The following is a 57,671-nucleotide window of genomic DNA, read 5'->3' on the forward strand; positions in this document are numbered from 1 at the left end:
AGGACGTAATATCCGTGCTCTTGAAGCTGCTACAGGCGTTGAAATCATTGTTGATGATACTCCGGAGGCTATTATCTTATCTGGTTTCGATCCCGTTAGGCGTGAAATTGCCCGTTTAGCGTTGCATCGTTTGGTTACAGATGGTCGTATTCACCCTGCTCGTATCGAAGAAGTGGTTGCTAAAACCAAGAAACAGATCGAGGAAGAGATCGTTGAGATTGGTGAGCGTACAGTTATTGACCTTGGTATTCACGGTTTGCATCCTGAGCTTATCCGTATGGTGGGACGTATGCGTTACCGCTCATCTTATGGCCAGAACCTGTTACAACACTCTCGTGAGGTAGCTAATTTCTGTGCTGTAATGGCTTCTGAACTGGGCTTGAACGTTAAGCTTGCTAAGCGTGCCGGTCTGTTACATGATATTGGTAAAGTTCCTGATGATAACCCGGAACTTCCTCACGCTATCCTGGGTATGCAGCTAGCTGAGAAATACAAAGAGCATCCAGAGGTATGTAACGCTATTGGTGCTCACCACGACGAGATCGAGATGACCTCAATGATCTCTCCAATCGTTCAGGCCTGTGATGCTATTTCTGGTGCACGACCTGGTGCTCGTAGGGAAGTTGTTGAGAGTTATATTAAGCGTTTAAAAGAGCTCGAAGAGTTAGCGCTGTCTTATCCTGGAGTTGAGAAAACTTTCGCCATCCAGGCAGGTCGGGAGCTACGTGTGGTAGTTGAGAGTGAACGCGTTTCAGATGCACAGGCAGAGATCCTGGCGGCAGATATTTCAAACCGTATCCAAACAGAGATGACTTATCCCGGACAGATCAAAGTGACTGTGATCCGTGAAACAAGATCTGTTTCTTACGCTAAATAAGAACTATTCTATTCATCCCTCTCCAACTGGAGAGGGAATTTTTTTTTTCTAATGGCCAAGAAAGAACTTCGTCCCATTGATAAAGTTATCAGCGAGTATCCCGCTAATTCGTCTAATGCCAATCCTATACTACAATACTTCGCAATCCCTTTAGTGCTATTTGGGCTGCTAGGCTTGATCTGGTCAATTCCATTTCCGCAACTTGGATTTTTAGGCAAGTTCAATGGCTTTGTTAACTGGGCATCTTTTGTGATTGCATTTAGCATTTACTATTACTATCGTCTTTCTCCTGTTATATCTTATGGTGTATTGCTATTAGTGTTTGCATTTTCAGCGGGAATAGTAGGGCTGGAGAAAGTGCAGAACAACGGTGGTCCCGCTATGGGAAGTGTTTGCCTGGTAGTTTTTATGTTTGGCATAGCAATGCAGTATTTCGCTTCGGGAAAGGAAGGCTCGGCTTTAAGTCCCAGAAACATTCTAGTTTCGCCTGTCTGGTTAATATACTCGATTTTCAAAAAGACAGGTTTAAAGCTCTGATTCTCAAAGCATGGCAACGTATTTGATACTATATAGTAAAATACATTGCTATGGAAAACACGAAATATATTGTCCCGGCTATAATTTCAGCTATTATCCCGGGCGTAGGACAGATTGTGAAGGGTGAGTTCGTGAAGGGCCTCCTTATTATAATAGTAGGTGGTACTCTGGGTTTCCTTTTTGCCTGGACATTTATAGTACCAATATTGATTTGGGCATGGAATGTATATGATGCCTTTACCTCAGATAGTGAACGTTCAGTCGTTAACGATAAAGGCAGAAGGGTAGGGGTTTAAAAACCTACCCTTTTTTGGTTGTTAATATTAGCTTAACAAAAGTCTGACCTTTCCTTAATTAACACCTAACATACCCCTAACATTGCCATAATACTTTTGCAGTAAATAAATATAGCAAAAGTGAAAAATAATCTAATTTTCAGAATCTTAACCCTTGCTCTCTTTTTGGGGTTAATTACTCTTGAAACTTTCGCCCAGGGTACTGGAAAGATTGTTGGTAAAGTTACCGACAAGAAAACCGGCGAAACCCTGATCGGCCTCAACGTTAAAATAGTCGGCCAAACTAAAGGGGCATCTACAGACGTAGAAGGTCGCTATGTAATTTCTGGCCTGGCCGCTGGCAAATATTCAGTTCAGTTTAGTTATGTGGGATACGCTACTAAGACCATTTCTGATGTAGCTGTGTCTGCGGGAGTTGTAACGACATTAAATACTCTTATGGAAGAGGGGGGGAGTAATCAGCTAAAAGCCGTTGTGGTGACTGTTACAGCAAAGCAGGAGTCTGTGAGTGGATTATATGCGCAACAAAAAAATAGTGCAGTAATTTCTGATGGGATGTCTGCAGATGTTATCAAAAAATCTCCAGATAGGAATACTGGAGAAGTATTAAAAAGGGTAAGTGGTGCAAGTGTTCAGGATAACAGGTTTATTATTGTTCGAGGATTAAGTGACCGTTATAATTCAGCAATGATTAACAATACTCCACTACCTAGTTCTGAACCTGACAGAAAGACTTTTTCTTTCGATGCAATCCCTTCAAACTTGATTGATAATGTTATCATAAGCAAGACTGCTACCCCAGATCTTCCTGGCGACTTTTCTGGAGGAGCGGTTCAAGTAAAGACAAAGGACTTCCCAGACAATAAAACTCTTACTGTTAATTATGGAGTCGGTTATAATTCTATATCTACTTTCCAGCCATTTTACGGTAGACAAAGGTCCGTTTTGGAAAGTTTTGGATTTGCTAGTAGTAGTCGTAATTTGCCTTCTGGTTTTCCTCAATCTCTTGAAAGATACACAAACCTTCCTGCTGCAACGAAAGCTTCCCTTAGTAACCAATTTAATAATACCTGGGGCGTTGGAGACCAAGGCACTGCAATTCCAACTCAAAACCTCCAAGTAGTTTTCGGAAATTCTTACATTTCAAAAAATAACAATAAACTAGGTTTTATTCTCTCTACGACTTATCGAACTGGTGCTACGGTTTCCAATGAAATTCGTAATGATTACAACGAGGTGAATTGGAGTACGAGAACGAGTGCCCCTTTGTTTGAATATAGTGACAAATACTATAATTTCTCGAGTAACCTAGGAGTTTTAGCGAATCTTGCGTATTCTTTTAAAGGCAGTAAGCTTGCTTTAAAAACTTTATACAATAAATCATTCGAAGATAGTTATTTAAATAGATACGGTGCTTACGATAATAGAACCGAATTTAGAAGAGTTTCTCAGCAGGAGGCAGTTGATAAAAGCTTAATTAATACTGTTTTGGAGGGAGATCATTTGGTGTCATCCAAAAGTAAATCAAAGGTTAATTGGAACCTTTCCTTTAGTCGTTTAACAAATGATCAACCTGATCTAAAAAGATTATTCTATTCTAAGTTAGCATCAGACATGGATAATCCATCAGTGCCATTTACTGCTGCTGTTCCCTTAGTTGCTACAGCCTCAACCTCAGGTCGTTTTTACAGTGACTTGGGAGAAAACGTTTTAGGTGGGTCTTTTAATTATACTCTACCATTTAAACTCGCAGATGAATCTCAAGTGCTCAAAATTGGAGTTTTAAAGCAGTTTAAGGATAGAGAAGTTAACGCTCGGGTTTTGGGTTATATAAACAATTCTTCTGATCAAAGTCTCCTTACTCTTCCTCAAGACGAATTGTTTTCGTCTAGAAATATAGGACCTGATAAGTTTTATATTGAAGATATCACAAATCCCGATAATCAATATACTGGAAGCGGAGATTTGAATTCAGCCTATTTTATGCTGAATAACAGTTTTAAACAAAATTTGAAAATCGCATGGGGATTGAGAGTTGAAAACTACATTGAGAAGCTGAATAGCCGAACTAATGCCGGAAAAGTACAAGTAGACAACAATTACTTGGATTTCCTCCCGTCATTGAATGCTACTTATAGTTTAAATGATAAAACTAACGTACGTCTTAGTTATTCTAACACTGTTGCAAGAGCGCAATTTAGAGAGCTAGCACCATTTAGTTTCTATGACTTTATAACTGGTAATGTCAAAATCGGGAATGTTAACTTGAAAAGGACCCGAATTAATAACTACGATACTCGCTTTGAGTATTATCCCAGTGCAGGACAGGTTATTTCTGTCTCAGCTTTTTATAAACGTTTAAATAATCCAATCGAAAGCATTGTTACTATTGGCTCGAGTGCAGCTAGTAAAGGTATGACTTATACTAATGCTCCTAAAGCCGATGTGTATGGCCTGGAGTTTGAGATTAGGCACAGTCTAGGCTTTATCAACGAGAATTCGAATCTGTTAAAGAATCTAACATTTAATGCTAATACAGCTTTTATGAAGTCTCAAGTGAACTTTGAGGATATTTTAACAGTTGAGACAAATCGTCCTCTGCAAGGGCAATCCCCTTATTTGATTAATACAGGTCTTCAATATAGCTCTGCTAAATCTGGCTGGCAAGGAAGTCTTCTCTATAATAGAATAGGTAGACGACTTTCTGTAGTTGGCTTTGGTAAAGTAGAGAATGGAATGTTTGAAGCGGACTACCCAGACATTTATGAAGCTCCTCGTAATATTCTTGATTTGCAAATTGCTAAGCGCATTTTGAGGCAAAGAGGCGAGGTGAAATTGAACGTATCAAATATTTTTGATAGCGACAACGTGTATTACCAGGATCTTGATAAGGATAAACAGTATTCAACTGGTGATCAGTTAATAAATTCAATTCAATTCGGAAGAACGTTCTCACTATCGGTGGGATATAGCTTCTAATACTTAACATAAGCTTAATCTTATTTTAAAGTGCCACTAATGGCTGTTAACTAGTTTTGTAACAAATAATTACTTAAAAAAATGGACTTCAAAAAATCTAAAAATTTCGCTTTTGCTGTGATGCTGGCTGCATTAGGTTTCGGCTCGTGTAAGGATGACAATAATGTCGAGGAAACAATCGTGAAAGGAAATGCAACTATTTCAGGTGAAATAAGAGGATCAAGAACATTAAGTGCTGACACTGTTTATACGTTAAGTGGTTATGTTCGCGTATTAAGTGGAGGCTCTCTTACTATTCCTGCGGGAACAGTTATTAAGGGGCAAACTTCAACTAAAGCTGCTTTAATCATAGAAAGAGGTGGAAAGATATTTGCAAATGGTACAGAAGCTAGGCCTGTTGTTTTTACCTCTGAAAAGGCAGTAGGTGAGCGGAAACCAGGTGATTGGGCAGGTATAATCATATGTGGAAATTCTAAAGTTAATACTGCGACAGGTACTGCACAATACGAAAGTGGTGTGTTAGGTACAGAAGTAGCAGTTTACGGTGGCGGTGCAAATCCAAATCTTGCTGATAATTCAGGGGTTTTTAAGTATGTTAGAATTGAGTTTGCTGGTTATGCTATCCAAACCGATAAGGAAATAAATGGGTTAACTCTTTGTGGAGTTGGAAGCGGTACAGAGGTACATCACGTTCAAGTATCATATGGTGGCGACGATGCATTTGAGTTTTTTGGTGGAACAGTTAATGCAAAATATCTAATTGCTTATAGTAACGTGGATGATGATTTCGATATGGACCAAGGTTATGACGGTAAGTTGCAATATGGAGTTTCAATAAAGGATCCTAATATTTATGATGCAGCTGGAACGTCAAGAGGAATCGAGTTAGAAAACAAGGCTGCCGTAGCAAATAATTTTTACTCAAGACCTGTTCTTTCCAACTTTACTTTTATCGGTCCTGGTGTTGATGGCAATGTAAAGCACGGAGCTACAGTTCACTTAGGTTTGAATAGTAGAATTGTTTTAGCGAACTCAATCTTTGTTGGAGCAAGAACAAATGGAATTGAAGTTGTAGAAGATGTAGCAGCTTCTTTAAGCGCTAATACTTCATCTGTTTCTAATAATATAGTATTTGGTAATGCTGCTAATTACGCATTAAGTGGTACCGTTACTACTTATACTGTTCAAACTTTAACGAACTATTTCGCTGGTAAAAATAATGCTGTTGTAACAAATGTTGCAGGTGCTGGAATTACTAGTGCTACTTTAAATAACCCTGTATTAACTCTAACAAGTGGTTCAGTAGCTAATGGTAAAGCTTCCTTCGCTGGAACTGATTTAGCTAGCGGATTTGACGTTGTTACCTATGCTGGAGCAATGGGAACTTCAAACTGGGCTCAAGGATGGTCTGATTTCAATTTTAGTAAAACTGCTAGTGGTGGTTATTAATCCCAAACTGGCATAATATAAATAAAAAGAGGCTTTCTCAGATTGAGTTCAGCCTCTTTTTGTATACAAGGAGTACCTTCAAAAGAATAATTTCATTCTATACTAGCTCATATCACATTAACCCACCTGCCACTCTTATTGCTTTCAACGATCGCTTCAATAATCTTCATGTTATTAATTGCGTCATCAAAATCTGTCTCTAATTCTCTGCCCTCAATAATAGCTTTAGAGAAGGCATCTCCTTGTAAAGTATATTGATTGACCGCCTCAAACACTATTTCTTCAGTTGCCTGACCTGCTTTATGAAGAAGTATTTTTGCAGGAGCATCGGGAGGTGTGTTAACCGGAATTTCAATTTCTATACTTCCTTTTGTGCCGAGCACGTGGAAGCGTTGGAAGGGGTTTAGTTGGGTAGAGCAAGTGAATGTTGCAGTAGCATTTCCGAAGTCAAGGATTCCGGAGGCCAAACGATCGGTATGGGTCGACGAATCATATTCTACTACTCCGAGAACTCTTGAGGGTTCTGAATCCAGGATGTATCGCGACTGAGATATGCAATAACAGCCTATATCCATCAAACCTCCTCCTCCTGCTTCTTTTATATTCCGGATGTTATTGGGATCCACGTTATAATAGGAGAAAAAAGCCTGGATCGTTTTCACTTCTCCGATAGCCCCTTGCTTCACTAACTCTTTTGCTCTTTTCCATTGGGGATGGAAGCGGTACATAAAAGCCTCTGCAAGTTTTAGTTGAGGATATTGAGCCTTAGTGTTTGCAAGTCTTTCTGCTTCTGCTGCCGAAAGCGCAATAGGTTTCTCGCACAAAACATGTTTTCCGTACTTTAAGGCTAATTCTGTGTACGGTACATGCATATGATTAGGCAGTGGAATATAAACCGCGTCGATCTCTTCGTTCAGTAACAGGTCTTCATAGCTACTGTAAACGAGAGGGATATTTAATTTTGCAGCAGCTTCCTGGGCCTTCGCTGCGTCACGTGAAGCTATGGCTACTATGTCACAGTATTCGCTCTGCTGCATTGCAGGAATAACTTTTTGTAATCCTATTTTTGCAGTACTTAAAATTCCCCATTTAATTTTTTTCATAAAGATCATTTTGTGTGAAGATAGCCTTCCTGATTTATCTCATCAACCCATACTTTCAAATCTCTTTTTACAAAAGCATAACACGTGGTTTACACCTCAGCAATATTCTGCCCTTAGATTCGGAGAAGATAGTATGAAGCTGAAAAGCTTAACCTTGATCTTTGAATAATCGTTCTATATCCTGACTCCTAGAAATTAATGAAAGTTATTACAGAACAAGAATTTGCAAGAGCTACAAAGCTCGATAAAGTGCCTGTTCCAGGTCTTACTTCCTTTTTAATGGAGGTCACAAAAATAAATGAGGTTAATAGTCTGCTTGCTCAGGTGAAGCATCTTGAGGGACTGGAATTCGTCGATAAAATTTTAGAGATACTTAATATCGAACTGGACTTTAACAAGAATGAATTAAAGAATATCCCCTTGTCGGGTGCTTTTGTTGCCATTGCAAATCATCCTTACGGTGGACTTGAAGGTCTTATTTTATTAAAATTGCTTGGAGCTGTTCGTCCTGAAACAAGGCTCATGGCCAACTTTCTCCTAAACAAGATTGAGAATATCAGGAAGCAGCTGATTGCTGTAAATCCTTTTGAAAATATTGAGAATGGTACCAGTATAAGTGGTATTAAATTTTCGCTTACCATGTTGAGGGCCGGCGTTCCTTTGGCAATTTTTCCTGCAGGTGAGGTATCTGCCTTTCAAAGAGAGGTTCAGCAGGTAACTGATAAACAATGGCATCCGGTGGTGGGAAAGTTGGTAGCCAAGGCTGATGTTCCTGTGTTGCCGGTTTACTTTCATGGAGGGAACGGAATTCTGTTCAATCTTCTGGGAATGATCCATCCAATGCTTAGAACAGCAAAGCTTCCCTCTGAACTTTTTAATAAGAAAGGGCATGTAGTGAAGGTGCGAATTGGGAAGCTTGTATCTAAAGAGGAAATTAATGATTTCAGTAGTCCCACCAAACTGCTGAGTTATTTGAGAGCGAGGACCTATGTTTTAGGTGCAGGCTTAGAAAATCAGAAGAAGATCCTGAATGATAGTCAGTTATTCAAGATAAAGAAGCGTGTGGACGATATTATTAGTCCCGTCCCTGCCCCTCTGCTAGAAAAGGAAGTAGGATCTATATCTGAAACTTTAAAGGTTTGTGAGGAAAAGAACTATGAAGTTTTCATTGCCCCGTCAGACAAAATTCCAAATATTCTAAGGGAAATTGGTCGTCTGAGAGAAGTAACTTTCAGAGAGATTGGAGAGGGCACGAATAAGTCGATCGACGTTGACCGGTACGATATCTATTATAATCACTTATTTATTTGGGATAAGAATGCCCGCCTGATCGTAGGAGCATATCGTATTGGAAAAGGTGATGAGATTTTCTATAGCTACGGTAAAAAGGGCTTTTATCTGGCTGAGTTATTTAAGGTTGATAAGGAGTTCAATCCAATTTTGAAAGAGAGTTTGGAGCTGGGGCGGTCGTGGGTACGAAAAGAATATCAGCAGAAGCCTCTTCCTTTGTTCCTGCTGTGGAAGGGGATTATGGGGTATTTGTTAAAACATCCTCAGTATAGGTATCTAATAGGTCCGGTAAGTATAAGCAATAGCTTCTCTAAGTTTTCAAAGTCGCTTATGGTGAATTACATACTTGATCATCATTTTGATAATCAATTAGCCAGGTACGTTAAACCAAGGAAGAAGTTCAAGGTTGATTTTTCTAAGATTAACGGAAGCTTGCTTTTAGAGAATAAAAGATCTTTAAAGGATGTAGATGCACTGATAACCGACCTTGAGCAGGCTAATCGTAAAATGCCTGTTTTATTACGTCAATACATTGGTTTGAATGCAAAGATTATCTGTTTTAATATTGATCCAAAATTTTCTGACAGTCTTGATGGATTTTTAGTTTTGAATCTTGATAAGGTCCCTAAGGAAATGTTAAACAAGCTAGATAGTTAGGTTTAGCTTTTATGGATGTTTATAAAGAAAAGAGCTGTGGTTTGGCCCACCAGCTCTTCTTTTAATATGCGTTACAGGCTTGTAACGGCTTGCTCTTCTACCGGTGCAATCTCTTCTACCGGTTTTTCAACTGCTTTAACTGGCGCAACAGTAGCCGGCTTTCTTCTAACAACGGGTCTTTTTACTACTGGTTTTGCTGCCGGTTTTTCTGTCGCAGGTGCTATTTCAACTTTTGGTTTGGCAACAGCAGGTTTAACTTCGGGTTCCTTTGCTGGAGCTTCTTTCTTAAGGAGTGCACTAATGTCGATCTTCTCTGAAAATCTCTCAGATAATTGTTTGCTTACCTTATTGATAGCTTTGCGGGTCTTTTTTGAATCTAAGTCGAAATTAGCAGCAATTTCTCCAATAACATTTTTAAGTTTTGTTTCTAATTCTTTTTTTACGGCTCTACGTACTTTTTGTGCTATTTTTTTCTTTTTCATTGCGATTTGATTTAACTTCAAATTAACACAATATTTTTATTAGGTTAATATTATCTTTATGTTAAGTGTCTGAAGCGGTGTTAAGAAGCGGCGCTAATTTTCTTTTTAATGGAAGATCTCATTTTTCAGGGTGTGAACGCTTCTTAATTCCATTGCTTTGGGTTCTCAAGTATATATGACACAATAAGGCCAATGCACTCATCTAATAACGACTTGTTTAGAAAGACTGGTTTATACTTCCTTCAATTTTATATATTTGGTCACGAATAACTGGTTTCCCTAATAATAATGTTAAAAGAAGAGCGTCAGGCCTATATCATCAAGCAAATAAATTTACACAATAAAGTATTGTCTTCTGATCTCAGTACTGAATTGAATGTTTCTGAAGATACCGTCCGTCGCGATTTGAACGAGCTGGCTGAATCCGGAAAAATCATTAAGGTTTACGGAGGAGCATTGTCTAAGTCGTTCCATTATCCTTTTACAGAGAAGGAAACTTACGCAAAAGACTCTAAAAAGGAAATTGCCAAGAAAGCATTGTCTCTTATCACGGATGAGATGGTTCTGTTAGTAGGTGGCGGTACTACAATGATTGAGATTGCTCGGATGATTCCTAAGAACCTGCGCGCAACATTTTTCACTGTTAGCCCTTTGGTTGCTCTAGAGCTTGTGGAAAACTCTAATATTAATGTTATTCTGCTTGGTGGCCAGCTTTCACCCAACGCCCACATCTCTGTTGGGTCTATGGTTGTAAATCAGCTTTCCGAGATTCATGTTGATCTTTGTTTTTTAGGTACCAACGGTCTGTCTCTTGAAGCGGGAATTTCGGATTCAGACATGGAGGTAGTTCAAGTTAAGAAGGCTATGCTGAAAGCTGCAAAAAGAACAGCTGTAGTAAGTATTGCTGAGAAGCTGGATTCTGTTCAAAAAATGAAGGTCTGCAACCTTAATGCTATAAATTATCTTGTAACAGATCTTGATCCTTCAGATCCGGCTTTGCAAGGGTATTCTAAGTATGTGGAGCTGTTGTAAGCCTTATACTTTAATTATAATATTTCTTTTATACATAATCCACAAAATTAGGAACCATACAGAGACAAAGCAGATGGCCCAGGCTAAAGAGGCATTTAATTCAGTGAAGTAGGGTCTGAAATAGGATTCGTACAGGAAGGTTTTTAAGGCCACATCTTCATTTCCGCTTGATATTTTAATTGTATTCATGCTTTTGGCGATGATTCCGCTGAGGAAGAAAACGGTGATAGCATTTACACCAAAGGCGACAAATGGGGCGGTAAGTTTTTTCTTTTCCTTAACATCTATCATCCAGTAAAGTATTCCGAACGCTACAGCGGCCAGGCCTCCCGCATAAAGTACGTAGGAGCTTGTCCAAAGAGATTTATTTATGGGAAACATTGGATCCCAAACCAGAGCGAGAAGTACGGCTATGGCTCCAGCGCTAATTATGCCGAGAAGATTAGTTTCTGTAGAATAGTTTTTGCGAAGTAGCCATTGAGCTGTGAGAACCCCAGCAAGGCAAGTGCTTATTGCTGGGATTGTGCTTAAGATACCTTCCGGATCCCATGTTTTGCTTGACTTCCAGAGATGAGCTTCCGTTATGAGTGTTCTGTCTATCCAAGCTCCCAGATTAGTTTCAGGTTCAAGGTTGGGATGACCTACTCCCGGAACTGGAATTATAGTCATTATCATCCAGTAGAATATAAGTAGTGAGCCAAATATCCAGCCTTGTGTTTTAAACTTTGTTTTCAAAAAGATTATAGAGCTGATCAAGAATACTACTGCTATACGCTGAAGGACACCCGGTATTCTCACTGTCGCAAACTCAAAGTCTGGAAATAGTGCGAGCAACAATCCGAGTAGGAAGAGGATCGCCGCCCGCTTAGAGATTTTTCCCATCAGGGTTCCAAGCTGTTCTGTTGCTGACTTCTTGTTCTGAAGGGAAAATACGATCGATACCCCCACTATAAATATGAAAAAGGGGAATATTAAATCTGTAGGCGTACAGCCATTCCAAGGGGCGTGTTCTAATGGAGGATAGATATGTCCCCAACTGCCAGGATTATTTACAAGGATCATCGCAGCTACGGTTGCTCCGCGAAACACATCAAGGGAAAGTACGCGTTTTTTCATATAAAATATATGCTTGTTGATTTAATTATTAGTCTTCCTATTACGGATGCTACCCTCCGGGTTGTTTGTTAGTTTTCTGTTGAAATACGCACAAATGTGCATTCAAGTGACCTAATATAAGTATTTCGCGCTTATTTTTCCTGTTTGTGCGTTTTGGATAAAAAAATATTGCGTCTTCTTGCGTTTTTTGAAAATCTTTTTTAAGTTTGATTTATACATAAGCTAACTAACCAAATTATAAAAACCTAGTCATTACTGATGCAGCTGGTGCATTAATGATTAACTCTTCTTGATTGAACTATCGCTTGTATGGAATGCATCTTATCCTGCTTTTGGAAGCGCTTCTCTGAGATCGATTTCGACAAGCTTAGCTATCACGAACTGGTAGAAAATAATTTGTAAATATATTTATGAAAAGAGCTCTGAATTATCCGGTGTTATGGTGCATTTTTTTACTTGCCCTTTTTTCTTCTGCAACAGGTTTTGAGAAGGCGACAAAAAGGAATAAACAACCAGCTATTATTACAGGAGCTGATCAGCTTGATAAGTATCTCACTTATTTAGATGGTAAGCGGGTTGGAATGGTAGTAAACCAGACTTCTATCATCGGGAAAAAGCATAGTGTAGACAGCCTAAAAGCGTTAGGCGTAAATATCGTAAAGGTTTTTGGTCCCGAGCACGGTTTCAGAGGAGACGTTGGAGCTGGAGTTAAGGTGAATGACGCTGTTGATCCTAAAACTGGTATTCCGGTTGTCTCCTTATACGGGAAGACTCAAAAGCCAACGAAGCAGATGCTGGATGATCTGGATCTTGTGGTTTTTGATATACAGGACGTAGGAGCAAGGTTTTATACTTACATCATTACTATGCATAGAGTAATGGAAGCTTGTGCGGAGAACGGCAAGGAGCTGCTTATTCTTGACCGGCCAAATCCTAATGGTTATTTAATCGACGGCCCCATTCTGGATATGAATCTTAAGTCGGGTATTGGCATTCATCCTGTTCCTATTGCCCATGGAATGACAGTAGGCGAATATGCCCAGATGATTAATGGTGAAGGTTGGCTTGCAAACCGGGTAAAATGCAAGATCACTGTTGTTCCTGTTGCTAATTATTCTCACGACATGCCCTACAAGTTGCCGGTAAATCCTTCTCCTAATTTAAATACTCAACAGTCAATTCTTCTTTATCCTTCATTGTGTCTGTTCGAAGGTACTGTTATTAGTCAGGGACGAGGAACCGTGTTTCCGTTTACCGTATTGGGTAATCCAGAATTAAAGGGAAGGTACTCCTTTTCATTTACGCCCAAGAGTATAAAGGGGATGAGTGAAACTCCATTACATATGGATAAGACTTGCTTTGGTCTTGATTTTAGAACAATTAGCGAAAGAGAGCTTAGGGCGAGCAAGCAAATAAACCTGAAGTGGTTGAAAGAATTTTATGAAGCATATCCAGGCAAGGAGCGCTTTTTCGATTATAAACAGAGCAAGGAGATGGGCAATTTCGATAAACTGGCAGGGAATGTTGAATTAAAACAGCAGATTCAGGCAGGATGGTCAGAAAATAAGATCAGAAAGAGCTGGAAAAGAGGACTTGATGAATTTAAACAGATTAGGAAGAAGTATTTAATCTATTCTTAGGTGTTAATTTTCCAGTATTGCCTGTTTTTTTGTTACTAACTGAGTAAAAGTTTTGTTGTTTGAGTGATAATGATTGAAAAATTAGGTCCGACAGTCAAATTTCTTGCCTTGTTGCGCCAGTTTCTGCTTTTTTTTGCCTGTATGTGCGTTTTTTTGCGGTTATTTTTTTGAATATTGCATAATGTAATGTTATATTTGGTAAAGGCTTGCTGCTTTTAGGTTTTAAAATCGTTTTTATGCCGCTTGTTGCGCTGTTTGTTTAAGATTTAATTCAACTATACACGATCATTAATTTAATTATGAAAAAAAGGCTACTCATGTTATGCTTGGCGATGGTCTTCTTAGTCTTCAAGGTGTTTGCTCAGCAAAAAATAACCGGGAAGGTAACTGCTGAAGAAGATGGATTGCCTCTCCCTGGGGTTTCTGTAAAAATCAAGGGAGCTACTTCAGGTACTAGTACGGGGACGAATGGCGAATTTGCCATTAATGCATCTAAAGGACAGGTGTTAGTATTTTCATTCATTGGATTCGCTCCATTAGAGAGGACTGTCGGAGATGAGGCAGTTATGAATGTAAAACTCGGGTCTGATACAAAAAGCCTCAATGAGGTAGTGGTGGTAGGTTACGGCACCCAAAAGAAGGGAAACCTTACTGGAGCTGTTTCGACTATAGATGTGAATAAGACATTAGGTAGTCGGCCAATAGCGGATGCTGGAAGGGCAATTCAGGGTGCTGCTGCGGGACTGAGCGTAACAATACCCAGCGGTGAAGTAGGGTCTGATCCAATAATTAAAATTAGAGGTCAGATTGGATCTATTCGAGGAGGAGCTTCTCCTCTTATATTACTGGATAACGTTGAAATTCCTAGTATTCAATTAGTCAATCCCAACGATATCGCCTCAATAACAGTATTAAAAGATGCAGCCGCGTCATCTATATACGGTTCAAAGGCTGCTTTTGGGGTAGTATTGATAACTACAAAACAGGGATCAAGTAACGGAAAGCCTCAAATCAACTATAATAACAACTTTTCTTACCAGAATCCTTGGAAAGAACTGAAAATGGCAGACGTAAATGCATTAAAGTACTCGGTTGATGCGGTGGAGCGTGTTGGAGGAACTTCCACAGGAGCATTTTACAAAGTAGATCGTGCTAGTTATAATAAAGCTGTCGAGTGGAAGGAGAAGTACGGTAATACGATTGGTACTAATGATCCAACAGTTTATGGAAGAGATTGGTATGTGCAAAGTGGTCAGAAATTCGGTGTAAGGACTTATGATCCATATGCGAGCATGGTGGAGGAATGGGCACCTACTCAACAGCATAATCTTTCGATTGGTGGAACAACAGGTAAGACCTCTTATAATATTGGACTTGCTGCATTGGATCAAAGTGGAATGATGAAGGCTGCAAAAACAGATGAATTTAACAGGTATAATGCCTCTTTGAAAGTTTCAAGTGAGATTAATAAATACTTTACGGCAAGAGCTGGCGCTATTTATTCAAGAAGGAATAAGGAGTATGCGTATGTAACCAACTCGACTACTGCCGATCCATGGCTATATATATATAGATGGAGCCCCTTGTTTCCACTTGGAAACGACGAAAACGGCGATCCTATTCGTAGTCCCGCCAGTGAAGCATCAGCAGCTAATACTGCCAATATTCTAACTAATTACATGAACCTTAATCTTGGTGGAACGGTGAATATTATGAAAAACTGGAAAGTAGATTTTGACTATACCTTCTCCAGCCAGGGTGAGGATTGGAAACGTCCTGGAACAAGATTTACAGCGAGAAATTCTTGGGTTGCACCCAAAGCCAGGCTTGATGCTAACGGCAGCCCAGTATATGTTAATTCAGAAGGGCAGGTAGTTGCTAGTACGGCTCCTGGTGCGATGCCAGCTTTTGATCTTTCTATGGATGCCTATACAGCTGCGGGGTCTAATCCTGATCATATTTATAGATCTACCACTGATTTCAGACGTCATACAATTAATGCTTTTACAACTTACAATCTAGATTTAAAGACCGATCATAGTTTCAAATTTATGTTGGGGTTGAACCGGGTAACTGATGATACTGACTACCAGTGGACCCAAATAACAAATCTTCTGGATATTCAAAATCCACAATTTGATTACGGTGTGGGTACGACTACTGGTGGAGGAGATAAGTTTTGGGAAGCGCAATTAGGTTATTTTGGGCGTGTAAATTATGGGTTTAAGGATAAATATCTACTAGAAGGAAATTTAAGATATGATGGTTCCTCAAAGTTTCCTAATAGTCTTTGGTGGAAATGGTTTCCTTCTTTTTCGGCTGGTTGGGTTGCAAGTAAGGAGAGCTTCATGAGTTGGGCAAGCCCTGTTCTAAGTAATCTTAAGTTTAGAGGGTCCTGGGGTTCTATTGGAGATCAAACAGTTCCTAACAGTCTTTATCTTTCTTTAATGGGGAGCGGTCCTATAAATTGGATTGGAGGCACGGGAACGAAATTTAGCTACGTAGGCTCACCAACAGATGTTTCCCCTTTTATAACTTGGCAAGATATAGTAACCACCAACTTTGGCATTGATGCGGGCTTTCTTCAAGATCGTTTAAACGCAACCTTCGAAGTTTATAACCGCAAAACGAATAATATGATTGTTCCTGCAGAAGGAGTACCCGTAACTCTTGGAGTTTCTGCTCCAGAAAGTAATTACGGCTCTCTGGAGACAAGAGGATGGGAATTCACTCTTAATTTTAATCACAAGTTTAAAAATGGTTTAGGCATTAGTTTAGGTGGTAATCTTTCTGATGCGAAATCTATTATCACCGCTTACGGAACAACAAAGGGAGTAAATAATTATTATGTGGGTAAGACAGTAGGGGAAATATGGGGTTATAAAACGGATAGACTCTATCAGAAAGATGATTTTGAGTTGGACGCTAATGGTAACTTAATCGAGTATACCCTTACTGCTACTGATAGTAAGCAAAATGCCGGTAAGAAAGTATGGAAGTTAAGAAATGGCGCTAATGGAGAAAAGCCGGTTTACCAAGCGTTTTTACAAAACAGCTCGAATTTTCGGTTCGGCCCTGGTGACGTAAAGTTTATGGACCTTAACGGCGACGGTGAGTTAAATAATGGGAATCAATTGACTGATGACTATGGAGATCTTGAGATTATTGGAAATTCAACGCCTCGGTACGAGTATGGATTTCGATTAGGTGCAGACTTCAAAGGCTTTGATTTTAGCACCTTTTTCCAGGGAGTAGGTAGCCGTAAGATTTGGGGAAATGGCTCGACCACTATTGCAGGTTATGCCTCTGGTGACGGTGCTATGCCTGAAGCTATTGCGAGCAACTATTGGACTCCTGAAAACACAGGCGCCTTCTATCCTAGAGCTTATGACATGGGAGGCACTAATACTGGAAATAATATGCAGATTCAAAGCCGCTATCTTTTAAATATGGCTTACCTGAGACTGAAGAATGTTACCTTAGGATATTCTTTCCCGAAGTCTTTACTAAAAAGGGTTAACATAAACAGTCTACGTGTTTATACCTCTCTTGAAAACTTTATAACCTGGGATAAACTTGGTGATCTTCCTATCGATCCTGAAAATATCAATGGCTATTCAATGTGGAATGATAGTAATTATAATTCCGGTAGGACGGGTGTAGGCGTACCGGCTTTCAAAAGTGCTTCTTTCGGCGTTCAGTTAAACTTTTAAATTTTAAGAAGATGAAACATCATATTAAACTTATATATAGCCTCGCTCTAGCCTGCGTTTTAATGGCTTCCTGTAATAAAGAGGTTCTTGATAGGCCTCCTCTTACAGATATTCAGGATGATCCGACGAAGTTCTGGAGAAATGAAGATGACGCACGTTTGTTCGCCAATGGTTTCTATCCGAATTACTTCGTGGGATACAATACAGGTTTCGGCACTGATTATACCCCTGTAAGGGGCTACACCTTCTCTGATGACTTGACTGCGAGAAATGTTCAAAGTAACTTCGAAAGCACTGTTCCCGTTAGTCGTGCACCCTCTTCAACGGCAACAATAGCAACCCTTGAAGCACCATCAATGTTAACCCAATACGCAGGCCCTACTTGGAACTTTGCTTGGGTGAGAAAGTCAAATCTGTTTCTAGATAGGCTGCAAAACATTATGGAACCGAAGCTTGCGCCCGAAGCATATAAGCATTGGACAGCGGTTGGGCGTTTCTTTCGTGGCTTTGAGTATAGCAGACTTGTAAGCGTTTTTGGGGATGTACCTTACTATGATAAAGTATTGGGGGATACAGATTGGGATCAGCTATATAAAGATCGTGATAGCAGAGGATTTGTTATGGATAAAGTTTATGAGGATTTCAAATATGCTCTTGCTAATATGCGTGAAAATGATGGCGCCCAGAACTTAAATAAATATATTGCTGCTGCTTTTATCTCCCGATTAATGTTGTTTGAAGGAACATTTGAACATTACCATAATCTAGATGCAGTCCGGGCTAAGAAGTATTTGGAATTAGCTGTAGAGGCAGCCGAAGTGGTTATTAATAGCAATAAGTATAATTTTACACGTGATTTCAAATCAATATTTTCTTCTGAAAGTTTAGCGGGACACCCAGAAGTATTGCTTTACCGCACCTACGATGCAACTCTTGGAGTAACCCATAGTATTGGTTCTTACCAAAACGGTACCGAATCAATGGGAGTAGATGCCAATCTTGTTTTTATTAAATCATTCCTAGTAAACGATGGTAAGGTATGGCAAAATTCAACTACGCCTGGGGCGGCAAGTTTTACTATAGGTGATCTGATTAAAACCCGGGATCCACGTTTTGAAGCATCTTTTATTGATCGTGCTTTGGACAAGTCAACCACGTTGCTATATGGCTATAAGTTTGCATCGAGAGAGGCTATAACCTTTATTGGAAAAACCTATCCAGCGGCTTGGGGAAGCAATACAAATACAAGCGATGCTCCTGTTATACGACTAGCAGAAGTTGTTCTAAATTGGATAGAGGCAAAGGCAGTGTTAGCGGAGTACTTTGCAGGTCCAGCGATTACCCAAGCAGATTTAAATAAATCAATAAATGCAATCCGTAATCGTCCTTTAGACGCTGCTGCGATTGCAAAAGGGGTACAAAAAACAGTTCCCTTAACTTTAGCAACTCTTCCTGATGACCCAGCCCGTGATGCAGATGTCCCTGCTTTAGTCTGGGAAATTCGCAGGGAAAGACGTATGGAGTTTGTTTTTGAGCACACTCGACTGCTTGATTTAAAACGATGGAAGAAAATTCAGTACATGGATTTTAGTAAAAACCCCGACTATTTCCTGGGGCCATGGGTTAATGTGAAAGCCGAAGTGCCGGGAGTGCTAACAGCTACAAACGTTGGAAAGGTGAGAGTGAAAAAAGCTGATGGAACTGTTGTGACTTACAATGGCAGCAATGCTGAGGCATTAGTGGGCTTTTGGATGGTAGAAAATGCTTCAAATCGCAATTCATTCTCTGATGCAGTTTATATGTCTCCGGTTGGGCAGAATCAGATTATACAATACAAAGAAAGAGGATATAACCTTACTCAAACTGTTAACTGGTAAACTTTAACTTTTTATAGATATAAAAGAGCTGAGGAGCTTTTTTATATCTATAGTTCTTTGGATTTTTCAAACTGTCAGAAGAGATCAGAATTAGTGCAATGTTCCAGCATCAATACAACCATTATTGCGATCGCAATTGCGGTTTTTTGCGTTTTTTAAATGTAAAATGCAAGAAGTTCGTGTTATTCGAATGGTTTTTTTACATGGGACATTCCGAATGCATTTTTTCGCGTTTTGATCGCTCAAGAGCTCTAAATATTTTCAAATGCTATGAAATCAAGTAATTGTATTTTCCTGGGTTGGCTTTTTATTTTACTGTTTCATTCTGCCTCAGCTCAGTCTTTAAAGTTTGCCTTTATTTCTGATACCCATATCGGTAATCCAACAGCAGCAGAAGATCTTCGTCGTACTGTTTTAGATGTGAATGCCAATCCTTTATTGGAATTCGCCGTCATTACGGGTGACGTCACTGAGTTTGGCTCGGATGAGGAGCTTAAACTGGCAAAACAAATCCTCGATAGTCTTAGTAAACCTTGGTATATCATTGCTGGTAATCACGATTCCAACTGGTCTGAAAGCGGAAGTAATAGCTTCAGGAGGGTTTTCGGGGGCGAAACGTTCTCCTTAGTTAAAGGTGGTTATTTGTTTGTCGGAACAAGCTCCGGTCCTAATATGCGTATGGGACCAGGGCAAATTCCGAGAGAGAATATTGTATGGTTAGATTCTGTGCTTTCAAATATGCGGGATCCTGGGATGCCTATTATTTATCTCAATCATTACCCTCAGGATTCTGCACAAAATAATTGGTATGAAGCTTTAGACCGGTTGAAGAAAACTAATGTTCAACTGGTTTTGTGCGGGCATGGTCATTCTAATAAGAGATTTTCAGTTGAGGGAATTCCATCGGTCATGGGACGCTCCAATTTAAGAGCGAAGGATAGTGTCGGTGGCTATACTATTGTTACAATCGCAAACAGCAAGGCAATTTTTGAGGAAAGGAAACTTGGCTTGGATGGCCTGAGAAAATGGGCAGAAGTAGATATGTTCAATCACCAGTTCACAAAGGATACTACAAAGTATTTCAGACCCTCCTTTGCCGTGAATGAAAAGTTCAACAAGGTAAAATTGCTCTGGGAGTATCAGGACCAAAGCGATATTGGGGCTGGTACTGCTTCTTCAAAGAAATTCGTTTTTGCAACCGATACTAAGGGACTAGTATATGCTCTTAATAAGAACGATGGAAAAAGAGCCTGGATGTTTAAAACTGGAGGAAAGATTTATTCCACACCAGCAGTAGAGGGTGATTACCTAACAGTTGGCTCTTCAGATAATTTTATTTATTGCCTTTCTGCATCATCTGGCAAACTTATTTGGAAATACGAGGCATTAAAGCCTGTACTTGGCTCACCGGTTATTAAAGGTAATCAGGTTTTTGTTGGTAGCTCAGACGGACACTTTCGATCTCTAGATCTCAAGTCAGGCAAGTTATTATGGGATTTTGATGATGTGAAGGGATTTGTTGTAACCAAACCTTTAATCTATGAAGGTATAATTTACTTTGGCTGTTGGGCTAATGATTTCTATGCACTCGATATTAAAAATGGTAAGCTCATTTGGAAATGGAATAACGGAGCATTAAACAGGATGTTCTCTCCTGCAGCATGTTATCCGGTAGCGGCGAAAGGCAAAGTTTTTATTGTTGCTCCTGATCGGTATATGACTGCCTTTAATGCCAAAACCGGCGAGGTAATTTGGAGAAAACAAATGAAAGATGTTAGGGTCAGGGAATCTATGGGGCTGTCAGAAGATAGTTCTCTTGTTTATGTCAAAACGATGGATGGTGAACTATATGGTATCTCAACTGCTGCTTCAGACATGGATTTGGCCTGGAAAGCCTCGTTGAAGTTGCCCTATGAGTTGACTCCTTCAACGCTGATAGAAAATAACGGAGTTGTCTTCATACCTTCTCACTCGGGACTTGCTTCTGCTATTGATCGTAGTTCGGGAAAAGTTTTGTGGCAATACAAAACCTCCAACTGTCTCATGAACCCTATAATGCCTCTGGATAAGAACAAAGTTATTGTAAGTACCATGGATGGCAAGATTGCTTGTCTTGAATACTCTTATAGTAATTAAAGTGAAGAAACTCTTATTAAATATTATTCTCCTTCTGGTATGCTTTGAGGTAGCAGCAAGATCCCTGGCAGATTCTGCCAGGGTTTGGCGACTGATCGATGATGTGCAGAAGAAATATGCAGCTGATAAGAGAACGACTTACTATAAGGTAAATATTGAAAGTTTTGAGCCTCTTTCGTTGAAAGTGGAGAGCTCAGACCCCAAAGCTATTGAAGGCTTGAAACTTCATCTGGAAAAACAAAGCATTAAGGCAAAGATTAGAGAATCATTGTTACCGGCGGAGGAATTGGATGGAAAGACATGGGGAATTGCTACTCTTTCGGTATGCAACAATCGTGTTGCTCCTGACAATGCAGCCGAAATGGCCACCCAGCTCCTTCTTGGAACTCCAGTTCAGGTACTGAAAAAAGAGCGAGGGTACTACCTTGTCCGTACTCCGGATAATTACCTCTCCTGGACAGATGATGCAGGAATAGCAACCTTCACTCCCCAAGAGTTTAAGAAGTGGCAGCTGGCAGAAAAAATAGTTGTTTTGACTAGCTATGGCCATGCTCTTAGTCGGCCGGCAAAGCATTCTTCTCCGGTATCTGATGTTGTTGCTGGTAATATTCTAAATATTTCAGGCAAGGAGAAGAAGTTTTACAAGGTACTATTCCCCGATGGCAGGAAAGGATATATTCCTCTTAAGGATGCTATGGCTTACAAAAGCTGGGTATCGAGAGCAAATCCACAAGCAGAGCAGGTCTTGGAAACGGCAAGATCCTTAATGGGCGTCCCATATCTTTGGGGTGGCACTTCTTCCAAAGGTGTAGACTGCAGTGGTTTTACTAAGACTTCTTACTTCCTGAATGGAATCATTTTACCTAGGGATGCATCACAACAGGTTTTATATGGCCAACAGGTAGACATTTTTGAGAATGATAGTGTTAGCATAACAAAGGCGCTAAGAACTTTAAAAGCTGGAGACCTGCTGTTCTTTGCAGCAGGAAAGAATAGAGTTCCTAATGCAAGGGTAACTCATACAGCAATTTATATTGGTGATGGTAAGTTTATTCAATCAGCAAGTATGGTGAGGGTCAACAGTCTCGTGGCCAGCAGCTCAGATTATGACAGCTTTCAAAGCCGTACACTAGTGAACGCAAAACGAATGCTAACAGCCATAGGTTCTCCTGGAATTTCCAGGATCGAGGATCATCCCTTTTATTCTCCTAATAAACATTAACATGAGTACCAGAAGAGATTTTATAAAAAATACAGGACTATTAATGGGGACATCTTTACTTGCAGATCCGGAAGCTCTTTACGCAGCAGAGAAGCAAAAGATGAGTGGAAACGGAAGGCTGAAACTGCGTTTCAGACCCTATACACTAAATTTAAAACATGCATTTAATCTCGCAACCAGCTCCCGCACGACAACTCCTGTAGTGCTTACTGAATTGGAGTACGAGGGGACTATTGGTTATGGGGAAGCATCAATGCCTCCTTACCTCGGCGAATCCCACGAAACAGTTTCAAGGTTCCTGTCAAAACTTGATCTCTCTAAATTTGATGATCCTTTCCAAATGGAAAATATCCTGGATTATGTAGATCATATAGAACCAGGGAACCGGGCAGCGAAAGCATCCATTGATATTGCCCTTCACGATCTTGTGGGCAAACTGATAAAACAGCCCTGGTATAAGATCTGGGGATACGACTCCTCAATAACTCCTGTAACGTCCTATACCATTGGTATTGATACTGCTGATGTGGTACGGCAGAAGGTGAAGGAAGCCGAGCCGTATAAAATCTTGAAAGTTAAGTTAGGGAGAGACACCGACAAGATGATGATTGAGACTATCCGGCAGGTGACCGACAAGCCCTTATGTGTTGATGTAAACCAAGGTTGGAAGGACCGCTCTTTTGCCCTGGATATGGCTAATTGGCTCCATGAAAGGGGTGTAGTTTTCATTGAGCAGGCGATGCCCAAGGAACAAGTTGATGATAATGCCTGGTTGACTGAACATAGTCCTATTCCTACTATAGGCGACGAGTCCGTCCAGAGGCTGGACGACGTATTGAAAGCTCATAAGGTGTATAGTGGAATTAATATCAAATTAATGAAATGCACCGGAATGCGCGAAGCTCATAAAATGCTAACTCTAGGAAGAGCACTCGGTATGAAGATCATGATGGGTTGTATGACGGAAACGTCTTGTGCAATATCTGCTGCATCTCAATTGTCTCCAATGGTTGACTGGGCTGATCTTGATGGTGCCTTATTGATCAGTAATGACGTTTATCGCGGAACAGAGGTAATTAATGGAAAGGTGACATTAAGTAAACTACCCGGAATTGGGATTAAAAAAATCTGATCTATAATAAGACAGCTTACATGAATTTCTTTAACACAAATATCATAAACAGAAGGAAAATCGCTCAGATTCTTCTATTCTCACTTTTCATTAGCCCAATGGTAACGGCACAAGCTCAGGAGTTTTTACAGAGATCTCCTGATGCTGATGCCTGGGTAAAACAGGAGCTGAGGAAGCTTTCTAAAAGGGAAAGGATTGCACAATTGATGGTCATTCGCCTGTCTGAAAGGAAGGGGAAAGAGGTGGTGTTTTATGATAAGGAGGTACTTCAATATTTAAAAAAATACAATATAGGTTCTGTTTGCCTATTTCAGGGAAACTCTCCTCAGCAGGCATTAGTCCTGAATAAATTACAGGCTAAAGCTAAAAATCCACTCCTGGTTTGCATCGATGGCGAAACAGGGCTCGGGATGCGATTTGGAGATGTGAAACCTTTTCCGGATCAATTAACAATTGGTGCAGTACCAGATGCAGTAATTGCATATAAAGTCGGGAGAGCAATTGCCGAGCAATGTAAGCGAGCAGGAATTCATGTTGATTATGCTCCGGTAGTTGATATTAATAATAATCCGCTGAATCCGGTGATAAACTTTCGTTCACTCGGGGAGGATAAATATAAAGTCGCTGGATTTGGCGTGCAGATAATGAAAGGCATGCAGGATGGGGGAGTGATGGCTTGTGCGAAACATTTCCCAGGTCATGGCGATGTTGCTGTTGACTCCCATCTCGATCTTCCTGTAATAAATAAGTCGGTGCCGGCCCTTGATTCTCTTGAGCTATACCCATTTAGGGAGATGGTAAAAGCTGGAGTAGGGAGTATGATGGTAGCTCACTTGTATATTCCTTCAATAGATGCGACTGAAAATCAGGCAACCTCTCTTTCAAGGAAAAATGTGACAGGTCTCTTAAGGAACCAGCTGGGATATAAAGGGCTTACTTTTACTGACGCTTTAGAGATGAAAGGTGTGGCTAAATTTTACCCGCAAGGTGAAGCCGCTGTACAATCAATCATCGCCGGAAATGACATGCTTTGCCTTCCTGGAGATGTGAAGGGAAGTATTAAGAAAGTCCGTAAAGCGATAAGAAAGGATAAGCTTTCCTGGGATGATCTAAATGAAAAAGTAGAACGCGTTCTTTATGCCAAGTTTAATCTTGGGGCGAACTCCTTCAATCCAATTGACACAGTAAATATCGCCGCTGATCTCAACAAAGATGTAAGCAGCCTTAAGAGGGAGGTTTATGAGAATGCAATAACTCTGCTTAAGGCTTCAGATGAGGCTCTCCTTTCGTTAAGTACCTCAAAACGTATAGCTTATGTTGGAATTGGCATCTCTGCTGAAAATCAATTTGGCAGGATGCTTAAGGAGGAATATAAGACTGATTGCTATTATTTCGATTATGCTGCTGATGCAGGTAGGCTTGAAACAATCCAGCAAAGTTTGCAGGGGAAATACGATGTTATTATTACCGGACTGCATAACTACAAAAAATATCCAGCAAATAATTTTGGTATTAGTGCAACAGCCATTGAGTTTCTGCGTCGCTTAGGCGAAAATGCTAACACAATCAATTTCGTATTTGGGAATCCTTATGCTATAAAGAACTTTAATTCAGCGAAAAATATCATTGCCTGCTATGAGGATGATGCATTGATGCAGGAAGCTGCAGTGAGGTTTTTAAAGGGGAAAATTGCCGCTAAAGGTAAATTACCAGTAACGGTCTCTGCGGATTTGCCTTACGGATCAGGAATGGATTCGCGAAAGCTGAAGGTAGTAAGTCCTGAGACAGTTGGTCTGAGCAGCAAAATGTTAGGTAGGATTGATTCAGTAGCACTGGATGCAATTGCTAAAGGCGCAACTCCGGGTGCCGTTGTTCTGGTGGCCAGAAAGGGAAAGATTGCTTTTGAAAGAGCTTATGGTACTATGAATACCGATAGAAAGGAAGCTGTTAGCTCAGAAACTATCTACGATCTCGCTTCTGTTACCAAGATCTCGGCAACAACATTAAGTGTAATGAAGCTTTACGAGGAGGGCAAACTTGATTTGAATAAGACGCTGGGAGATTATTTGTCCTGGACCAAAGGATCAGACAAGGCCAATCTAAAAATAAGGGACATCCTATTACATCAAGCGGGCTTGGTGTCGTTCATCCCTTTTTACAGGGAAACTTTAGAGAAATCTGGAAAGCCCAAAGCTGGAGCTTACAGTAGTACGAGGGATAAGGTCTATTCGGTGAGGGTTGCCGATAATATGTATATGCCAGCTGCTCGCATTGACAGTATGTATAATAAGATCTTAAGTAGCAAGTTGGGCCCTGCAAATAAGTATGTATATAGTGATAATGATTTTATTTTCCTGGGGAAGATTGTAGAACAGATCACAGGGAAGGATCTAGATCAGTACACAAGAAATGCTTTTTATCTTCCATTGGGAATGTATACCACTACATTCAAGCCATTGGAACATTTTCCTCTGAATCAGATCGCTCCTACAGAAAACGAAAAGTATTTCCGTCTTCAGCAGTTAAGAGGCGACGTGCACGATCCAGGCGCTGCCATGTTTGGTGGGGTAGCGGGCCACGCCGGTTTGTTCAGTAATGCTAGCGACTTGGCTAAACTATACACACTTCTTTTAAATGGAGGCGAATTAAATGGGATAAAGCTTTTGAAGAAGGAAACTATAGATTATTTTACAGGCTACCATAGTGAAATCAGCAGAAGGGGACTTGGTTTTGATAAGCCTGAGAAGGATAATAAGGATCCTAAAACAGCTTATCCTTGTTGGAGCGCATCCCCTCAAACCTACGGTCACACCGGCTTCACCGGAATTGGCGTATGGGCCGATCCTAAATATGATCTTCTCTATATTTTCCTGTCTAACCGGGTTTGCCCGGATGGGGAAAATAATAAGCTCTTAAGCATGAGTGTCCGGGGGAAAATTCACGAATTGATCTATCAGTCACTATTGAATAAGAATCAATGAAGCGAGGGATGCCGGCACTTTTATTTAAAAAGATATTTACTGGTTTTGTAATAGGGATGGCTGTTTTTTCGGTATCCGCACAGAAAAAAAGTGCTTTTGATATGGAGAGAATTTTAAGAGAAGAGGCTTCTCCTTTATTAAATAGCATCCTTAACAGCCCGGAGCAGTACCAGTATCAGATCATTTATACTGAGATAAACAGGGACAAGCATAATAAGCCCTCATTCAAATATTACCATTACAATACTGACAGGGAGAGATATTTCTACCCGGCATCTACCGTAAAGTTGCCGACAGTGCTGGCTGCGCTTGAAAAAATTAATACGCTGAAGATTAACGGACTGAATAAGTATTCTGTTATGCTAACAGATAGTGCGTACAGCGGCCAAACACCTGTTTTTAAAGATTCAAGTTCTGCAAGTCAGCTTCCCTCAATTGCGCATTACATCAAGAAGATCTTTTTGGTAAGTGATAATGATGCTTACAACCGTTTGTACGAGTTTAATGGTCAGCAATATTTAAACGAGACCTTGTGGGAAAAGGGATATAAAGACATGCGCATAGTAAAACGCTTTATACCATTGAGAGAGGATCAGAACCGTCACACCAATCCTATTCGATTTTTTAAAGACAATAAATTGGTCTATGATCAGGGAGCTCAATTTAATCAAATCGCGTTCGACTTTAGCAAGGAGGCAAAAGTCGGGAAAGGGTATGTGAAGGGGAAAGAGCTGGTAAATGAACCAATGGATTTCACCCGGCATAATCGCTTCCCCCTCGAGGATCAGCAGCAAATGCTGCAGTCGCTCATGTTTCCGGGTTCGACAAGTAAGAAGGATTTTAATTTAAGTGAAGAAGATTACAAGTTCCTCTACACCTGCATGTCGCAATTGCCTTCTCAAAGTATTTATCCGAAGTATGATGGAAAAGAGTTTTTTGATAGCTATGCCAGGTTCTTTATGTACAGGGATTGCAAGCGACCGGTTCCTTCTAACCTAAGGATCTTTAATAAAGCAGGATGGTCGTACGGGTTCCTTACAGATAACTGTTACATCGCGGATATGGAGAACAAAGTAGAGTTTATGCTCACAGCCGTTATCTATGCGAATAAGGATGATATTCTGAACGATGACAAGTACGATTACGAAGAGGTGGGATATCCGTTCTTCCATGAAGTCGGCGAGATTATATATAAACACGAATTACAACGTAAAAGAAAACACAAACCCGATTTCTCTTTCGGGGAATAAAATGAATGGGCAGTATGGAAAATAAAGACTTAAATCAAATGGAGATTACTACAGAGAAAGACTCAATCTATAAAGATCTGGATAAGATGAGTGTGACGGAGATCCTTGAGAATATTAACAGGGAAGATCAAACTGTACCACAAGCAGTTAAGAGAGCTATTCCCCAAATAGAAAAACTAGCCGTAGCTGTATCAGAAAAGATGAAGGATGGCGGACGTTTGTTCTATATAGGTGCCGGAACCAGTGGAAGGCTGGGGGTAGTTGATGCTTCAGAATGTCCTCCAACTTTCGGTGTTCCATTTGATTGGGTGGTGGGAATTATTGCCGGTGGTGATGGGGCTATCCGTAAAGCTGTTGAGTTTGCAGAAGACGATATGGAGCAGGCATGGAAAGACCTGGAAGCATTTGATATAAATGAGAAAGATGCGGTAGTAGGTATTGCAGCATCAGGAACTACGCCCTATGTCATTGGTGGCTTAAGAAAAGCTAATGAAAAAGGTATTATAACGGGATGCATCGTTTGTAATTCGGGAAGTCCCGTTGCTGCCGAAGCAAGATTTCCTGTAGAGGTTGTTGTTGGTCCGGAGTTTCTCTCTGGATCCACACGAATGAAGTCGGGCACGGCTCAAAAGCTGGTTTTAAATATGCTTTCAACCACGGTGATGATTCAGTTAGGGAGAGTAAAAGGGAACAAAATGGTGGATATGCAACTCACAAATAACAAGCTTTTCCATCGTGGAGTGAAAATGATCATGAAGGAAACCGGAACAGATCAGCAAACAGCTACCACTCTTCTGGAACAACTGGGAAGTGTACGTAAAGCGATCAATAGCATTTATCAGGCCTCATAAAAGGAATAATTATGTCTCCCATTACCCTTCTTTTATTTTTAATAGCCTACTTCAGTGTGCTTATTGGGATATCTTATCTTACTTCCAGGGGTGCTTCAGATAACTCCAGCTTTTTTATCGCTAACCGGAATTCCAAATGGTACTTTGTTGCTTTTGGTATGATCGGTACCGCACTATCTGGTGTCACTTTCATTTCCGTTCCTGGGGCTGTTGCCAAGAGCGAGTTTGGCTACTTTCAATTTGTACTTGGGAACGCTGTGGGCTTTATTTTAATAGCTACTGTATTACTGCCACTCTATTACCAGATGAACCTGATCTCTATCTATACTTATTTAGAGCAGCGACTGGGATACTGGAGCTATAAAACAGGCGCAGCCATATTCCTTATTTCAAGGGTTATTGGCTCTGCTTTCAGGCTGTACCTGGTAGCTATCGTGCTTCAAAAATTTATTTTTGATGCCTGGAACGTTCCTTTTTGGGTTACCATAAGCATTTGCCTGATCCTGATCTGGTCTTACACCTTCAAGGGAGGTTTGAAAACGATCATTATTACGGATACGCTTCAAACTGTATTTCTTCTTACTGCTGTAATGCTTTCGATATGGTTCATCTCCGACAGTCTTAACCTGAATATTGGGCAGACTATTGAAACTGTAAAGAACAGCAGTTATTCAACTATTTTCCACTGGGATAATATCCTTGAAAGCAAGAATCATTTTTTAAAGCAGTTTTTGGGAGGAATATTTGTTACAGTTGCCATGACGGGCCTCGACCAGGATTTGATGCAAAAGAACCTGAGCTGCAAGAATATAGGTGAAGCGCAAAAAAATATGCTCACCTTTACTGCTGTTTTTGTAATTATTAATATCTTCTTTTTAAGTGTGGGCGCCTTGTTATATGAGTTTGCTGCTGCAAATAGTATTTCGGTTGCTGGTCTTAATACTCCGGATCATCTATATCCGGAAATTGCTTTAAATCATCTTAGTACCCTTCCCGCGATAATTTTCATGCTCGGCTTAACAGCAGCTACCTTTGCCACTACAGATTCTGCACTGACAGCTTTAACAACATCTTTTTGTGTTGATTTCCTTGGATTTGATAAGAAGGCTGACCAGGATAGTAAAAACCTTGTTCGGACCAGACATACAGTTCACCTGGCATTTTCTTTTGTCATGCTACTGGTTATTATGATCTTCAAGGTCATTAATGATGAGTCGGTTGTTAATGCAATTTTCAAAGCTGCAGGTTATACCTATGGGCCATTATTAGGATTATTTGCTTTTGGTATGGCAACTCGCAGGATGGTTAAAGATAAGATTGTACCTTTAATCTGTCTTATCTCACCTGTTCTGTCTTTTATAATTGATTCGAACTCGTTAGCATTTACAGGCTACTCAATAGGATTCGAGCTGATAGTAATAAATGGTCTTATTACCTTTCTTCTCTTGTTGTTAAGCAGTAATAAACAAGGAGAAGTTCAGTTTAAGTCACAGGAGCATAGGTCGGGATTAGTACCTGAACTAAGATAGTAATGAACACTGGTAAACTGTTAGAAACAATTCTTCCGTCTGAACGGATAAAAACAAGATTAATAGATCTGGTTGCATACGCCGCTGATGCCGGATTTTATCATTTGCAACCGAAGGCTGTGGTTCAACCGGTTTCAGAAGAGGAGGTTAAAGCACTTTTTCAATTTTCTAGAACACATAAAATACCACTTACATTCAGGACAGGAGGTACAAGCTTGTCCGGACAATCCATAACAGACGGGATATTGGTCGATCTGAGCCAGTATTGGAACAAAATTTTAGTTGAGGAATCAGGAGCATCTGTAAGGGTACAGCCGGGAATAACCGGAGCAATGGTAAATGCTCATTTAAAAAAGCATTTTAAAAAAATAGGTCCTGATCCTGCAAGTATTAACTCTGCAATGATTGGTGGGATCTTGTCAAATAATGCAAGTGGGATGTGTTGCGGAGTAAGTAAAAACTCTTATCACACTACTAAATACATAAGGTTCATTTTGCCGGATGGCAGATCTTATTCAACCGAAAACGCGGAAGATTATGTAAGGATCATTACCGAGCTGCCTGACTTGTGTAAAACCTTATTGTTACTTAGGGAACAGATCCTCGGCGACGATTCGCTACTTAATTTGATCCGGAATAAGTATAAGACCAAGAACACGGTTGGGTATTCGGTTAATGCTTTTGTCGATTATCAGAATCCGCTGGATATCCTTGCGCATTTGCTTATCGGAGCAGAAGGAACACTTGGATTTATTGCAGAAGCGGTGATGACAACGGTGCCTGATTATCCGGCTAAGTCTACTTCCCTGCTTTTCTTCAGCGATATTTACGCAGCTTGTCAGGCTATTGTGCCTTTAACTGTTTCAGGTGCTGAAGCTGTTGAGTTGATGGACCGCGCATCTCTGCGTTCTATAGAACATATGGACGGGGTTCCTGCAGTTATAAAATTCCTGCCCGAAACAGCAGCAGCCCTCTTGGTAGAGTATCAGGCTAACTCCGATGCGGAACTGCAGGCTAAGGTTAATAGTTTTCATAGTCTGGGATCTGATATTTCACTTCTGCATCCTGCCGAATTTACTACGGATCCGGTGCAGCAAGCCTTTCTATGGAAGGTTAGAAAGGGTATGTTTCCTGCTGTTGGAGCTGTACGAAAAAGCGGGACTACCGTTATTCTGGAGGATGTTGCTTTCCCTGTTGCCTCGCTGGGTGATGCTATTCTGGATCTGCAGGTATTGTTCAAAAAACATCAGTATGAAAATGCCATCATTTTTGGTCATGCTAAGGATGGTAATATTCACTTCGTTGTTACCCAGGCATTCGAAAGTCAGTTTGAAATAGAACGCTACGACAGCTTTTTAAAGGAAGTAGTGACCCTGGTTGTAGAAAAGTATCATGGAACGCTTAAAGCGGAGCATGGTACTGGTAGGAACATGGCTCCGTTTGTAGAGACTGAATGGGGAGGGGAAATCTATCAGATCATGAAAACCTTGAAAGAGGCGATCGATCCTGAAAACCTTCTTAATCCTGGGGTGATCATAAATTCAGATAAGAATGCTCACATAAAGAACCTCAAAGATCTACCTCGGGTGGAGGAGGAGGTTGACAAATGCATGGAATGTGGGTTTTGCGAACACAAATGTCCTAGTCGCGATATAACCCTAACGCCTCGCCGCAGGATTGTTGTAAGAAGAGCTATCCTTAAGCTGAAAAGGCAAGGTGATAAAAAACAGTATAAGGAATTATTGCAGCAGTATCAGTACGAGGGACTGGATACATGTGCAGTAGATGGACTTTGTGCAACTGCTTGTCCTGTTGATATCAATACCGGAATGTTGGTTAAGCGCCTCCGCAGAGAAAATCACAGTGAAACAGCTAATTCTCTTGCCTTATTTACGGCCAGGAACTTTAAGCTGGTCGAAAATTCCGTTAAGCTTGGAGTAGCTGGAGGCTTGGGAATAAACAGTCTTCTGGGTGATCAGTCTTTACTAAAATTAACTAAAGGGCTTAAGAAGTCTATACCTGCTGTACCGCTTTGGTCAAACCAGATAAAACTCTCGCCAAGCATTGTAAAGAAGCAGCCAAGGCAGCTTTCTGCAGGTGGGGTGGTGTATTTCCCGACTTGTATCTCGCGAGTGATGGGTGGCTCTGCAGATAAAAAGAAAAGTACCATTGAAACTTTTATAAGTATTTCAGAAAAGGCGGGAGTTGAGTTTAGGATTCCAGATGATATTTCAGGAACATGCTGCGGTCAGATCTATTCGTCGAAAGGATTCGGAAAGGCGTTTGAATATACAGCTAATGAAACGATAGAAAAGTTATGGAGATGGACTGAGCAGGGGAGGTTCCCTGTGGTACTTGATATCACTTCATGCACTCATACACTTCTTACCTGCAGCTCTGTGTTGACTGAGGCGAATAAACAAAAGTACGATCGCATAAAGATCATTGATAGCATTGATTATGTTCTAGACTACCTTCTACCTAAAGTCGACGTAAAGAAAACAAAGGATAAAATTGTATTACATCCGGTTTGCTCGCTTCAAAAGATGGGCTTGGAAGGCAAGTTTGTGAAGATAGCGGCACAGCTTGCTAAAGAGGTAAAGATTCCTATGCATTCAGGATGCTGTGGAATGGCTGGAGACAGGGGCTTTTTATTCCCTGAACTAACAGCAGCTGCAACCAGGCCAGAGGCGCTGGAGGTGCAGCAGCAGGAATTTGATGGATACTATTCGAGCTCAAAGACTTGTGAGATTGCAATGTCTGAAGCCGTAGGAAAGAATTACGAGTCGATAATGTGTTTGTTGGATGAGTGTATATAAATCTGTTTAATTAACAAATCATCAAAATATGTCGAGATTAAATCTCTTAGAAGAAACCAGATTTGAAAAACTACCTGTATCTATTTTTGCTGATAAAGAAACTGCATCGAAAGCTGTAGCAGCCCGGATTGCCAGTATTATTAGAGTAAAACAGGAAAAGTCTGAACATGCAATTCTCGGACTGGCAACAGGGGTAACACCTTTGCAGGTATATGCCGAGCTGATCCGATTGCACAAGGAGGAAGGTCTTAGCTTTAAGAACGTTATTACTTTCAATCTCGACGAATACTATCCTATGCAGCCAAGTGCTGAACAGAGCTATGTAAGGTTCATGCACGAGAACTTGTTTGACCATATTGATATTGATCCTGTCAATGTGAATATTCCGAATGGAACCTTGAGTCCCGAGGAAGTGAACGAGTTCTGCCTTCGGTACGAAAAAAAGATCTCCGACCTGGGCGGTTTGGATGTTCAGATCCTGGGAATCGGTCGTACCGGTCACATCGGTTTTAACGAACCTGGTTCTGCACCTAATTCGGGTACCCGTGTGGTAACCCTTCACGACCTTACCCGCCGTGATGCGGCTCATGATTTTGGAGGAAAGGAAAACGTTCCGGTAAAGGCGATCACCATGGGAGTGGGAACGATTTTCAAAGCAAGAGAAATTATCCTGATGGCCTGGAGCGGAAAGAAAGCCCCGATCATTAGGAAGGCAGTAGAAGGGGAAATATCTTCTGATGTCCCGGCAACTTATCTTCAGCTATCCGACAATGTAGAATTCGTTTTGGATCAGGACGCAGCAGCCAATTTGACCCGTTTCAATACGCCATGGTTAGTGAAAGACATGGTTTGGGATGAAAAGAACATCAGGAAAGCGGTGATCTGGCTGGCCAAGGCGATAAATAAACCAATCCTGAAACTTACAGAAGAGGATTATAATAACAACGGTATGGCCCAGCTGGCAACTGAGCAAGGCCCTGTTTACGATATCAATATCAGGATATTTAATGCAGTACAGCATACCATTACAGGTTGGCCGGGAGGAAAGCCAAATGCAGATGATTCACAACGGCCAGAGAGAAGGGATCCGGCAAAGAAAAGGGTGCTGTTGTTCTCTCCTCACCCGGATGATGATGTAATTTCTATGGGAGGAACCTTCATTCGCCTGGCAGATCATGGTCACGATGTTCATGTTGCTTATCAAACATCAGGAAATACAGCCGTATGGGATGATGATGTATTGCGCTTTGTAGAATTTGCTATAGATTTTGGAGCAACGCAAGGACAGGATACAGCTGATCTTAAAGGGCTGTATGCAGAAATGACAAGCTTCTTTGACCAAAAAACTCCAAACCAGGAGGATCTGAAAGAGATCCAGCGGGTGAAAGGTTTGATCCGTAAGGGGGAAGCAATTGCCGGTGCGCGTTATGCAGGTCTTCCTGATGATCATATTCATTTCATGGACCTTCCTTTTTACGACAGGGCAAAAAAGCAGAAAAAGGTAAGTTACGAAGATGATATCCTTCAAACAATGGAGCTTTTAAAGGCAGTAAAGCCACATCAGGTATATGCTGCCGGTGACTTTGCCGATCCCCATGGCACCCACAAGATCTGCTTTAATATTATCCATGAAGCTTTAAAAAGGCTTAAAGCGACCGAGGATTGGATTTCGGATTGCTGGTTGTGGTTATATCGTGGAGCATGGCATGAATTTGAGATCCATGAAATAGAGATGGCAGTACCACTTTCCCCACAGGAAGTAGAACGGAAGCGTATGGCTATCTTTAAACACCAGTCGCAAAAAGACAGAGCCGTATTCCCTGGAGACGATTCAAGGGAATTCTGGGTAAGGGCAGAAGACCGCACCCGCGAGACAGCCAGAGCTTACAATCAGCTTGGATTAGCTGAATATGAAGCAATCGAAGCATTTGTAAGGTTTAAATATTAAGCTTGGGTAAATAGTAAAATCCTCATACCATTTAAGGGCCTGATTTACGGGAAGTTATCTCTTGTTCAGTTAAAGTAACTTTAACCTTGTGTTATGATATTAATAGGCGGTAAAAGATTAAATAAGAGCTGATATATTTGCTCCCGCAATTGGATTTGCAACGCGTAGAGAGCTGATTGGGCAGTCGTAGAAGGTTCGAGTCCTTCCTCTACATCTTTTCATTTTGCTGTATCAAACGAAGCCCCGTAAGGGGCTTTCTTCGTAACACCTATTTTATCTATTCTTAACAACTAGTTAATATAGTTTTAACATCCTCTGTCTTTATTTGTAGCATGAGGAGTAACAGCGTTCCAATATATGCTATAGTGGAACTATTGATCAGGTTAGAAGAGTATAATCCTAAGATCGGCAATTACAAGGACCACGCAATCACAGAGAAAAATGTGAGAGTTACTACCTCTACCGGCCATATTTTATTTCCTCTTTCTCTTGTAATGAACCAGTTTCACAGTCCGGAAGCTATAGATGAAACAACCTTAAAGTTAATGGCCGTTAGCTACACTCCTGTCTAGGAGGATATATTCTGAAAAATTCACCGTCGAATTCCCTTCGTTCACCGAATAAACTAATTATACTGCCTAAATAATATTGTGGTATATTTCCGGTGCCATTACTTTTGAAGAAAATTCATATTAGATGAACAATATTAAAAACAAGGGTCCGGAATCGAAGAAGAAGAAGTGGGTAGGAATTATATTTCTTGTTGTAGGCTTATTAATGCTATCGAAACAGTTGGGAGTTTTTATTCCTGATTGGGTGATTAGCTGGCCAATGTTTTTAATACTAATTGGCGTATTAAGTGGCCGTCGTCATAATTATCAAAACCCGGGATCTTACGTAGTAATATTAATTGGTGTAGTTTTTCTGCTCGACAAAATATTTGACGGTGTAGATTTTCATGATTTTGCTTTTCCCATAGCAATTATGGGGCTGGGCTTATACCTTATCCTCGGCAAGAGGAAAAACTTCCGGAAACGCTTTGGTCAGGAGTTCTCACGGACTGATGAATGGGATAAGCGTGTTTTTGTGGAAGGTGAGCAGGACGGATCCGCAACGGGGCCAGTGACTGAAGGGGAGGCTGAACCGATAAAGGACAAATATGAGCGAACCACTTATTCTCCAGACGACTACCTGGATACCGTAGCGGTTTTTGGAGGGGTGAAGAAGAATATTGTATCCCGCAATTTTAAGGAAGGGGATGTGACGACAATAATGGGTGGGGTGGAACTAAACTTTATTCAGGCCGATATTCAAGGGACAGCAATACTGGATGTTACCCAATTATTTGGAGGAACCAAAATAATAGTTCCACAGCAATGGAAGGTTGCTTCTGAAATGGTGGCAGTTTTTGGGGGAGTGGAAGATAAGAGGCCAATAGTGCATGGGGCTGTGCCCTCCGAGGAGAAGATATTGATCATTAAGGGTACCTCAATTTTTGGAGGCATAGATATAAGAAGTTATTAGAACGCGGTAAAAGTTTATTTAGCTTGGCAGTTTCACCTTTTTCCTCGAATCGAATCCTAAGTGTTTTCGCAGTTGCTTGGGTCTTTTGGGTGCTTATGCACGCAGCGACCCTGTATTGGCTGGGTTTTGAGGTGGGAATGGCTGCTGTGGATGCTGTTGTGTCTTGCACACTTCTGTTACTTGCCTCGCTTGTAGTTAGCAATACGCTTCGCTTTTATACACCGGGAAAAGAGAGCTATATCAATATTGTTGCATGGTGTTTCCTACTGACTCTTATTTCAGTTTTTGTAAGTCGCTTTAGTCTGCTATATCTCTATTCTGATAATGCGATTTATGTTCGTGTATTTGAAAAATCCCTCATCATAAGAGCTTGTGTTGGCTTTCTTCTGATTACAGGTACAGCTGTCCTTAGTATTTTATGGAATACGCTTCAGGATCAGAAGGAGAATGAACAAAGGAAGACAGAAGCAGAGAGATTGGCCCGGGAAGCGGAATTATACAATCTGCGTCAGCAGCTTCAACCCCATTTCCTCTTTAATAGTTTAAATTCAATTAGTGCTCTAATTGGCCGGAGACCAGAGGAAGCCAGGAAGATGATTTATCAGCTGTCTGATTTTCTCCGGGGAACACTCAGAAAGGAGGAAAATGAATTCGTTACACTGGAGGACGAGCTGAATCACTTGCAGTTATACCTTGATATTGAAAGGGTTCGTTTTGGACATAGACTTGCTACGGAGATCACTAAAGAAGAATCCTGTGATACGCTTAGACTTCCTGCCATGTTATTACAACCTATTGTAGAAAATGCTATAAAATTCGGATTGTATGATACGGTAGGCGAGGTATCGATTATTGTGGGCGCCCGCTGTGTTCAAAATTACCTCGAATTGAAGATCCAAAATCCTTACGATCCTGAATCATCATTGCCTAAAAGCGGAACAGGCTTTGGTTTGACAGGGATAAAAAGACGGCTCTATTTATTATTTGCTCGCACAGATTTGATTGAAACTCGTGGAGAAAATAATATTTTTACGACTATAGTTCGAATTCCTCAATGATGACAAGGGCAATATTAATAGACGATGAACCTCTGGCGAGAGAAGTTGTAAAAGAATATCTTGAAGATTTTCCGGAAATAGAGGTCGTGGCAGAATGTAACGACGGCTTTGAAGGAGTTAAAGCTGTTGCACAGCATAAGCCAGACCTGATATTTTTGGACATTCAGATGCCTAAGATAACAGGGTTTGAGATGTTGGAGCTATTGGAAGAGCGTCCTGCTGTTATCTTTACTTCAGCTTTCGATGAGTTCGCAATTAAAGCGTTCGAAGCCCACGCTATAGACTATTTATTGAAGCCTTTTGCAAGGGACAGGTTTAAGAAGGCTGTAGAAAAATGGCTTGAACAAAAAAATCTGACAGAGGCAAAGCTGCAGGTTCAATCCCTGCTGGAAACTTCTAATCCGGCTCCTGGAAAAACGGAGCGTATTGTTGTAAAGTCGGGAAGTTCTATTAAAATCATACCCTCTACCGATGTTCGTTATCTTGAGGCTTACGATGACTATGTGAAAATTCACACCCCTGAAGGTGTTTTCCTTAAAAATAAGACCATGACTTTTTTCGAGAATAACCTTGATGAGAAGCATTTCGTGAGGGTGCACCGTTCTTTTATCGTTCAGGTCTCGCAGATCACTGGTCTCACTCCCTATGAAAAAGACAGCTATAAGGTACAGCTTAAGACTGGCGATAGTCTGCCCGTTAGTAAAACAGGCTACGGCAAACTTAAGCAGTTATTGCAGATTTAGCTGTACCCCCTAAACCACAAAGGGGAACTAAAAGCGTATTAAGCAAAGCCACCAAGCAAGTATTTCTAATCTGGTTCGATATTAAAAAGGGTAGAGTTACCAGTTTGCCCGTACGGAGTTAGTAACTAAAACTCAATAAACTGTTTTATCTGCTGGTTGGTAAATTTCAACGTATCTTCCTTGAATATATCTCCCTCTTCATTGAATTCCTTATGTATATGAGGAATATGAAGTTTTAAGGGAAGTACATGCATATTGATATAGTGGCAAACTCCTGTAAAGTGCTCTAGTCCTCTTATGTTACCATATTTCCCTGTAGAAACCCCAACTAGTGCAGTTCGTTTACCAGAAAAGCTTTCAGGGAACTTGCAAGCATCAATAAATAATTTTAAAATGCCTGGATAGCTGCCATTATACTCCGGGATAATGAAGATGAATTTTTTTGTTCTTGAAACTAATTCCTGCATTGGCTCCCATGCCGGAAGCTTGTGATTTTCGTACATCTCCGGGTGGACTAATCCTTCCGGAAGATTTTCAAGCGACAGTATTTCAGCGAGTTGATCCTGCTCGTAAAGCTTCTTCAAATAGTATTCAGCTAGCTTCAGAGTATAGCTTCCGGGACGATTGGTGCTGGCAACGATGGTTATCATTTGTGGATAATATGTGTAAAACCCGTAACAGGCTCTCCGATTAAATAGTTTAAAGTTTGTATCTTAGTCGATTGTTAGAAAGTTCTCGAAGGCGCAAAAATAGCATTTTAAATTGAGCGTTTTTGATTAATAAAATTGACAACAATCCGTAAATTATTAGGTAAGGAATGAGTAAGATTATTGCGATTGCAAATCAAAAGGGCGGAGTTGGAAAAACCACCTCATCTATCAACCTTGCGGCAAGTTTAGCCGTTCTGGAGTATCGCACTTTGTTGGTAGATGCGGATCCTCAAGCGAATTCAACATCAGGTATCGGGTTTGACCCGAGAGCTATAAAAGAAAGCATCTACGAGTGCATAATTAATGATGTTGACCCGCGCGACGCTATACAGAAAACAGAAACTCCGAATTTAGATCTTCTTCCGGCACACATCGATCTTGTAGGGGCGGAGATTGAGATGATCAATTTGACTGACCGGGAGTACAAAATGCGTGCAGTATTAGAAAAGGTTAGAGACGATTATGATTTTATTATAATAGATTGTTCTCCTTCTCTTGGTTTGATCACTATTAATGCTTTAACTGCAGCTAATTCTGTTATTATTCCTGTTCAGTGTGAGTATTTTGCTTTGGAGGGTTTAGGGAAGTTGTTGAACACGATTAAGATCGTGCAAAGCCGCTTAAATACCGACCTTGATATAGAAGGTATTTTGCTGACCATGTACGATGTGCGCCTGCGTCTTTCCAATCAAGTTGTTGAAGAGGTTAAAACCCACTTCCAGGAGCTGGTATTTGATACAATTATACAGAGAAATACACGTTTAAGTGAGGCACCGAGTTACGGGGTATCTGTTATTATGCATGATGCTAACTGTAAAGGATCAATCAATTATCTGAACTTAGCAAGGGAGATAATTCGTAAGAACGGACTAGTTAGAGAAGAAGAAAGTACTAAAGCAATAGTTAATTCATGACATATCAGAAAAAAACAGGATTAGGCAGAGGATTAAGCGCATTGCTGAACGACTCTGAACCCGCTCCTGCTGTTCCTTCAAAACCTCAGGCCCAGGCTCCTTCTGCTAAGGAGGATAATACTTCTCCCGGAAATATCAGTTTTATCAAAGTTACTGAAATTGAGGTTAACCCTTTTCAGCCCAGAACAGAATTTGATCCGGTTGCATTAAATGAACTAGCTGAGTCTATTCAGGTTCAGGGATTAATTCAGCCGATCACCGTAAGAAAGGTTTCTGATAATACCTATCAGCTAATTTCTGGTGAAAGAAGGTTAAGAGCATCAAAAATTGCCGGAATTGACGAAATTCCTGCTTACATACGCACAGCTAATGACCAGCAGATGCTGGAAATGGCACTGATTGAAAATATCCAGCGCGAGAACCTTAACTCTATTGAGGTTGCTTTAAGTTTTCAACGAATGATCGACGAGTGTAATCTTAAACAGGAAGAGCTTGGCGACCGTGTTAGTAAAAATCGTTCTACTGTTACAAATTATCTACGTTTACTAAGACTTCCGCCTGCAATTCAGGCTTCCATCAGAGATAATCAAATCTCTATGGGCCACGCTAAAGCTATTCTCGGTTTAGACGATGTTGATAAACAGTTGTTTATCCATGATGAAATAATTAAACAGGGACTCTCTGTTCGTAAAGCCGAGGAATTGGTTCGTGATATTCAGCAGGAAAAGAAGAAAAAAGGCCCAGCTCAGAAGCAATTGTTTGCTCCGGAATACCGGAAGATTGAGGATGACCTGGCTTCCAAGTTTGCAACCAGGGTTAAGCTAAAAGTTCAGGGAAAAGGAAAGGGCGCCATTGAAATACCATTTGTGTCGGAGGATGATCTTAGCCGAATTCTTGAATTATTAGACTGGTAATGCAATACTTGAAAGTTCTTTTACTACTAGTGTTTTTTTCTGTTGCGTCAACGGCCTTCGCTCAAATTGATGAGAGGGTGCTGCGGGTGGATTCTACCTTAATTAATCCTGATGCAAAAAAGGATACTGTCTTCAACAGGAGAAAAGACTCAGTAGTAAATTTACGTTCTGCAAACAAGTTAGAGGAAAGGCCTGCAGTGGTGAAGGACTCTGCTCGTTTGGCCCTGGAAAGGCTTTCGAAAATAGCTACCCGCCGTTCTTTGATGATTCCAGGCTGGGGGCAGATCACTAATAAACGGTGGTGGAAAGTACCAATACTTTACGCTGGATTTGTAGGACTGGGACTCGTGATTGATTTTAATCAGAAAAATTATAAGGAATTGCTCTCGGAGCTGCGTTATAACGACAGGGTGAAGAATGATACGACGGTGAAGCAAAAGTGGCTTAACCCAGCTTTTGCCAATTACAACTATAATAATATCATTGACGCAAAGGATTATTATCGTCGTAATCGCGATCTCTCCTATCTTGTTATAGGTGCCCTGTATGCCGTGAATGTAATAGATGCTTATGTTGACGCTACCTTCTTTAGATTTGACGTAAGTAAAGATCTGTCACTGAAGCTTACTCCATCTTTCAATCCTACCTACGCCTCATCATCAAGTCCGTCTTTTTCGCCTGCTATCAAGCTCCAGCTTTCTTTTAAGAGCAGAAAAAACGATAGCTACAATTGAATTTTTTATAGCATCTTTAATGCGGATTATTGTGTCTTTGTGGACCACCATGCCTGCATTTGCGAGAAATGGGTCTAAAAGCGATAGAAAATGAGGTGGGATCACCAGAAATATTAAACGAAAATTTAGTTAAAATGAGAATAGCCCTTTTAGGTTATGGTAAAATGGGTCGCATTATTGAAAAGTTTGCTCTAGAGCGCGGCCATGAGATTGTTCTTAAAATCGATGAAAATACTCTTGATCAACTAACTACAGAAAACCTTAAAAAAGCAGATGTCGCCATTGATTTCAGTACGCCTCATTCTGTAATGTCAAATATTAATGCTTGTTTCGCCGCAGGCACTCCCCTTGTTGTGGGTACTACTGGATGGTACGAGCAGATGGAGGACGTGAAGAAAAGATGTGAAGAGAGTAACAATTCTCTTTTATGGGGCTCTAACTTCAGTATCGGAGTTAACATATTCTTTTTTGTTAATAAGGTACTTGCAAAGATTATGAACCCTTACCCTCAGTATGATGTTCAGGTTGAGGAGATCCACCACATTCATAAGCTCGACTCTCCAAGTGGAACTGCAATTACTATTGCTGAAGGTATTTTGGAAGGTGTTAGCTCTAAAAAAGAATGGGTGAATAGTTTGGTAGGTGGAGCAGAGGAAGTTGTTGCTAAGCAAGATCAGTTATTGATTGAATCACATAGAATAGAGGAAGTTCCCGGTACGCACACTGTAATTTACAGTTCAGAAGTTGATGAGATTGAATTCAAACATACAGCTCACAGCCGTGCAGGATTTGCTTTAGGTGCTGTTATTGCTGCAGAGTGGCTGAAAGACAAAAAAGGATTTTATTCCGTTAAAGATATATTTGATTTTACTATTTAATAAAAGCTAGATGGCATCTGATTCTTTTGGCTGGTTGTTATATCTCCTGCCCATTGTATTGTTATTTCATGTTGGCTTGTGGAAGCTTTTTGAAAAAGCCGGCAGAAAGGGCTGGGAAGCGCTAATTCCATTTTACAATGCATACGTAATGATTGAACTTACAGGTCGACCTAAATGGTGGATCGTTTTGTTTTTTATTCCGGTTATTAACATCATTGCAGCTATTGCCTTGATGTTGGACTTTGCAAAGTGTTACGGAAAGTTCGATTTCATAGAGCATGCAGGCGTAATTATAGTTCCTTTTATTATGTTTCCAATATGGGGATTTGATAAGAACACGCGTTACCTTGGAAAATCATTGACTGAGGATTTTAAAAAGGCGCATCCTTTTAAGAAGTCCGCCGGCAGGGAGTGGGCAGACGCTATCGTTTTCGCTGTAGTTGCGGCTACGCTAATTCGTAGCTTCCTTTTAGAGGCATATACCATTCCAACAGGCTCCATGGAAAAGTCGCTGTTAATTGGTGATTTCCTTTTTGTCAGCAAGGTGAATTATGGAGGGAGAGTACCAATGACCCCTGTAGCTTTTCCTTTTGCACATCACACGATGCCCGGTACTTCTAATGTTAAAGCATATTGGGACGGAGTACAATTAAAGTATCGTCGCTTGCCGGGTTTTGAGACTGTAGAAAGGGGCGATGTGGTAGTATTTAATTATCCGGAAGGCGACACTGTGGTTGTGGAGACACAGGCTGAAGCAAGTTACTACCAGCTGGTAAGGCAACTGGGCCGCGATGCGGTACATTCAAATCCTAATTTTACAATTGTAGTAAGGCCGGTTGATAAAAGGGAAAATTATATTAAGCGATGTCTAGCTATTGGCGGAGATACTTTAAGTATTGTCAACGCTCAGGTTTTTGTTAACGGTAAACCTGCAGAGAATCCTTCTCAAGGACAAAAGGCTTATTATGTCAAGTCTAACGGTACTGACTTCAATCCTCAAACGCTTTTGGATATGAATATCTCTGTTAGCCAAGCTACTGCGGATGAGTATTATTTTAACATGACGAAGGCTGAATCTGAAGAGATCAAACGTTGGTCTAATGTGAAGGAAGTACGCCCGATCGTTAAATTAGTAGGCGATTATGATCCAATGGTCTTCCCTCACGACGCTAACTTTAAATGGAACCAGGATAATTTTGGTCCCTTGATCGTCCCGAAAAAGGGATGGACAGTAAAGCTTGACAGCGCCTCCATTCCTGTTTATAAAAGAGCTATTCAAGTTTATGAAGGCAATAAGGTGGAAGAACAAAACGGCCGTTTGATTATCAACGGCAAGCCTGCTGATTCATATACTTTTAAAATGAATTATTACTGGATGATGGGAGACAATCGTGATAATTCCTTAGATTCCCGTTTTTGGGGCTTTGTACCCGAGGACCACGTGGTAGGAAAAGCTTTATTTATCTGGATGAGTCTAAACGAAAATGGAAGCTTCCTGGGTAAAGTAAGATGGAACAGATTGTTTCAAGGAATACATTAATTGAAATGATATAAGTAAAAAGCCCGGTTCAAAACGAACTGGGCTTTTTATTTATATAAACTATTTCTGTTTGTTTTCCAACCAGGTTCTGGCATTTGTAAAGGCCTCCATCCATGGAGAGACTTCATCTTTACGACCATCTGGGTAATTCGCCCATTGCCATTGAAGTAGTGATCTCTCGATGTGAGGCATAGTTACTAGATGGCGTCCTGTTTCATCACAAAGCATTGCAGTATTATAGTCTGAACCGTTCGGACAGGCAGGATAGGTCTCGTAGTGATACTTACCTACTATCTGATATCTGTCTTCTGTATGAGGTAAGATGAAGCGGCCTTCACCATGTGATACCCAAACCCCGAGCGTAGAGCCCGCAAGGCTAGACAGCATTACAGATTTGTTTTCCTGAATAGTTAGTGCAGTGAAAATACTCTCGTGTTTCCGGCTTACGTTATGCATCATTTTCGGCTTCTGATCATGGTCCATATTGATCAGTCCTAACTCTACAAAAAGTTGACATCCATTACAGATCCCTACAGACAAAGTATCTTCACGTTTAAAGAAGTTTTCAAGTGCAATCCGAGCTTTTTCGTTGTACATAAATGCTCCTGCCCAGCCTTTCGCTGAACCAAGAACGTCTGAGTTGGAAAATCCTCCAACTGCGCCGATAAATTGAATATCCTCCAAAGTTTCCCTTCCTGAAATCAGGTCGGTCATATGCACGTCCTTCACATCAAAGCCAGCCATGTAAAGCGCATTGGCTAATTCCCTTTCAGAGTTGCTTCCCTTTTCACGAATGATAGCAGCTTTAATCTTTGGTTTACTAGCATCTATTACTGGCTTCTGACCATTAAAGGAAGCAGGGAACGTATATTTTAATACGTGATGTTTGTAATTGTCATAGCGCTCTTTTGCGCTTGTAGCGCCGCTTTGTCTGATATCAAGCAGATACGATGTTTTAAACCAAACGTCTCTTAATTCAGCAATGTCAAAGCTGTAGTTGTCCTCGCCGTTCTTAAGTTGCAAGGACCCTTCTGAGGTACTTTGTCCGAGAAGATAAAAAGGAACCTTATTTTCCGTTAAAACTCCTTCAACCTCTGATGAGGCCTGGAATACGATACCAATATTTTCAGCAAAAAGGACCTTGATCGTATCTGGTTCCGCTAAGGGACTGAGGTCAATTTTAGCACCAAGTCCGTTATCTGAAAAGCACATTTCGAGTAAGGTTGTGATCAAACCCCCGCTGCCAATATCGTGACCTGCTTCGATCTTGCCATCTTTGATCAATTGCTGGATAGTATCAAATGCCGTTTTAAATGCTTCGGCATCCTGCATATCTGGGGTTTCATTCCCGATCTTATTTACAATCTGCGCGAATGAGGACCCTCCAAGTTTGAAAGTGTCGTTAGAAAGATTGATGTAGTAAATATTCCCCCCGTCTTTCTTTAACACAGGTTCAACTACCTTACGAATATCAGAGCAATTTGCTCCGGCAGAAATAATAACAGTACCAGGTGCAATAACATCCTCGTCTTTGTATTTCTGTTTCATGGAAAGGGAATCTTTTCCCGTAGGAATATTGATGCCTAAGTCGATTGCAAAGTTTGAACAAGCTTCTACAGCTTCGTACAAGCGTGCATCTTCACCGGCGTTTTTACAAGCCCACATCCAGTTAGCTGAAAGTGAAACACTTTTTAATCCGTCTTTTAGCGGAGCCCAAACAATGTTAGAAAGCGCTTCTCCAATAGCGTTTCGGCTACCAGCAGCCGGGTTGATCAACGCAGATACGGGAGCATGACCCACTGAAGTGGCGATCCCTTCTTTACCCTGAAAATCCAGGGCCATAACTCCACAGTTATTTAAAGGTAGTTGTAACGGACCAGCACACTGTTGTTTAGCAACACGGCCACCCACACACCGGTCAACTTTATTTGTCAGCCAGTCTTTACAAGCAACAGCTTCCAGTTGCAATACCTGTTCCAGGTAAGATTGAAGTTGTGCTTTATCATAGGTGACCGGCTGGTAGGAACGAGCGATTGATTTGTCTTCCATCACCATTTTTGGCGAGCTTCCAAACATATCCGACAGCGCAAGGTCCATTGGTTTTTCACCTGTTGTGGACGACTGGAATGTAAAGCGATGATCTCCGGTAACATCTCCAACTGTATACATTGGCGAGCGTTCGCGATCTGCTATTTTTTGTAAGGTCTCAATGTCTTGTTCTCCAATAACTAATCCCATTCGTTCCTGGGATTCATTACCAATGATTTCTTTAGCAGAAAGAGTTGGGTCTCCGACCGGTAGTTTATCCAGATCTATTTTGCCACCTGTCTCTTCAACAAGCTCGGAAAGACAGTTCAAGTGCCCACCTGCACCATGATCATGAATCGATATGATCAGGTTGTTATCGCTTTCCACCATTCCGCGTACCGCGTTTGCAGCTCTTTTCTGCATTTCGGGATTAGAGCGTTGAACAGCGTTCAGTTCAATCCCTGTTCCGTGTTCTCCGGTATCTGCAGACGAAACCGCAGCTCCCCCCATTCCAATCCGGTAGTTTTCACCACCAAGGATTACAATTTTGTCTCCGGTTTTAGGCTTTTGTTTCTGAGCCTGGCTAGCTTTTCCATAACCTATTCCACCTGCCAGCATGATAACTTTATCATAGCCAAGCTTTCTAGGAGATTCAATACCATCAGTTTTTTCGTCGTGTTCGAACGTTAACACAGATCCCGTGATCAGAGGCTGGCCGAATTTATTTCCGAAATCGGTTGCACCGTTAGATGCCTTTATCAGGATATCCATTGGCGTTTGATAAAGCCATTTTCTTTCCTGTGTTGCATGTTCCCATGGACGGTCTTTTTCAAGGCGGGATAAGGCTGTCATATAAACAGCTGTCCCAGCCAGAGGAAGTGCCCCTTGGCCACCTGCTAGTCTGTCCCTGATCTCTCCACCCGAGCCAGTTGCAGCTCCGTTAAAGGGCTCGACAGTAGTAGGGAAGTTGTGCGTTTCTGCTTTTACCGAGATTACAGATTCAAACTCTTTGATCTCATAAAAATCAGGGACATCAGCCCGTTTTGGCGCAAATTGTTGAACAACCGGACCTTTGATAAAAGCTACGTTGTCTTTATATGCAGAAACAATATCGTTAGGGTTTGCTTCTGAAGTTTTACGGATAAGTTTGAATAAAGACGTTGGCTTTTCTTCTCCATCAATAATGAATTTACCATTGAAGATCTTATGTCGGCAATGCTCCGAATTCACCTGAGAAAAGCCGAATACTTCTGAATCAGTAAGGGGACGCCCAAGTCTTTCCGAAAGTTGGTTCAAGTAGTCCACTTCATCATCACTTAAAGATAGCCCTTCCTGCCTATTATAGGCAGCAATATCTGAGACCGGTAAAACAGGTTCAGGCTCAATATTAATTGTAAAAAGATCCTGACCTAGTCCCTTGTACTTCTGAGAAAGCATTGGATCATAATCAGTGAAATCCTCTTTTACAATTTTAAATTCCTCAATCCTGATTATACCCTGAATATCCATATTCTGGGTAATCTCCACAGCATTCGTACTCCAGGGCGTAACCATTGCCGCGCGAGGACCAACGAAGAAGCCGGTTAATGCTGTTTCCTGTTGTAACTTGGCGTTGCCGAAAAGCCATTCAAGTTTTGTAATGTCTGTGGAATTAAGTTCCCGCTCAATTTGTACTGCGAAAACTATATCAGGCTGATTGAAAAAGAAATGAAGCATGCTTATTTTTTCCTGAATGTTGATTGTTTGTTTGTGGCCACAAAGCACCTGCTGTTTACTTTATATCCTTTTGTGGGCGTCTGCTCATGCAGGTTTTTTGAAGCCGCAAAGTTAGCGTTAAAAATCGAAATTGGTTGTAAAAAGGGTCACATTCTGCAGGTTTTATAGTGTGTATCTGCAGGTTTGCTGTTTTTACCTGGATTTAGGGTGATTCGAAAATACAATTCTTTTTATAGGCACTTTAACTTTTTTCCGCCAGTAGAACAAGTATTATTCTGATTCGGCAACTAAGTTTAAAATCCTAAGTTTGCAATATGAGAAACGAAAGACCTACTATTTTGGTGGTTAATGATGATGGTATTGATGCGCCGGGAATACAAACCTTGCTTGAAGCAATGAAAGAGCTGGGGAATGTAGTGGTTGTTGCTCCTGATGGACCTCAGTCGGGAATGGGGCATGCTATCACCATTAGTCGTCCCCTGCGTTTGGATAAGGTCCATATTTATCCCGACGTAGAGATGTACAAAAGCTCGGGTACGCCAGCGGATTGTGTAAAACTTGCCGTGAATAAAGTTCTGCAGGGGAAAAAGCCTGACTTATGTGTCTCAGGGATAAATCACGGATTAAATCATTCCATCAACGTCATCTATTCTGGTACTATGTCTGCCGCTGTTGAGGGTGCTATCGAGAGTATTCCATCGATCGGCTTTTCCTATGATGACTTTACCTATGATGCTGACTTCAGTAAATGTGTACCTTATGTTAAAGCCATTGCCAGGCAGGTTCTTGAGCATGGGTTGCCCCAGGGTACCTTATTAAACGTGAACTTTCCAAAAGTTAAAAATATCAAGGGTTTAAAAATCTGTCGTCAGGCAAATGCAAAATACGCAGAAGAATTTGATGAAAGACTAGATCCTCATAAACGGAACTACTACTGGCTTACGGGAGTTTTTCAGCACAACGACAAAGGTGAAGATACGGATGTTTGGGCTTTGGAAAACGGATATGCATCTGTAGTACCAGTACAATTCGATCTTACTGCGCATCATGCAATTCCTTATTTAAATAGCTGGGATATCAATGTTGAATCGTGATAATGTTTGGTTAGGGACAGTATTGGGACTGATTCTACCAGGAATAGCATTCCTTGTAGTCGAAGTACTAAAGATGAACCTAAATGTTCTTAAAAAGGCAGATCTTCTGTATATAGGTTGTGTGGCCTTGAATCTTCTGATCGTGAAATATTACGCCAACAGGTATATGGAGTCTACAGCAAGAGGGATCATAGGCTCCACCTTCATATGCGCGTTCATCTTCTTTTACTATAAGATGCAATCATGAAGTATTACCTTATAGCAGGAGAAGCGTCGGGAGACCTTCACGGGGCTAATTTAATGCGTGCTTTAAAAGCAGAAGATAAGGCAGCTGAGTTCAGGTTTCTTGGCGGAGATCTTATGGTTGCGCAAGGCGGGGAAATTGTAAAGCATTACAGCGACATGTCATACATGGGCTTTGCAGAGGTAGTACTGAACCTTCGAACTATATTAAAGAACATGAAGCATGCGAAAGCAGATCTCTTAAGATTCAATCCAGATGCCTTAATTCTCATTGATTTTCCTGGGTTCAACCTTAAGATTGCCGAATTTGCTAAACAACATGGGATAAAGGTTTACTACTATATTTCGCCAAAAGTATGGGCTTGGAATCAAAAGCGCGTATTGAAAATCAAGAAAGTGGTAGACAAGCTTTTCTGCATTCTTCCCTTTGAAGTTGATTTCTACAGAAGTTGGGGCATGGAGGTGAATTATGTAGGAAACCCCTTACTTGATGCTATCGCTGCTTTTAACCCGAACGAGAGGTTCAGAAGCGAGCATGGATTGGATGGAAGAAAGTTGGTAGCGCTATTGCCAGGCAGTAGAAAGCAGGAGATTTACAAGATCCTTCCTGATATGCTGGAAACAGCTTCCCGTTTTCCTGATTATCAATTTGTAATAGCAGGGGCGCCCAGTTTTGATGTTGTGTTCTATTCTCAATTTATTAAGGGGAAGGATATACCAGTGGTTTTCAACAGCACTTACGATTTGTTATCAAATTCTGAGGCAGCTATAGTAACCTCAGGAACTGCAACGTTAGAAACAGCATTATTTCATATTCCAGAAGTTGTTGTTTATAAAACAAGTGCTATTTCTGTTGCTATTGCCCGAATGGTGATCAAAATCCGTTTCATATCTCTCGTCAATTTAATTATGGATGAATTGATAGTAAAAGAGTTGATTCAGGAGGATTGTAATTCCGATAAAATAGGAGAGGAGTTGGAACGCCTTTTATCGGGCAGTTACCGTGAAAAGATGTTAAGGAATTATCAGGTGTTGTCGGAAAAGATGGGTTCGCCGGGAGCGTCCGAAAAAACCGCCAGGTTAATAGTAAAAAGCCTCGATGAAACTTAGTTCACCGAGGCTTTTCTTAATGACTCCAGGTTGTAACAACAAAAATCAAACTTATCAACCTAACAAAAATAAATCAACCTATCTCACAAACAACCTAAACCTAACCCAAAGTCAAATATTATTTCTGCAACCTGTTTCCGCTTTGATTTCTAACAGGAACCAGGGCAGGTGTTTTCTTTCTTAAACCATTCACAAAGTCAGAAACCAATTCTTTTAATCTTTCAAACATATTAACCCCTTTTCTTAGTAATTGTAAACTTAATTAATTACGAGCCGAATTCAAAAATATTGTTCACTGTCAGATATTTAATTGATTTCTAAAGGCCTATTTCCTTACTACGTTTGCAAGGTATAAAGGTTCGCTCAAAATAAAACTATTGTTCGACCTCATCCCAGTTAAATGCAGGGTTTTCAGCAGCGGTTTTAGCGCTTTTCATAAGGGATTTCAACTCCTGAACTTTTGCATAATTTGTTGATGCAATATTGTTTGTTTCTCCGGTATCCTTATTTAAATCGTATAGTTCCAGTACCTCTGGTTTACCTTTGTCTTTAAAGCGGATCAACTTCCAGTTTCCTTGTCGTAGAGCTTCCTTATAACCCTTCTCCCCAAACTGCCAGTAGAGGTAATCATGTTGTTTTTGTGTTTTTCCTGATAATGCATTCACGAATGAAATACCATCAATATTAGTGGGAACAGAAGTAAAGGTTAATTGACCAATAGTTGGCATCATGTCCCAAAAGGCCCATGCATCTTCTCTGGTTTTCCCGGCAGGAACTCTTCCCGGAGCTCTAACGATAAGAGGCACCCGAATTCCACCTTCATACAAATCTCTTTTTACACCTTTCAACGGACCACTACTGTTGAAATAGGCAGGGTCTCCTCCACCTTCTTCATGCGGGCCGTTATCGCTGGTAAACATTATATAGGTATCATTTTCCAAACCCAGGTTCTTAACCTGTTTTACAATGCTTGCCACATCCTGATCCAGTCTGTACATCATTGCTGCAAAGGCAGCATGAGGCTGTAGCTGGGTACGGTAAGATGCTTTGTTCTGATAGAATGGCTTCTCCGGGGGATACTTGCTGCTGCCATCCAGGTTCTGAAACTTCTTCATCAAATGTTCAGGAACCTTAAGCTCGGCATGAGGCAGTGTTGTGGAAAGATAAAGGAAGAAGGGCTTATTTTTGTTCTCTTTTATAAATCCCAGTGCATGCTCAAGGATCAAGTCGGGAACATATTTAGTAGAATCTATCGTCACTTTACTTAACTCTCTGTTCTTGACCTCAAAGAGGTGATCTGTAAAGTAGTGATGAGCATGTCTTTGTAGGAGATAGCCATAAAACGTGTCAAACCCTTTCAGATGAGGTGCTCCTGGTTCGTTTTCTAATCCAAGTCCCCATTTTCCAAACATGCCGGTTGCATATCCGTTATCTTGAAGGTGTTGAGCTAAAGTAGTATCCTGAGGGCGCAGTGATGCATTGGCATTTCCGCGAATATACGCGTGACCCATGTGCTTTCCTGTCATTAGAGCTGCTCTTGAAGGGGCACAAACAGTATTACCCGCATAGAATTGAGTGAACTTCGTACCTTCCTTTGCTAGCTGATCGATGTTAGGAGTTTCAATTGGACTCTTTGCATTAAAAGAGGATAAATTCCCATAACCTAAGTCATCGGCAAGAATGAAAATTATGTTTGGCTTTCTTTGTTTAGAACTTTGTGCTTCTGCCTGTGTGATTGAAGCAGCAAGAACAAAAAGGCCTATAAGTTTTTTTAAGTGCATGGCTGAAAGGATACTCTATTGGTTTTGTAGGCAAACATAACGCATTGTTTACTATTCTTTTAATAAATTTTAGTTTCTTCGCATCAATTTTACAATAATAGATAGAATGAGAGCTTTCCTATTTGATTTAAACGGAACGATGATAGATGACATGGATTTCCATACGGATGCATGGCATGAAGTATTGAATAACGATTTAGGAGCTAACCTTAGTCGCGAGGAGGTAAAGAAGCAGATGTACGGGAAAAATCACGAGTTGTTGGTCCGGGTGTTCGGAGACGAGAAGTTTACAGAGGAGGAGAAGGATAAGATATCCTTTGAAAAGGAGAAACGGTACCAGAGCCGATTTAAGCCTCATTTAAAATTGATTGATGGCTTATCCGAGTTTTTAGAGAAAGCGCATAGTCGGGGCATAAAAATGGCAATTGGTTCTGCAGCTATTACCTCCAATGTCGATTTTGTTCTGGATGGCTTAAATATAAGAGAGTACTTTCCGGTGGTTATTAGTGCAGATAATGTTAGTGTGAGTAAGCCCGATCCGGAGACATTTTTAAAGGGGGCAGAGCAACTAGGAATGAAGCCGGAAGATTGTATTGTTTTTGAGGATAATCCAAATGGGGTAGAAGCCGCGAGGCGAGCCGGGATGAAATGTGTAGTTCTTACAACGATGCACGAGGAATACGAGTTTGAAGGTTTGGATAATATTCTGGTTTTCGTAGAAGATTACACCGACCCTTTCTTTGAGCAGTTTTTGAATAAGTAGCGATCTGGTTCTTATAATGTAATTAAAAAAGGAACGGCCGCTTCATTAGCGAAGCGGCCGTTCCTTTTTTAATTATTAAGCTTAAGCTTTATTTATCTGATAATAAACATCGCTCCAGCGTAATTCATTTTTCAACGAATACAGGTCGGTGTTCTTTCCAATCTTCACCAATTCAATTCCTGCCATATCAGAGAAAGCTTCCATATGTTCAGAAGTCAGGTTCTGGCTATAACATGTATGGTGAGCTCCACCCGCTAAGATCCAGGCAGCACAACCAGTTTTCATATCTGGATATGGTTTCCAGAGTACGCGTGCTACAGGAAGTTTTGGAAGATCGTGTTGTGGCGCTACTGCTTCAACTTCGTTTACGATTAAACGGAAACGATTACCCATATCAACGAGAGACGCATTTATGGCAGGACCAGCAGCTACGTTAAATACTAAACGTACCGGATCTTCTTTACCTCCGATTCCTAAAGGATGGATTTCGCATTTCGCCTGGCCATCAGCAATAGATTCACAGATCTCGAGCATGTGAGAACCCAAAACAAGAGGATTAGATGGATCGAAGTGGTAAGTGTAATCTTCCATGAATGCATTTCCACCCGCAAGGCCGCTACCCATAACTTTCATTGCGCGAACTAAAGCAGCTGTCTTCCAGTCACCTTCTCCTGCAAATCCATAACCCTGGTTCATTAGACGCTGGGCCGCGATACCTGGTAATTGTTTCATTCCATGAAGATCCTCGAACGTATCAGAGAAACCTTTATAATTGCCTGCTTCTAAAAATGCTTTTAAACCTAATTCGATTTTAGCTGCATCTCTTAAAGAAGAATATCTGGAGCCTCCTTTACGAAGAACATCAACAACAGCATAACGGGCTTCGTATTCTGCAGTTAACGCATCAACTTCAGCATCGCTGATCTGATTGATCACTGCTACCAGGTCGCCAATACCGTGTGTGTTTACAGAGAAACCAAATTTTAATTCAGCTTCTACCTTATCTCCGTCTGTAACAGCAACGTAGCGCATATTGTCGCCAAAGCGAACGAACCTCGCACCTTGCCAGTCGTTCCAGCCAGCAGCAGCACGCGCCCAGCCGTTCAGTTGATCCAAAACTTCAGGATCTTGCCAATGTCCAACAATAACCTTACGGTTAATCTTCATTCTTGACATCATGAAGCCAGTCTCTCTGTCGCCGTGAGCACTTTGATTAAGGTTCATGAAATCCATGTCAATAGTTGCCCATGGAATATCGCGATTGAATTGAGTATGTAAGTGTGCAATTGGTTTTTGAAGAGTTCTCAAACCAGTGATCCACATTTTAGCAGGAGAGAAAGTGTGCATCCAGGTAATAATTCCGATTACATTTGGAGCCACATTAGCTTCCTGGCAAATAGCATAAATTTCTTCAGTGCTCTTTACCGTTGGCTTGAAAACAACGCGAACTGGAATTTCAGAAGCATTATTTAAAAAAGCTGCAATTTCCTCAGAATGAGCCGCAACTTGTTTTAAGGTTTCTTCTCCGTACAAGTCCTGGCTTCCGGTTACAAACCAAACTTCAAATTTTTTAAGGTCAGTCATTTTTTTATTTACGATTTACGATTTACGATTTACGATTTACGATTTACGATTTGTTCTGTCTATAGCTTTTGACGGTTTGCAATCTTACTCTCCTAAATATTGAATGCCCCTAATGAAATTCATTGTGGGCATTCAATATTTTGAGGGTCTGAAAGTATCGAACCTAAATTATACTGATACGTTTATTGGCCGTAGTATGAATTTGGTCCGTGTTTCCTTTCAAAGTGTTTTTTTATCAAGGAGTCTTTGAGTCTTGGTGCTTGAGGATTTATCTGCTCAGTCAACAAAGCCATTTTCGCTACAGTTTCAAGTACAGCACTATTGTATACTGCTTTATCTGCTGTCTTTCCCCACGTGAATGGCGCGTGGTTACCTACTAGGATCATTTCCACTTCTTCGTAGCTCAAGCCTTTGTCTTTGAAGCAGTTCATGATTTGGAAGCCTGTCTGGTACTCATAGTCTCCGAGGATCATGTCATCACTCATAGGAGGCGCACAAGGGATATCTGCAGTTAAATGGTCAGCATGAGTAGTACCGTAATTAGGAATGTCGCGTTGGCTTTGAGCCCAGGCAGTCCCATAAACAGAATGAGTATGAACTATTCCTCCAATCTTTTCCCAATGCTTGTATAGAACTGCATGGGTTAAGGTATCTGAAGATGGTCGAAGATTACCCTCAACGGTTTTCCCTTCAAAATCTACGATTACCATTTTCTCTGGTGAAAGGTCCTCATAGGGAACTCCACTTGGTTTAATTGCAAAAACACCTAAATCACGATCAACAGCACTTACGTTTCCGAAAGTAAAAAGTACCAAACCCAGCTTAGGTAATTGCATATTGGCTTTGTAAGCCTCTTCTTGAATATGTTGATATTTAGACATGAATTTATTTTATTGAGTTGTTCGTTGTTAGAAATTTAACTGACAGCTTTGAGCTTTGAGCTGTCAGTTGAGCTCATCGCTACTTAAGCTGTTTCCAGTGATTCAGAAGCAATAAAGTTCTCTACCAACGCCCCTGCCTCAGAGTATTTCTGATACCGCTTAGCGTAAATTGCAACAGCCTCAGGATTTGGGTAATACTCGGCATCAAAGCCCTGACCCATAACTTTCATTGCATCTTCAACTTTTGGATATATTCCAGCCGCTGTCGCAGCGAACATTGCCGCTCCAATTGCGCATGTCTGTTCTGATTTATGGATCTTAATTGGCATATTTAATACATCCGCCATCATTTGCATGATAAATGGAGATTTTTTAGCAACACCGCCCAATCCGATCAAGCCTTTTACCGGAACACCTTGATCGATAAAACGGTCTACAATCTTTTTGGCGCCAAAACATGTTGATTCAACCAATGCCCGGAAGATTCTCACAGCATCACTTCCCAGATCTAAGCCAAGGAAGGCGCCTTTAAGTAATTGATTAGCATCTGGAGTCCTCCTTCCATTTAACCACTCAATAGCTAGCTCGCCGCCTTCTTCAAGTGGTAATTCTGAAGCACGTTTGCTTAATTCAGGAATGATCCGTCCTTCAACTTCTTCAATTAGCCTCTGGGCAGTTGCCTCATCTACTATTTGAGTTTGCGAAAGCAGGTTTTTAACTGGCCAGGCAAGTACATTTTTCAACCATGCATAGGCGTCTCCAAATGCCGACTGCCCGGCTTCCATACCAATCATGCCTGGGATGATCGAACCATTCACTTGCCCGCAGATACCGTTAACTAAAGTGTCCTTTACCTCATCAACAGGAGCAACCAGCATATCACATGTAGATGTTCCCATAACCTTGCTAAGGTAGTACGGCTCAATTTGACCACCTACAGCTCCCATGTGAGCATCAAATGCTCCGATGCCGATAACTACGTCAGTAGAAAGACCCAGTTTTGCGGCCCAGTCAGAAGATAGTGTGCCTGCTCTTTCCGCAGAAGTATATGTTTTGTTAGATAATTTTGCTGTGAAGCCAGTTAGAAGCGGGTCTAGTGAAGCAAAGAATTCTTCAGGAGGTAAGCCTCCAAATTCTTCAGCCCACAGAGATTTGTGACCTGCAGAACAAACGCCACGTTTAATCTCAGCGGCATCCGATCCTCCTGTAAGAAGGAACGGGATCCAGTCACAGTGCTCAACGAAAGAATGGATAGCATTTCGCACTTTCTCGTCCTCTCTCAGCACGTGAAGTAATTTTGCCCAGAACCATTCGGATGAATAAATCCCACCTACAAACTGTAGATAGTTAACTGGGAATTTTTCTGCGTGTTCATTTATCTCGGAAGCTTCTTTAACCGAAGTGTGATCTTTCCAAAGAACAAACATTGCATTTGGATTGTCTTTGAACTCTGGAAGAAGTGCCAATGGCGTTCCTGTTTTGTCGACAGCAACCGGGGTTGAGCCAGTAGTATCTATAGAAATAGCCTTCACGTTAGCAGCTACTTCTTTTCCTGCTTTTTGCAGGGTTTCTTTTATAGTGGTTTCAAGGCCTTCTACATAATCGAGAGGATGCTGACGGAACTGACTGTCCACTGCGTTGCAAAACAAACCTTGCTTCCACCTGGGATAGTAGAAAACAGATGCTGCAACTTCTTCTCCTGTTAGGGCATTTACAATAACCGAGCGTACGGAATCTGTTCCGTAATCTACTCCAATAACAAAACTCTGCTGGCTCATAATTCGTTAATTCGTGTCTAATTAACACTTATTTTTTCAAAAATAAAAAACGTTTGTAAAACAAAGGCAAAAATTAAAATTTTCTTAAAGGTCTAAATTGCTTACACACTTTCCTAATTGTTTTTGCACGGGCAGGGAAATGTGTAATGTTCCATTAGAAGGCTGTAGGCATTTAAAAGGTTTCTTAAGAATTCAGGGCTTGCGGGTTAGGTATAAAATTAAGGAACGCCTGGAATTTATCTTTATAAATAGAAGGGTCGAGTTTGTAAAAATAAGCCCCTTTTTTAGAGTTCTCTTTATCTTTCTCGCTTTGACGAATTAAGAGACCTGTCGATAGAAGTTTGCGGCTAAAATTTCTTTTATCAAGGATCGTGTCGTAAACGTTTTCGTAGAGAGTTTGAATCTGGGGTATTGTGAACTTTTCAGGAAGCAACTCAAAAAGGATTGGGTGAAGAGCCGCTTTGTATTTAAGTTTCTCTTTAGCCATTTCAACCATTGGTTCATGATCGAAAATAAGCTTCGGCATTTTCTTTAACGGAAACCATTCTGCATGGTATTCTTCACTCAATTGTTGTTCGTACTTATTGATATCAATAAATGCGAAATAAGTGATACTAATGGTACGTTCAATTGGATCTCGCTTAGGCTCACCAAATACGTGCATCTGTTCCATGTATACCCCTTCAAGACCCGTTAATTGTTTGAGGATCCGCGATGCAGCCTCTTCAGGCCCTTCATTAGGTTCAATAAAACCACCCATCA

At 40.9% G+C, this 57,671-nt stretch carries 42 protein-coding genes (2 of these 42 running past the window's edge); 32 read left to right on the forward strand and 10 right to left on the reverse strand.

What is annotated here, in order from left to right; translation table 11 throughout:
- The 5 genes from rny to J4N25_RS11725 all read left to right on the forward strand — a co-directional run.
- Nucleotides 1-877, forward strand: the 3' portion of a protein-coding gene (gene rny, locus J4N25_RS11705; protein ID WP_207422385.1) for a ribonuclease Y. The gene continues 677 nt to the left of window position 1, outside the view; 877 of the gene's 1,554 nt are visible here — the last part of the coding sequence; the start codon falls outside the window, past its left edge; it ends in the stop codon at nt 875-877.
- Between the two features lie 51 nt (nt 878-928).
- Complete coding sequence (locus J4N25_RS11710) at nt 929-1,414, forward strand: DUF962 domain-containing protein (protein WP_207422386.1); 486 nt, start codon at nt 929-931, stop codon at nt 1,412-1,414.
- A gap of 50 nt (nt 1,415-1,464) precedes the next feature.
- Nucleotides 1,465-1,710, forward strand: a complete 246-nt coding sequence (locus J4N25_RS11715; RefSeq protein WP_207422387.1) for a hypothetical protein — start codon at nt 1,465-1,467, stop codon at nt 1,708-1,710.
- Between the two features lie 120 nt (nt 1,711-1,830).
- Nucleotides 1,831-4,689 carry a TonB-dependent receptor gene (locus tag J4N25_RS11720; RefSeq protein ID WP_207422388.1) on the forward strand — a complete coding sequence of 953 codons (2,859 nt, stop codon included), beginning with the start codon at nt 1,831-1,833 and terminating at the stop codon, nt 4,687-4,689.
- 81 nt (nt 4,690-4,770) lie between these two features.
- Nucleotides 4,771-6,138, forward strand: coding sequence for a beta-helix domain-containing protein (locus tag J4N25_RS11725; RefSeq protein WP_207422389.1), 1,368 nt, complete (start codon nt 4,771-4,773; stop codon nt 6,136-6,138).
- A gap of 107 nt (nt 6,139-6,245) precedes the next feature.
- Here J4N25_RS11725 and J4N25_RS11730 read toward each other — a convergent pair whose 3' ends face one another.
- The gene (locus tag J4N25_RS11730) at nt 6,246-7,241 is read right to left on the reverse strand and encodes a Gfo/Idh/MocA family protein (RefSeq protein ID WP_207422390.1); all 996 of its coding nucleotides are present in this window, start codon (nt 7,239-7,241) and stop codon (nt 6,246-6,248) included.
- Between the two features lie 198 nt (nt 7,242-7,439).
- Here J4N25_RS11730 and J4N25_RS11735 point away from each other — a divergent pair, with 198 nt between their 5' ends.
- Entirely contained in the window at nt 7,440-9,188 is a 1,749-nt protein-coding gene (locus tag J4N25_RS11735) for a bifunctional lysophospholipid acyltransferase family protein/GNAT family N-acetyltransferase (protein ID WP_207422391.1), read from the forward strand.
- Between the two features lie 71 nt (nt 9,189-9,259).
- Here the strand turns inward: J4N25_RS11735 and J4N25_RS11740 are convergent, their stop codons facing one another.
- Nucleotides 9,260-9,670 (reverse strand): hypothetical protein, encoded by a 411-nt coding sequence (locus J4N25_RS11740; protein ID WP_207422392.1) that lies wholly within the window; start codon nt 9,668-9,670, stop codon nt 9,260-9,262.
- Nucleotides 9,671-9,958: 288 nt separating this feature from the next.
- Here J4N25_RS11740 and J4N25_RS11745 point away from each other — a divergent pair, with 288 nt between their 5' ends.
- The gene (locus J4N25_RS11745) at nt 9,959-10,702 is read left to right on the forward strand and encodes a DeoR/GlpR family DNA-binding transcription regulator (protein ID WP_207422393.1); all 744 of its coding nucleotides are present in this window, start codon (nt 9,959-9,961) and stop codon (nt 10,700-10,702) included.
- A 3-nt stretch (nt 10,703-10,705) separates the two neighbouring features.
- Here the strand turns inward: J4N25_RS11745 and J4N25_RS11750 are convergent, their stop codons facing one another.
- Nucleotides 10,706-11,818, reverse strand: a complete 1,113-nt coding sequence (locus J4N25_RS11750) for an acyltransferase family protein (protein WP_207422394.1) — start codon at nt 11,816-11,818, stop codon at nt 10,706-10,708.
- A gap of 410 nt (nt 11,819-12,228) precedes the next feature.
- On the opposite strand from J4N25_RS11750, the gene J4N25_RS11755 reads away from it, so the two are divergent.
- The 16 genes from J4N25_RS11755 (at nt 12,229) to J4N25_RS11830 (ending at nt 38,241) form a co-directional block, all read left to right on the forward strand.
- Nucleotides 12,229-13,458, forward strand: a complete 1,230-nt coding sequence (locus J4N25_RS11755) for an exo-beta-N-acetylmuramidase NamZ family protein (RefSeq protein WP_207422395.1) — start codon at nt 12,229-12,231, stop codon at nt 13,456-13,458.
- Nucleotides 13,459-13,757: 299 nt separating this feature from the next.
- Complete coding sequence (locus J4N25_RS11760) at nt 13,758-17,171, forward strand: SusC/RagA family TonB-linked outer membrane protein (RefSeq protein WP_207422396.1); 3,414 nt, start codon at nt 13,758-13,760, stop codon at nt 17,169-17,171.
- Nucleotides 17,172-17,182: 11 nt separating this feature from the next.
- Nucleotides 17,183-19,048 (forward strand): RagB/SusD family nutrient uptake outer membrane protein, encoded by a 1,866-nt coding sequence (locus tag J4N25_RS11765; protein WP_207422397.1) that lies wholly within the window; start codon nt 17,183-17,185, stop codon nt 19,046-19,048.
- 270 nt (nt 19,049-19,318) lie between these two features.
- Nucleotides 19,319-21,184: an outer membrane protein assembly factor BamB family protein gene (locus J4N25_RS11770; protein ID WP_207422398.1), complete on the forward strand. Its 1,866-nt coding sequence runs from the start codon at nt 19,319-19,321 to the stop codon at nt 21,182-21,184.
- Between the two features lies 1 nt (nt 21,185).
- On the forward strand, nt 21,186-22,406 hold the full coding sequence (locus J4N25_RS11775) for a C40 family peptidase (protein ID WP_207422399.1): 1,221 nt from the start codon (nt 21,186-21,188) through the stop codon (nt 22,404-22,406).
- Nucleotide 22,407: 1 nt separating this feature from the next.
- Entirely contained in the window at nt 22,408-23,538 is a 1,131-nt protein-coding gene (locus tag J4N25_RS11780; protein ID WP_207422400.1) for a dipeptide epimerase, read from the forward strand.
- A gap of 20 nt (nt 23,539-23,558) precedes the next feature.
- Complete coding sequence (locus J4N25_RS11785; RefSeq protein ID WP_242695873.1) at nt 23,559-26,519, forward strand: serine hydrolase domain-containing protein; 2,961 nt, start codon at nt 23,559-23,561, stop codon at nt 26,517-26,519.
- Nucleotides 26,520-26,620: 101 nt separating this feature from the next.
- Complete coding sequence (locus J4N25_RS11790) at nt 26,621-27,769, forward strand: serine hydrolase (protein ID WP_242695874.1); 1,149 nt, start codon at nt 26,621-26,623, stop codon at nt 27,767-27,769.
- Nucleotides 27,770-27,807: 38 nt separating this feature from the next.
- Nucleotides 27,808-28,620, forward strand: a complete 813-nt coding sequence (murQ, locus tag J4N25_RS11795; protein WP_207422481.1) for an N-acetylmuramic acid 6-phosphate etherase — start codon at nt 27,808-27,810, stop codon at nt 28,618-28,620.
- Nucleotides 28,621-28,631: 11 nt separating this feature from the next.
- Complete coding sequence (locus J4N25_RS11800; protein WP_207422401.1) at nt 28,632-30,149, forward strand: sodium:solute symporter; 1,518 nt, start codon at nt 28,632-28,634, stop codon at nt 30,147-30,149.
- Between the two features lie 2 nt (nt 30,150-30,151).
- Nucleotides 30,152-32,968, forward strand: a complete 2,817-nt coding sequence (locus J4N25_RS11805; RefSeq protein WP_207422402.1) for an FAD-binding and (Fe-S)-binding domain-containing protein — start codon at nt 30,152-30,154, stop codon at nt 32,966-32,968.
- A gap of 28 nt (nt 32,969-32,996) precedes the next feature.
- Nucleotides 32,997-34,916, forward strand: a complete 1,920-nt coding sequence (gene nagB / locus J4N25_RS11810) for a glucosamine-6-phosphate deaminase (RefSeq protein ID WP_207422403.1) — start codon at nt 32,997-32,999, stop codon at nt 34,914-34,916.
- A gap of 332 nt (nt 34,917-35,248) precedes the next feature.
- Nucleotides 35,249-35,488 carry a hypothetical protein gene (locus J4N25_RS11815; RefSeq protein ID WP_207422404.1) on the forward strand — a complete coding sequence of 80 codons (240 nt, stop codon included), beginning with the start codon at nt 35,249-35,251 and terminating at the stop codon, nt 35,486-35,488.
- A gap of 124 nt (nt 35,489-35,612) precedes the next feature.
- Nucleotides 35,613-36,440 (forward strand): LiaF transmembrane domain-containing protein, encoded by an 828-nt coding sequence (locus J4N25_RS11820; RefSeq protein WP_207422405.1) that lies wholly within the window; start codon nt 35,613-35,615, stop codon nt 36,438-36,440.
- A gap of 95 nt (nt 36,441-36,535) precedes the next feature.
- Entirely contained in the window at nt 36,536-37,498 is a 963-nt protein-coding gene (locus J4N25_RS11825) for a sensor histidine kinase (RefSeq protein ID WP_207422406.1), read from the forward strand.
- A complete protein-coding gene (locus J4N25_RS11830; RefSeq protein ID WP_207422482.1) occupies nt 37,498-38,241 on the forward strand; it encodes a LytR/AlgR family response regulator transcription factor in 744 nt (247 codons plus the stop codon). The genes J4N25_RS11825 and J4N25_RS11830 overlap by 1 nt, the downstream gene beginning before the upstream one ends.
- A gap of 125 nt (nt 38,242-38,366) precedes the next feature.
- On the opposite strand, the gene J4N25_RS11835 is transcribed toward J4N25_RS11830, so the two are convergent.
- The gene (locus J4N25_RS11835) at nt 38,367-38,891 is read right to left on the reverse strand and encodes an NADPH-dependent FMN reductase (protein ID WP_207422407.1); all 525 of its coding nucleotides are present in this window, start codon (nt 38,889-38,891) and stop codon (nt 38,367-38,369) included.
- A 167-nt stretch (nt 38,892-39,058) separates the two neighbouring features.
- Between J4N25_RS11835 and J4N25_RS11840 the strand changes: the two genes are divergently transcribed.
- The 5 genes from J4N25_RS11840 to lepB all read left to right on the forward strand — a co-directional run bounded on the left by J4N25_RS11840 (nt 39,059) and on the right by lepB (nt 43,931).
- Nucleotides 39,059-39,865 (forward strand): ParA family protein, encoded by an 807-nt coding sequence (locus J4N25_RS11840; protein WP_207422408.1) that lies wholly within the window; start codon nt 39,059-39,061, stop codon nt 39,863-39,865.
- Nucleotides 39,862-40,779, forward strand: a complete 918-nt coding sequence (locus J4N25_RS11845) for a ParB/RepB/Spo0J family partition protein (protein WP_207422409.1) — start codon at nt 39,862-39,864, stop codon at nt 40,777-40,779. The genes J4N25_RS11840 and J4N25_RS11845 overlap by 4 nt, the downstream gene beginning before the upstream one ends.
- Entirely contained in the window at nt 40,779-41,513 is a 735-nt protein-coding gene (locus J4N25_RS11850; protein ID WP_207422410.1) for a DUF5683 domain-containing protein, read from the forward strand. Before J4N25_RS11845 ends, J4N25_RS11850 begins: the two co-directional genes overlap by 1 nt.
- A gap of 134 nt (nt 41,514-41,647) precedes the next feature.
- Nucleotides 41,648-42,391, forward strand: a complete 744-nt coding sequence (gene dapB / locus J4N25_RS11855; protein ID WP_207422411.1) for a 4-hydroxy-tetrahydrodipicolinate reductase — start codon at nt 41,648-41,650, stop codon at nt 42,389-42,391.
- 10 nt (nt 42,392-42,401) lie between these two features.
- Entirely contained in the window at nt 42,402-43,931 is a 1,530-nt protein-coding gene (lepB, locus tag J4N25_RS11860) for a signal peptidase I (RefSeq protein WP_207422412.1), read from the forward strand.
- 60 nt (nt 43,932-43,991) lie between these two features.
- Here lepB and purL read toward each other — a convergent pair whose 3' ends face one another.
- Nucleotides 43,992-47,675, reverse strand: coding sequence for a phosphoribosylformylglycinamidine synthase (gene purL / locus J4N25_RS11865; protein ID WP_207422413.1), 3,684 nt, complete (start codon nt 47,673-47,675; stop codon nt 43,992-43,994).
- A gap of 314 nt (nt 47,676-47,989) precedes the next feature.
- On the opposite strand from purL, the gene surE reads away from it, so the two are divergent.
- From surE to lpxB, 3 genes are read left to right on the forward strand one after another with little or no spacing between them, the layout of a single operon-like run.
- Complete coding sequence (gene surE / locus J4N25_RS11870; RefSeq protein WP_207422414.1) at nt 47,990-48,769, forward strand: 5'/3'-nucleotidase SurE; 780 nt, start codon at nt 47,990-47,992, stop codon at nt 48,767-48,769.
- Nucleotides 48,756-49,016, forward strand: a complete 261-nt coding sequence (locus tag J4N25_RS11875) for a stationary phase survival protein SurE (protein ID WP_207422415.1) — start codon at nt 48,756-48,758, stop codon at nt 49,014-49,016. The genes surE and J4N25_RS11875 overlap by 14 nt, the downstream gene beginning before the upstream one ends.
- Nucleotides 49,013-50,122, forward strand: a complete 1,110-nt coding sequence (lpxB, locus tag J4N25_RS11880) for a lipid-A-disaccharide synthase (protein ID WP_207422416.1) — start codon at nt 49,013-49,015, stop codon at nt 50,120-50,122. Before J4N25_RS11875 ends, lpxB begins: the two co-directional genes overlap by 4 nt.
- 374 nt (nt 50,123-50,496) lie before the next feature.
- Here the strand turns inward: lpxB and J4N25_RS11885 are convergent, their stop codons facing one another.
- Nucleotides 50,497-51,903, reverse strand: a complete 1,407-nt coding sequence (locus tag J4N25_RS11885; protein ID WP_207422417.1) for an arylsulfatase — start codon at nt 51,901-51,903, stop codon at nt 50,497-50,499.
- A 106-nt stretch (nt 51,904-52,009) separates the two neighbouring features.
- On the opposite strand from J4N25_RS11885, the gene J4N25_RS11890 reads away from it, so the two are divergent.
- On the forward strand, nt 52,010-52,666 hold the full coding sequence (locus tag J4N25_RS11890; protein WP_207422418.1) for an HAD family hydrolase: 657 nt from the start codon (nt 52,010-52,012) through the stop codon (nt 52,664-52,666).
- Between the two features lie 81 nt (nt 52,667-52,747).
- On the opposite strand, the gene araA is transcribed toward J4N25_RS11890, so the two are convergent.
- From araA to J4N25_RS11910, 4 genes are all read right to left on the reverse strand, one after another.
- Nucleotides 52,748-54,250 (reverse strand): L-arabinose isomerase, encoded by a 1,503-nt coding sequence (araA, locus tag J4N25_RS11895; protein ID WP_207422419.1) that lies wholly within the window; start codon nt 54,248-54,250, stop codon nt 52,748-52,750.
- Nucleotides 54,251-54,432: 182 nt separating this feature from the next.
- Nucleotides 54,433-55,131 carry an L-ribulose-5-phosphate 4-epimerase gene (locus J4N25_RS11900; RefSeq protein WP_207422420.1) on the reverse strand — a complete coding sequence of 233 codons (699 nt, stop codon included), beginning with the start codon at nt 55,129-55,131 and terminating at the stop codon, nt 54,433-54,435.
- Nucleotides 55,132-55,214: 83 nt separating this feature from the next.
- Complete coding sequence (locus J4N25_RS11905) at nt 55,215-56,909, reverse strand: ribulokinase (protein ID WP_207422421.1); 1,695 nt, start codon at nt 56,907-56,909, stop codon at nt 55,215-55,217.
- A gap of 184 nt (nt 56,910-57,093) precedes the next feature.
- Nucleotides 57,094-57,671 carry the 3' portion of an NUDIX hydrolase gene (locus J4N25_RS11910; RefSeq protein ID WP_207422422.1) on the reverse strand. It continues 130 nt past the right edge of the window, so 578 of the gene's 708 nt are visible here — the last part of the coding sequence; its start codon lies beyond the right edge, outside the window; it ends in the stop codon at nt 57,094-57,096.

The sequence above is a fragment of the Desertivirga brevis genome (assembly GCF_017355835.1).

Coding starts and splice junctions, on each gene's coding strand:
- J4N25_RS11710 (WP_207422386.1), top strand. CDS start 929: ATGGCCAAGAAAGAACTTCGTCCCATTGATAAAGTTATCAGCGAGTAT.
- J4N25_RS11715 (WP_207422387.1), top strand. CDS start 1,465: ATGGAAAACACGAAATATATTGTCCCGGCTATAATTTCAGCTATTATC.
- J4N25_RS11725 (WP_207422389.1), top strand. CDS start 4,771: ATGGACTTCAAAAAATCTAAAAATTTCGCTTTTGCTGTGATGCTGGCT.
- J4N25_RS11730 (WP_207422390.1), bottom strand. CDS start 7,241: ATGAAAAAAATTAAATGGGGAATTTTAAGTACTGCAAAAATAGGATTA.
- J4N25_RS11735 (WP_207422391.1), top strand. CDS start 7,440: ATGAAAGTTATTACAGAACAAGAATTTGCAAGAGCTACAAAGCTCGAT.
- J4N25_RS11740 (WP_207422392.1), bottom strand. CDS start 9,670: ATGAAAAAGAAAAAAATAGCACAAAAAGTACGTAGAGCCGTAAAAAAA.
- J4N25_RS11745 (WP_207422393.1), top strand. CDS start 9,959: ATGTTAAAAGAAGAGCGTCAGGCCTATATCATCAAGCAAATAAATTTA.
- J4N25_RS11750 (WP_207422394.1), bottom strand. CDS start 11,818: ATGAAAAAACGCGTACTTTCCCTTGATGTGTTTCGCGGAGCAACCGTA.
- J4N25_RS11755 (WP_207422395.1), top strand. CDS start 12,229: ATGAAAAGAGCTCTGAATTATCCGGTGTTATGGTGCATTTTTTTACTT.
- J4N25_RS11760 (WP_207422396.1), top strand. CDS start 13,758: ATGAAAAAAAGGCTACTCATGTTATGCTTGGCGATGGTCTTCTTAGTC.
- J4N25_RS11765 (WP_207422397.1), top strand. CDS start 17,183: ATGAAACATCATATTAAACTTATATATAGCCTCGCTCTAGCCTGCGTT.
- J4N25_RS11770 (WP_207422398.1), top strand. CDS start 19,319: ATGAAATCAAGTAATTGTATTTTCCTGGGTTGGCTTTTTATTTTACTG.
- J4N25_RS11780 (WP_207422400.1), top strand. CDS start 22,408: ATGAGTACCAGAAGAGATTTTATAAAAAATACAGGACTATTAATGGGG.
- J4N25_RS11785 (WP_242695873.1), top strand. CDS start 23,559: ATGAATTTCTTTAACACAAATATCATAAACAGAAGGAAAATCGCTCAG.
- J4N25_RS11790 (WP_242695874.1), top strand. CDS start 26,621: ATGGAGAGAATTTTAAGAGAAGAGGCTTCTCCTTTATTAAATAGCATC.
- murQ (WP_207422481.1), top strand. CDS start 27,808: ATGGAGATTACTACAGAGAAAGACTCAATCTATAAAGATCTGGATAAG.
- J4N25_RS11800 (WP_207422401.1), top strand. CDS start 28,632: ATGTCTCCCATTACCCTTCTTTTATTTTTAATAGCCTACTTCAGTGTG.
- J4N25_RS11805 (WP_207422402.1), top strand. CDS start 30,152: ATGAACACTGGTAAACTGTTAGAAACAATTCTTCCGTCTGAACGGATA.
- nagB (WP_207422403.1), top strand. CDS start 32,997: ATGTCGAGATTAAATCTCTTAGAAGAAACCAGATTTGAAAAACTACCT.
- J4N25_RS11815 (WP_207422404.1), top strand. CDS start 35,249: ATGAGGAGTAACAGCGTTCCAATATATGCTATAGTGGAACTATTGATC.
- J4N25_RS11820 (WP_207422405.1), top strand. CDS start 35,613: ATGAACAATATTAAAAACAAGGGTCCGGAATCGAAGAAGAAGAAGTGG.
- J4N25_RS11825 (WP_207422406.1), top strand. CDS start 36,536: ATGCACGCAGCGACCCTGTATTGGCTGGGTTTTGAGGTGGGAATGGCT.
- J4N25_RS11830 (WP_207422482.1), top strand. CDS start 37,498: ATGACAAGGGCAATATTAATAGACGATGAACCTCTGGCGAGAGAAGTT.
- J4N25_RS11835 (WP_207422407.1), bottom strand. CDS start 38,891: ATGATAACCATCGTTGCCAGCACCAATCGTCCCGGAAGCTATACTCTG.
- J4N25_RS11840 (WP_207422408.1), top strand. CDS start 39,059: ATGAGTAAGATTATTGCGATTGCAAATCAAAAGGGCGGAGTTGGAAAA.
- J4N25_RS11845 (WP_207422409.1), top strand. CDS start 39,862: ATGACATATCAGAAAAAAACAGGATTAGGCAGAGGATTAAGCGCATTG.
- J4N25_RS11850 (WP_207422410.1), top strand. CDS start 40,779: ATGCAATACTTGAAAGTTCTTTTACTACTAGTGTTTTTTTCTGTTGCG.
- dapB (WP_207422411.1), top strand. CDS start 41,648: ATGAGAATAGCCCTTTTAGGTTATGGTAAAATGGGTCGCATTATTGAA.
- lepB (WP_207422412.1), top strand. CDS start 42,402: ATGGCATCTGATTCTTTTGGCTGGTTGTTATATCTCCTGCCCATTGTA.
- purL (WP_207422413.1), bottom strand. CDS start 47,675: ATGCTTCATTTCTTTTTCAATCAGCCTGATATAGTTTTCGCAGTACAA.
- surE (WP_207422414.1), top strand. CDS start 47,990: ATGAGAAACGAAAGACCTACTATTTTGGTGGTTAATGATGATGGTATT.
- J4N25_RS11875 (WP_207422415.1), top strand. CDS start 48,756: ATGTTGAATCGTGATAATGTTTGGTTAGGGACAGTATTGGGACTGATT.
- lpxB (WP_207422416.1), top strand. CDS start 49,013: ATGAAGTATTACCTTATAGCAGGAGAAGCGTCGGGAGACCTTCACGGG.
- J4N25_RS11885 (WP_207422417.1), bottom strand. CDS start 51,903: ATGCACTTAAAAAAACTTATAGGCCTTTTTGTTCTTGCTGCTTCAATC.
- J4N25_RS11890 (WP_207422418.1), top strand. CDS start 52,010: ATGAGAGCTTTCCTATTTGATTTAAACGGAACGATGATAGATGACATG.
- araA (WP_207422419.1), bottom strand. CDS start 54,250: ATGACTGACCTTAAAAAATTTGAAGTTTGGTTTGTAACCGGAAGCCAG.
- J4N25_RS11900 (WP_207422420.1), bottom strand. CDS start 55,131: ATGTCTAAATATCAACATATTCAAGAAGAGGCTTACAAAGCCAATATG.
- J4N25_RS11905 (WP_207422421.1), bottom strand. CDS start 56,909: ATGAGCCAGCAGAGTTTTGTTATTGGAGTAGATTACGGAACAGATTCC.